The sequence below is a fragment of the Niveibacterium sp. COAC-50 genome (assembly GCF_013184235.1).
Lineage (GTDB): Bacteria > Pseudomonadota > Gammaproteobacteria > Burkholderiales > Rhodocyclaceae > Niveibacterium > Niveibacterium microcysteis.
Genome location: NZ_JABCJM010000002.1, coordinates 171557 through 229227 on the forward strand (window position 1 = coordinate 171557; position 57671 = coordinate 229227).

Below are 57671 nucleotides of genomic sequence, written 5' to 3' on the forward strand. Positions count from 1 at the left end.
CATCAGGTTCATCGTGCCGCGCGTCAGCAGCAGCGCGAGCACCACACCGATCAGCGACAGCGGCAAGGACAGCATCACCGGCAGCGGCGCGGTGAAAGAGCCGAACTGGATCACCAGCACGAAGTACATCATGCCGATGCCAGACAGCAGCGCGATCAGCATGGCGCCGAACACTTCCTGCTGGTCCTTCGAGGCACCACCCAGTTCCAGCCCGTAGCCGGGCGGGAAGGCGATCGACTTGGCGAGCTTCATCGCGTCTTCGGTCACCTCGCCGGGCGAGCGACCTTGTGCGTTCGCCGACACGGTCACCATGCGCTTGCCATCGATATGCTGAATCTTCGACGGCCCCTTGCCGGTGGTGATGGTGGCGATCTGGTCAAGCGGCACCACGGCACCGCTGCCGGCCACAGCGATCGGCAGTCGCTCGATGTTGCCCGCGTCGACGCGGTCTTCCGGCGCCAGTCGCACCGCCACATCGCGCGTTTCACCGGCCGGGTCCACCCAGTCACCGACCTCGACGCCGGCAAAGGCCACCCGCAGTGCCTGTGCCGCATCGTTGGCCGAGATGCCCAGCGCGTTGGCGAGCCCGCGGTCAAGTTCGATCCGCAGTTCGTCCTGCGGGTCCTGTTCCGACAGGCCGACGTCGACCGCGCCCGGCACCTTGCGCAAGCGCGCCATGAAGTCGTTGGTAATCGCCTGCAGCGTGCGGGCGTCGGCACCATGGAAGCGGATCTGCACCGGCTTCTGCGCGCCGTTGTTCAGGTCGTCGAGCACCACATATTCGGCACCGACGAGCTGCTTGAGCTTGATCCGCAGGTCGCTCGCGATCTGCTGGGCCGAACGCTTGCGCTCGGAGCTCTTGCCGATGTCGAGGTAGATGCGACCGCCATCGGGGTTGATTTGGCTGTTGGTCGCCACCGTTTCGGGAATCGTGCGGGCCAGCGTTGCTGCGGCCTCCAGTTTGCGTCGCGCGTATTCAAGGCTGCTCGACGCGGGCGTGCGCACATCAACCGCGATCACCGGGTTATCCGACGCAGGCAGGAAGCTCGACCCACCGAACTTCACCTGCAGTCCGATCGCGGCGACGAAGCTCGCAGCCGCGAAGGCAAACATCCAAGCGCGGTGGTGCAATGCCCAGGCGACCAGACGGCCATAGCGTTCCGACTGGCGGTCGAACCAGACGTTGAAGTGCGCCAGCTTTTCGGCCAGCCCGCGTTTCGGCGCAAGGTGGTGCCCCGCCGGGTCGCCCCAGTAGGCGGACAGCATCGGGTCCAAGGTAAAGCTGATGAACAGGCTCACCAGCACCGAGGTCACGACGGTCAGGCCGAAGGGGCGGAACCATTCGCCCGACATGCCCTGCATGAAGGCCACCGGCACGAACACCGCAACGATCGAAAAGGTGGTTGCCGCCACCGCCGGGCCGATCTCCGCCGTGCCGCGCAGCGCCGCCGTCATGCGGTCCTCGCCGGCCTCCATGTGCCGCACGATGTTCTCTCGCACCACGATCGCATCGTCGATCAGCACCCCGATCGCGAGCGATAGCCCCAGCAGGCTCATGAAGTTGAGCGAGAAGCCGCATAGCCACACCGCGATGAAGGCCGCGATCACCGAGGTCGGCAGCGACAGCGCGGTGATCAGCGTCGAACGCCAGGAATTGAGGAAGGCGTACACCACCAGCACAGTGAGCCCCGCGCCAAAGATCAGCGCATGCACCACGTTGTTGAGGCTGTCCTGCGCTTCCTCGCCACCGTCGCGCGTAACGACCAGCGTGGTGCCCTTCGGCAGTTCCTTGCCGACCGTCTCGACCAGCTTGCGTACCTTGTCGGCAATCGTCACCGTCGACGAATCGCGCGAGCGGATCACCGACAAGCCCACGTTGGGCTGGCCATTGCGTACCGACAGGCTGTCGATGTCGTTGAAGCCGTCGCGCACCGTGGCGACCTGCCCCAGCCGCACGACTTGTTCGCCGCGCCGCTGCACGACGATCTGCTCGAACTCCGCCGGGCGCTCGATACGGCCGACGAGGCGGATGCTCTGGTCCTGCAACTCGCCGCGCACCTTGCCGACCGGCGCGGTGGCGTTCTGCGCACGCAGCGCCGCGACCACCTCGGCGACCGACACGTTGAACGCGCGCAGCTTTTCGGCATGCAGCAACACCGACAGTTCGCGCTTCAACGCGCCACGCACCTCGACCACCGACACGCCGGGAATCGCGCGGAAACGGTCGGCAAGCTGGTCCTCGGCGTAACGCGAGAGTTCGGCATGCGTCATCGTCGACGACGACAGCGCCAACTGCATGATCGGCTCCGCCGACGGATCGACGCGTTCAAGCACCGGTTCGCGCATTTCCACCGGCAGCTTGTAGCGCACCGAGGCAATCGCATTACGGACCTCGTCGGCCGCTTCGATCAGGTTCTTACTGAACTTGAAGATCAGCACGATCGTTGCGCTGCCCTCGGCTGCGGTCGAGCGCACTTCGTCGATGCCGGCGATGCTTTGCAACGCCTTTTCAACCCGGTTGATCACCTCGCGCTCGACCGAGTCGGGCGAGGCGCCAGGGTAGGCAATGCTGACCACCAGCACGGGCGGCTGCACATCCGGAATCTGGTTGACGCGCAGCTTGTTGAGCGCCAGCAGGCCGGCAAACATCAAGCCCAGGATGATCACCACCATCGCGATCGGACGGCGGATACTGAAATCGGACAGGAACATGGTGGTCGCGCTCTGAGTGGGTGTGGGGCGTCTTACTTCTGTGCCTTGGCCGCAGCACGCTCGACCGGCTGGCCGTCAACCAGGCCAGTGTTCGGCGCACGCAGCACCTCATCGCCGGCGGCAACGCCAGCGCGTACCACCCACAAACCGTTGCGGGCATCGCGGTCGCCCAAGGTCACCGCGACCTTGTGCAGTTTTCCGGCGGCCACACGCCAGGCATACACATGGTCGCCCTCACGCGTCAGCGATGCCTCCGGCAGCATCGCGACCGCCTCGCCGGAACTCACCACCTGCCCTTCCGCATACAGGCCGGCCACCCGCGGCACATCGCCTTCGACGGATACACGCACCGAAACCTGGCGCGTCACGTCGTCGGCGCTCGGCGCGATGTGCTGCACATGGCCCACAAAAGCGGCGCGGTTCGCGCCAGCAACGCGGAAATGCACAAGCTGGCCGGCCTTGAGCTCGGCCACGCGCTCCACCGACACCAGGCCTTCGAAGCGCATGCTGGCAGGGTCGATCACCTTCAACAGCTCCTTGCCAATCTGCGCGGTGTCGCCCGCAGAGACTTTGCGGTCGCTCACCACGCCGTCGAACGGGGCACGCACTTCGGTACGCTGCAGTTGCTGACGCGCCGCCACCACGCGGGCGCGTGCGGCAGCCAGATCGCTCTGCGCCTGGTTGCGGCGGGCTTCAGCGTCCTCCACCGATTGGGTCGAGCTCATGCCCTGCCCCTGCAGCGTGGTCAGGCGCTTGAACTGCCGCTCGGACTGGTCCAGCGAACGCTCTGCGGCACGCGCGGCTTCTTCGGCAGACGACAGGCTGTCGCGGATCGACGTGTCGTCCATGCGGACCAGCAGATCGCCCTTGCGCACCACGTCGCCGTTGTCGCGCAGCACCTGCAGCACCGTCGTTGACACCTCGGCGCGCAGGTCCGCGCGGCGCTCGGGCTGCAGCGAGCCCGTCAGTACCGGACCGCCGGCGTGCAGGGCACTGTCTACACGGGCGACATCCTCGGGCGCCAGCAACAATGGCTGCGAAGCTGCCTTCTTCGCGGCTTCGGCCGCGTCGTTCTTGTTCGGGCTGCAGGCGCTCAGCGTTGCGCCAAGCAGCGCAACAGCGATGAAGGCAACAAAACGCGACATGCGAAACACTCCGGGGCGGGACATCATTTCGGATTTCCGTGGCAATTCATGACCAAAAGTCCCGCGAGCTTACCGTCGCCCGTGCCACGTAGTATGGCAATTGCGACATAAAGATACATTGGCACACATAAGTGCTTCGGCTAGGCTCCAAAGAGGGTCGCGCAAAGCCCTGCGCAGTACGCCAAGGCGATCGCCTGACCCGCATCAACCCGACCCGGCAACGCCAGTGCAGCATTGGTTCTCCATGGCACAAGAACGAGGGATATCGACATGCAAGCACGACTGATGGGTGGCGCACTCGCACTGCTTCTGGCGCTCACGCCAATGTTCGCCTCGGCTGCCATGAGCGCGAAAGAGAAGGAAAAGGAACGCGCCACGATCCGCAAGGACGTCAAGGCAACGCTGAACAAGCTGTACCGCACACAGCCGTCAGCAAAGTCCTTGATCGCCGGCGCTGCGGGCTACGCCGTGATCAACAACTTCGGCATGAAGATCCTCGTCGCGGGCGGTGGATCGGGCAAGGGCATCGCCTACAACAAGGCGGGCAAGGAAGTGTTCCTGAAGATGGTGGAAGTGCAGGCGGGCCTGGGCATGGGGGTGAAGAAGTTCTCCCAGGTCTGGGTCTTCCGCGATGAAGCGAAGCTGAAGAAATTCATGTCCGGCAGCTTCGAGACCTCAGGCCAGGCCAATGCCACCGCGAAGTACAAGCAGAGCGGCGGCGCCTATGCCGGCGCCTTCGCAGTGGATGACGGCGTGTGGATCTATCAGTTGCAAGGCGACGGCCTGGCACTTGAGCTGACCGCGAAGGCCACGAAGTACTACCGCTACGACGAACTCAACTGAAGCACGCGTTCGCCCAGAACAGCAACGGGGGCCACGGCCCCCGTTCTTGTATTCAGCGCAGCGTGCCTTTGAGGCTCAGCGCCATGATCGCGGCGCCGATCAGGATCATCGGCAGCGACAACCATTGCCCCATCGAAAGCTGCCCGGCCAGCAGGCCGAGGAAATCGTCCGGTTGGCGGGCGAACTCCGCGATGAAGCGGAAGGTGCCGTAGCCGATCAGAAAGCTCGCTCCCATGAAACCGACCGGGCGAGCCTTGCGCGACACCAGCCACAGGATCACGAACAGACACACCCCTTCCAGCGCAAACTGGTAGAGCTGCGAGGCATGGCGCGGCAAACCGCCGTATTGCGCGAGCTGCGCCATCAGGGCCGGGTCGAGCAGCGCGGCGGCGCGGTCCTCATTCGCCGCTTGCGGGAACATCATTGCCCACCATGCGTCGGGCGAGGTGATGCGCCCCCACAGCTCACCGTTGATGAAATTGCCCATGCGGCCTGCGGCCAGGCCCAGCGGCACCAGCGGCGCGACGAAATCGCCCACCTGCAGAAAGCTGCGCCCGGTCTTGCGGCCGAAGAACCATAGTGCGACCAGCACGCCGAGGAAGCCCCCGTGGAAACTCATGCCCCCCTGCCAGACCGCCAGGATTTCCGCCGGGTGACCAAGGTAGTACGCCGGCTTGTAGAACAGCACATAGCCCAGGCGGCCGCCCAGCACCACACCCAGCACGCCCCAGAACAGCAGGTCGTCGAGATCCTTCTCGACCCAGCCCTTGATCGGGCCATGCTTGGCGCGCCACTTGCCCAGCGTCACGAAAAGCATGAAGGCGACCAGGTACATCAGACCGTACCAGCGCACGGCCAGCGGGCCGAGCGAGACAGCAATCGGGTCGAACTGCGGATGAACAAGCATTGATGGGCTTCCAGTTTCGCTAGAATTGATCTTTTAGGTCGGATGCGAGGCGGTGCAACCCACCTCTGGCTTCCGGGCGGTCCGGGTTGTCGCGCCGGGGCTCATCGGCCCCTTGCAGCGCAATCCGCCGCGCCGGCCCCGCGTTCCGGAAAAGCTGAATTGTATCGGTGCCGCTGTGACAAACAGCGTCGCCGGGCGCCGACGGCGCCATTTCCTGGAGTGAGCACCATGCCTGAGTACCGTTCCCGTACGTCCACCCACGGCCGCAACATGGCCGGCGCACGCGCCCTGTGGCGCGCCACTGGCATGAAGGATGGCGACTTCGGCAAGCCGATCATCGCGATCGCCAACAGCTTCACGCAGTTCGTGCCGGGCCATGTGCACCTGAAGGATCTGGGCCAGATGGTCGCGCGCGAAATCGAAGCGGCCGGCGGCATCGCCAAGGAATTCAACACCATCGCGGTGGACGACGGCATCGCCATGGGCCACGGCGGCATGTTGTACTCGCTGCCCAGCCGCGAGCTGATTGCCGACTCGGTCGAGTACATGGCCAACGCACACTGCGCCGATGCGCTGGTGTGCATCAGCAACTGCGACAAGATCACCCCAGGGATGCTGATGGCCGCACTGCGCCTGAACATCCCCACGGTGTTCGTCTCCGGCGGCCCGATGGAAGCCGGCAAGGTCACCGTGGCCGACCCGGCCGGGCAGAAGATCATCAAGCTCGACCTCGTCGATGCGATGGTGAAGGCTGCCGACAAGGCGGTCAGCGACGCGGAAGTCGACGAAGTCGAACGCTCGGCCTGCCCGACCTGCGGTTCGTGTTCCGGCATGTTCACCGCGAATTCGATGAACTGCCTCACCGAGGCGCTGGGCCTCTCGCTGCCGGGCAACGGCACCATCGTCGCCACGCATGCCGATCGCAAGCAACTCTTCCTGCGCGCCGGCCGGCTCGCGGTGGAGCTGTGCAAGCGCTACTACGAGCAGGACGACGCCTCCGTGCTGCCGCGCTCGATCGCGACCTTCGAGGCTTTCGAGAACGCCGTTGCGCTGGATGTTGCGATGGGCGGCTCGACCAACACCGTGCTGCACCTGCTGGCTGCCGCACACGAGGCGCAGGTCGACTTCAAGATGAAGGACATCGATCGCATCTCGCGCAAGGTGCCTTGCCTGTGCAAGGTCGCCCCGATGACCGACAAGTACCACATCGAAGATGTGCACCGCGCCGGTGGCGTGATGGGCATCCTCGGCGAACTCGCGCGCGGCGGCCTGCTGCACCGCGAATGCCACACGGTGCATAGCAAGACGCTGGGTGGCGCGCTGGACACCTGGGACGTGATGCACGCCCACAGCCAGGATGTCTTCAACTTCTACCTTGCGGCGCCGGGCGGCGTGCCGACCCAGGTCGCCTTCAGCCAGGACAAGCGTTTCCCGGAACTGGATCTGGACCGCACGGCCGGCTGCATCCGCGATGTTGAGCACGCCTACTCGAAGGACGGCGGCCTCGCGGTGCTGACCGGCAACATCGCAGAGAAGGGCTGCATCGTGAAGACCGCCGGCGTGGACGAATCGATCTGGCAATTCACCGGCAAGGCGATCGTGTTCGAAAGCCAGGAAGACGCCGTCGAAGGCATCCTCTCCGAGAAGGTGCAGGCCGGCCATGTCGTCGTGATCCGCTACGAAGGCCCCAAGGGCGGTCCGGGCATGCAGGAGATGCTCTATCCGACCAGCTACCTGAAGAGCCGCGGGCTCGGCAAGCAGTGCGCGCTGCTCACCGATGGCCGCTTCTCCGGCGGCACATCCGGCCTGTCAATCGGCCATGCCTCGCCGGAAGCCGCGATGGGCGGCGCAATCGGCCTCGTGCAGGACGGCGACATGATCGAGATCGACATCCCGAACCGCCGCATCCACCTGGCGGTGAGCGACGAAGAACTGGTGCGTCGCGAAGCAGCGATGGAAGCCCGTGGCGACAAGGCATGGAAGCCGGCCTCGCGCGTGCGCCCCGTCTCGCAGGCATTGCTCGCCTACGCCGCGATGACCACCAGCGCAGATACCGGCGCGGTGCGCGATCTCTCGCAACTCAAGCGCTAAGCACCCAGGGCCACGCCGGACGCGTGGCCCTTTTTGATTCCGGATCCGGCCGGACTCTTTTCCGCCGCAAAGATGAAACCCGCCAGCCACCCCACCGCCCTGCGCACCCAGCAAATGCTGCACGACACAGGGCTCGACGTAAGAGTCGTCGAGTTCGACCAGCCCACCCGCACCTCGGCCGAAGCCGCCGCCGCGATTGGTTGCAGCGTCGCCGAGATCGCCAAGTCCATCGTCTTTCGCGGCGCCGATAGCGGGCAGGCCATCGTCGTGGTCGCCAGCGGCGACAACCGCGTCAGCGAAGAAAAGGTCGCCGCGCTGGTCGGCGAAAAGCTCAAACGTGCCGACGCCGATTTCGTACGCAGCGCCACCGGCTATGCCATCGGCGGCGTCGCACCCTTGGGCCACGCGCAGCCGGTGCGCCTGCTGCTCGACACCGATCTGCAACGCTTCACCACGGTCTGGGCGGCTGCCGGCACGCCCTTCTCCGTCTTCCCCCTCGCCCCCGCTCAGCTCGCCACCCTCACCGGCGCAGCGTGGAGCGATGTTCGTGCCGGCTGACCGACCCACAAACAAGAAATGAGACAACGCGTAATGAAAACAGTCGCCCTGATTGCCCACGATGGCAAGAAAGACCAGATGGTCGCCTTCGCAAAGACCCACCGCGACCGCCTGGAACGCTGCAAGCTGATGGGCACCGGCACCACCAGCAAACGCATCCGTGAAGAAACCGGCCTGCCGGTACACGGCCTGCTCAGCGGCCCACTCGGCGGCGACCAGCAGATCGGCGCGATGGTCGCCGAAGGCCGCATCGACCTCGTCATCTTCCTGCGCGACCCGCTCACCGCACAGCCGCACGAACCCGACATCGCCGCGCTGATGCGGGTGTGTGATGTGCATGACGTACCGCTGGCGACTTGCCTCAACAGTGCGCATCTGCTGACGGTGGCGATTCTTCTGGAAGAAGGCGCCTGACCAAGGCGCGAGAGGGGTGGCTTGGCTGCCCCCGCTTTCCCCGATGTGTGGCTGCAAGGGTGCAACAATCGGCGGCAGCAGAAGGGATGTCTTTAATACACCCAGCCCGACCCAGAAGCACGCCGATGCGCCCAGAACCCTGCAATGCAGTCGAAGCCGAGCGAGACCTACTTACAGGTCTTCTGAATTGGCGAGGAGTCCATCGGGTGCTTGATCGGCTTACTGGTGAGGCCAGTGCGAGCGTGCCGAGCTCGCTGGTCTCCCTTGATCTGGATCGCCTTTATGCCGCAAACCAGCTTTTCGGCTACGACGTGATAGATGTTGCGCTCACGACGATTGCATCGCTGATCACCGCGCACCTGCCAACCTCCAGTTATGCAGCGCGCGTTGGCGGCGAAGAGTTCCTGATGATCCTGCCGAATCAGCCCCTCGAAGTTGCCTACTCCGCCGCCGAAGCCGTTCGTCAGGCAGTGCAGGATTTCAGCTTTACGCCTCCGGATTTGCGGTTGACGATTTCCGCCGGCGTTGCGTGCAGCCCAGCGCATTCGAACTGGACGGCAACGGAGTTGCTGAGTCTTGCCGACATGCGACTCTGCGTCAGCAAGAAGCGCCTTGTGCATTCAAGAAACACCGTCTGGGCCGGGAGACTGCCGCGCGGTTGGGCGGCCACGCGCGATGAGTTCCAAGACTGGCCGACATTCGACGATACCCCTGACTACTGAGCGGGCTGCTCGCGCTCAGAGTGATGAGCCTTGTAGCACGAGTCCCGTAGGTTGGGCTGAGTACAGCGAAGCCCAACGTTTCGGTTTGCGGTTGCCCGTGTCGCATTGCCACGGCTTGTCCGCTCAAGCCGGGTCCCGCCCCGGCGGGCGTCTTACTTTCTGGCTACAGCACCAGAAAGTAAGCAAAGAGTGCCGCCCGGCGTTCGCGGTCAGGCACTAAATGCCTGACTCCCCTGCGTTGCTCGCGCAACCGGGGGCCTGCGGAACTCGCCCTCGCTGCGCTCGGAGCTCAAACAGTCCTCGGCCTTCTTCCCGGTCGCGCTCCGCTACTCGGCGCTCTCGACGGGACCCAAAGTCAAAACCATCGGCGGCGCGACGCGTGTAAGTTGCTCGAAGCCTAAACGGAGCGGAATCCTGGGCGGGCGAGTTCGGATACTCAACTGCCCTTCCCGGATTCCGGCCTGCGGCCTGCATCCGGGCTACGAAAGCCCTGCCGCGGTCGCACGCCGACGCTTTTTCCTCCCCCTCTGAAACGCCGAGCAGCACAGAAGCATCGGGTTCCGACGCGCGCAGCGCGGCGGTGGCGAGCACTGTCCGAGCACCGAGCGCAGCGAGGGCGAGTTGCGCAGCCACACGATGCTTTGAGCAGCGCAGGGGACCGGGCGCGAAGCGCGCGGCGTTGAAGCGGGGCGACTTTCTTTGGGTACTTTCTTTGTTCGCACAAAGAAAGTACCCCGCCCGCCGGGGCGGGACCCGGCTTGAGCGGGAAAGCCGCCGCAAACCATCAGCGCAGATCGCAAGCCGAAGCGTTGAGTTTCACGACGCGAAGCACGAAAACAAGCCCGGCGCGCCGCTTGCTAGTCCCCCCAAGCCATGCCGCCCGAAATCAAACAAGAGACTCCAAACTCAGCCCCCGTCCAGCGGGTGATCAAGATCCGCCGCGACTACAACAGCTGGGTCGCGCGCGAGACGATGGAGGACTACGCGCTGCGCTTCACGCCGCGCAGCTTCCGCCGCTGGAGCGAGCTGCGGGTCGCGAACACGGCATTCGGCGTGGCGTCCTTTCTGGTGCTCGAAGCGGTCGGCGCCACCATGTTGGTGCAGGCAGGCTTCATCAATGCACTATTTGCGATCATCGCGACCGGTCTGATCATCTTCCTCGCCGGGTTGCCGATCAGTTTCTACGCGGCCCGCTACGGGTTGGACATGGATCTGCTCACGCGTGGTGCAGGCTTCGGCTACATCGGGTCGACAATCACCTCGCTGATCTACGCCTCATTCACTTTCATCTTCTTCGCGCTCGAAGCGGCGATCATGGCCTACGCGCTGGAGATGGCCTTCGGCATTCCACCAGCCTGGGGCTATGTGCTCTGTGCGCTGGTCGTGATTCCCCTTGTTACGCATGGCGTCACCACCATCAGCCGGCTGCAGACGCTGACCCAGCCGCTGTGGCTGCTGATGCTGGCGCTGCCCTTCGTCTTCGTGCTCTGGCAGGAGCCGACGGTACTCGCCGGCCTCGCGAGCTATGCGGGCGCCGATGGCCATGGCGGCCGCTTCAGCGTGCCGCTGTTCGGCGCGGCGCTCACCGTGGGCATCGCGTTGATTACGCAGATGGGCGAGCAGGCGGACTACCTGCGCTTCATGCCGGAGCGCACCGCCGCCAACGGCAAGCGCTGGCTTGCCGGCGTGATCGTCGGCGGCCCCGGCTGGGTGGTGCTGGGCGTGGCGAAGATGCTAGGCGGCGCGCTGCTCGCGTGGCTGGCGCTGCGCAACGCGGTGCCGGCCGACAAGGCGGTGGACCCGAACCAGATGTACCTGATCGGCTTCTCGCACGTGTTCGGCGCGCCGGGCTGGGCGCTGTGGGCAACGGTGCTGTTCGTCGTGATCTCGCAGTTGAAGATCAACGTCACCAACGCCTACGCCGGCTCGCTCGCGTGGTCCAACTTCTTCGCGCGGTTGACGCACAGCCACCCCGGCCGCGTGGTGTGGATGGTGTTCAACACGCTGATCGCGCTGATGCTGATGGAGCTGAATGTCTTTCAGGCGCTCGGGCAGGTGTTGGGGCTGTACTCGAATATCGCAATCAGCTGGATGATGGCGGTTGTGGCGGATCTGGTGATCAACAAGCCGCTGGGCTTGTCGCCGCGCGGTATCGAGTTCAAGCGCAGCCACCTGTATGACATCAACCCGGTCGGCGTCGGCAGCATGGCGATCGCCTCGGCTTTGAGCATTTCGGCCTGGATCGGTTTGCTCGGCCCCGCCTTGCAGCCCTTCGCATCCTTCATTGCCATCGGCACAGCGCTGGTGTGCTCGCCGCTGATCGCGTGGGCGACCGGCGGCAAGTACTACCTCGCACGCAAGGCCGAAGTACGCAGCAACGGCGCGCATCGCTGCTGCATCTGCGACCGCGAGTACGAATCGGACGACACCGCCCACTGCCCCGCCTATCAGGGGCCGATCTGCTCGCTGTGCTGTTCGCTCGATGCGCGCTGCAACGACCTGTGCAAGCCGCATGCGCGGCTCTCGTCGCAGTGGAACGGCGTGCTGCGCAGCCTGTTGCCGCGCGCCGCACTGCCGTATGTGGAAACCGGCCTCGGGCATTACCTGCTGTTGATGGCCGGCATCGTGCCCTTTCTCGCGCTACTGATGGGCCTGCTCTACTACCACGAGTGGGTCGTCGTCGGCAGTCAGCATGCTGCGCTGCTGCCGCACTTGCAGCAGAGTTTCATCAAGGCCTTTTCCGCCCTGTTACTGGTAAGCGGCGTGGTGGCGTGGTGGATGGTGCTGACGCACAAGAGTCGACAGGTTGCGCAGGAGGAATCCAACCGCCAGACCGCCGCGCTAATGCAGGAGATTGCCTCGCACCAACGCACCGACGAGCAACTTCAGAAAGCGCGGCAGGTGGCGGAACAGGCGAACCTCGCGAAGAGCCGCCACATCACCGCGATCAGCCACGAGTTGCGCACACCGCTCAACAGCATCCTCGGCTACGCGCAGATTCTGGACGGCGACGAATCGATTCCAGCGCACCGAAGGCAGGCCGTTTCGGTAATCCGACGTAGCGGCGACCATCTGCTGTCGCTGATCGAAGGCACGCTGGATCTCGCGCGTATCGAGGGCGGCAAGCTCACGCTCGACATCCGCCCGCTCGACTTCCCCGACTTCATCGCGCAGATCGTCGGCATGTTCGAACTGCAAGCGCGCAACAAGGGCCTCGCCTTCCACTTCGAACAACTCGGCGAGTTGCCACCGGTGGTGCGGGCGGACGAGAAGCGGCTGCGCCAGATCCTCATCAACCTGCTCGGCAACGCGGTGAAGTTCACGCAGCGCGGCGAGGTGCGCTTCCGCCTGCGATACCAGCGCGAGATGGCGCTGTGCGAAATCATCGACAGCGGCCCGGGCATTGCGGCCGACGAAATCGAGCACATCTTCGAGCCCTTCGCGCGCGGCAGCGCGGCGAGCCAGGGTGGCGCCGGCGGCACCGGGCTCGGCCTGACGATTACCCGCATGCTGACTGACCTGATGGGCGGCGAACTCTCGGTGCGCAGCACGCCCGGCACCGGCAGCACCTTTCTCGTCCGGCTGTTCGTGCCACAGGTGCATGGCCTGCAGGCGGTGCGTGCGCGGTCCGACAAACTGCGCATCGGCTATGTTGGCGTGCGACGGCGAGTCCTGATCGTCGACAACGAGCGCGTGGACCGCGAGCTGCTCCGCAGCATTCTCGCCCCACTCGGCTTCGATCTCGCCGAAGCGGCCAGTGGCTACGAATGCCTGGAGCGTGTGCCCGACTTCAAACCGCACCTGATCTTCATGGACCTCGCGATGCCCGGCATCGATGGTTGGGAAACGCTACGTCGCCTGCGCATGCAAGGCTGCGACGCCACACTCGCGGTGCTCTCGGCCAATGCGTTTGACCGCGGGCTGGAAAACGACGTTGGTTTGCCGGCCGAGGACTTCCTCGTCAAGCCGCTGCGGGTCGAGCATCTGCTCGACTGGATCGGTCACAAGCTCGCGCTTGAATGGGTCAGCGCAGAACCGCCCGCAAGCCCATCGCCACCCACATCACCGCGCCCGGCAAGCCTCTGCTATCCCGACGAGACCGCGCTGACCACGCTGGAATCCGCGATCACGCTCGGCTACCTGCGCGGCATCCTTGATACGCTCGCAGCGCTCGAAGGGCAGGATGCGCGTTACCTCGAATTCGTCCGCGTCATGCGCGGACTCGCACGTCAGTTCCAGTTCGAACCCATGCAAGAGATCATTCGCAAAGCGCGCAGCGCGCAGCACGGAGACGCCCATGCCGAGCAGTGAGCGCCCCGGCGTCGTGCTGATCGTCGACGACGTGCCGGAAAACCTCTCGCTGCTGCACGACGCGCTCGACGAGGCGGGCTACACCGTGCTGGTCGCGACCAACGGCCACGATGCGCTGATGCGGGCGCGGCAGAGCCTGCCGGACGTAATCCTGCTCGACGCATTGATGCCCGGCATCGACGGCTTTGAAACCGCACGGCGTTTGAAGGCGGACTTCGCGACTCAGTCGATCCCGATCGTATTCATGACCGGGCTGACGGAAACCGAGCATGTTGTCGCCGCCTTTTCGGCCGGCGGCGCCGACTACGTGACCAAGCCGATCCGGCCGCAGGAAGTGCTCGCGCGCATCGCCGCACACATGCAGAACGCACGCCAGATGCGTCAGGCACGCAGCGCACTCGATGCCTTCGGGCAGGCAACCGTAGCGGTGCGTTCGGCCGACGGCAAGCTGGTCTGGCAAACGCCGCTCGCACGCGAACTGCTGCACGCCCACTTCGGCACCGAGCGCGACGAAACACCACCGCGCCTGCTCGAATGGATCGGCGCCGCGGAAGCCGCGCGCCGCGACGGACGCGAACCCAGCACCCTGCTGATCGCAAACGGATCACGCAGATTGCTGGCGACCTTTCACGACCAGACCGGCGACGAGGAATGGTTGGTGGTGCTGCGCGAGGAGAACGACGCCTCCGCGATCGAGGCATTGATCGCGACCTTCCGTCTGACCACGCGGGAGGCGGAAGTGCTCTACTGGGTCACCCAGGGCAAGACCAGCCCCGATATCGGCCAGATCCTCGGAAGCAGCCCACGCACCGTCAACAAACACCTGGAGCATGTGTTCGAGAAGCTCGGCGTCGAAACCCGCACGGCGGCGGCCGCGCTCGCAATGAATCGCCTGCGTGGCTCGCAACGCGGCGCAGCTACCTGACCAGGCACACTGGCTGGTGCGTTACAGACGCTTGCAAGCGTAACGGAGCATCGAGGCCCGAATCGGGTCAGACTTTCAACGCTCGCCCTGCCTGCGATACCGGCGGAGCAAGCGGCGTGGGCGCCCGCCCGCGCGCACTGGATGTGAGTCCATTGCTGCAGAAGGAGGAATCACGATGCCTGCAATCCGTTCGATCCTCAGCACCCTTCTTGTCGCCGCGCTTTGCCTGCTCCAGGGCTGCGCATTTGCCGTTGGCGCCGCAGCAGGTGGCGCCGCCGGGTACATGCTCAAGGAAAAGGGATACACCGTTCAATCCCCGGTGACACACGAGCACCGCTAAAGCACGTGCGAAGCACACGCCGCGTCGCGGCATGAAGAGGCGCCCGCCAGATCCGTACGACAAGCGCAGTGCTTGTTGCAGCCTGCGCCGTAGCTGCCTCGCCCCCGCTTTCAACGATGTCCATGCACGCCTCGCGGCAATGAAGAAGCCCCGGTTGGGCCGGGGCTCGTTTGCCTTGCAGAGGCGGGCTTACTTGGCGGGCTTGGCTTCCGGCGTTGCTGCAGGCTTCGCCTCGGCAGCGGCGGCCGGCGCCTTCTTCGCGTTGTGCTTGGTCTGTTTGGCCGACTTGGTCGTCTTTGCCTCGGCGGCCGGCTTGGCAACCGGGGCCGACTGGGTCGCGGCCGGTGCATCTGCCGCGAACACGCCAGCAGCAAAGGTCAGGGCGCTCAGGGTCAGGATCAGCTTTTTCATGGTCAGGCTCCTTGTGTTCGGGTTAAGTGCCTTCTCGCTGAAGGCATGGCTGCATTCTGCAAGCCCGACCCTTAAGCCCGAATGAGCCCGGATTAAGCCGGACTTAAGCCTTCAACCCGCGCCATAGGTCGAGAGCGCCGGATGGTCGGGCGCCACTTCTGCGATCGTGGCGTTGATCAGCCTGCGCGCGATCGTGATCTGGTGCGGCAACGGTGGCAGCGCGTCGACGTGGAACCACGCGGCATCGAGAATCTCGGCGGGGTCGGCGACGATTTCGCCGCTCGCCCAATCCGCCACGAACGCGATCATCAGCGAATGCGGGAAGGGCCAGCACTGGCTGCCGAAGTAGCGCAGGTTCTTCACGCGCAGGCCCACTTCCTCGAAGACCTCGCGGTGCAGGCAATCCTCGACCGATTCGGAAGGTTCGACGAAGCCGGCGAGCGCGCTGTAGATCACGCCGGGAAACCGCGCGCCGTGTGCAAGTAACAACTCGCGCCCGTTCGGCCCATCGCGCTTGATCAGCGCCATCATCGCCGGCGCGAGGCGCGGGTAAGCGACCTGCCCGCAAGCCGGGCAACGCCTTGCCCGCCCTTCGTCAAACAGCTCGTTGGCATGGCCGCAGGCACCGCAGAAACGATGGCTACGCGCGAAATCCAGCAACTGCTGCGCCCGCCCGGCCACCGCCAGCAGCGCTTCTGGCAGGCGGTTGAACAACTGCCGCAAGGGCACCGCCTCCAGCCCTTCGGGAAGCTCCGCATCGCGCAGTTCGGCCATGTGGCAGGCGCGGCCATCGAGCACGCCGACCGAGTGCAACGCCCCGATCGGCAGATCACGGTAAGCAGCATCAGGCAGACGCGCGCCATCGCCATCGCCCAACACGACCAGCGCGCCGTGCAGGAAGAGGAAACGGTGCGCCGACGCGTCTTCGATGTCGGCAGGCGCCCAACCGGGCTGAAAGTCGATAGGGAGTTGCATCGCGTGGATTCCGTTCGGGGGACGACAGCATAACGCGCCCACGCCGCCGAGTTCGCTGATGCTTCACGAGCGCGACGGCCAGTGCGTGCCAAACGAGGCTAACACCTCACCTACGCAATCTGACGTATTCCTCGATCCGGGCGCCGGCCCTAATGTGGCACCGCAGCATCCCACTGACCCCGTGACCCCAACTGATTCGAGGAAGAGCGTCCATGAGCACACGTCGCAATTTCGTGAAAATGACTGCAATGTCCGCCGCGCTGGCCGTGTGCGGCTTCACTTCGCTGGCCGCGCAGGCCGCCGACACCATCAAGGTCGGCATCCTGCATTCGCTGTCCGGCACGATGGCCATCTCCGAAACGGCGCTGAAGGAAACCGCGCTGATGGCGATCGAAGAGATCAACGCCAAGGGCGGCGTGCTGGGCAAGAAACTCGAACCGGTGGTGGTCGACCCCGCCTCGAACTGGCCGCTGTTCGCCGAGAAGGCGCGCCAGCTGCTGTCCAAGGACAAGGTTGCGGTGACCTTCGGCTGCTGGACCTCGGTGTCGCGCAAGTCGGTGCTGCCGGTCTACAAGGAACTCAACGGCCTGCTGTTCTACCCGGTGCAGTACGAGGGTGAAGAACTGGAGAAGAACGTGTTCTACACCGGTGCCGCGCCCAACCAGCAGGCGATCCCGGCGGTGGAATACCTGATGAGCAAGGACGGCGGCGAGGCCAAGCGCTTCGTGCTGCTGGGTACCGACTATGTGTACCCGCGCACCACCAACAAGATCCTGCGCGCCTTCCTGAAGAGCAAGGGCGTCGCCGATGCGGACATCATGGAGGAGTACACCCCCTTCGGGCACTCCGACTACCAGACCATCATCGCCAAGATCAAGAAGTTCGCCTCCGAGGGCAAGAAGACTGCGGTGGTGTCGACGATCAACGGCGACTCCAACGTGCCCTTCTACAAGGAACTCGGCAACGCCGGCCTGAAGGCGACCGATGTGCCGGTCGTGGCCTTCTCGGTGGGTGAAGAGGAGCTGCGTGGCGTCGATACCAAGCCGCTGGTCGGCCACCTCGCCGCGTGGAACTACTTCCAGTCGATCAAGAACCCGACCAACGCGGCCTTCATCAAGGCTTACCAGGGCTGGGCGAAGAAGAACAACCTGCCGAAGGCCGACACCGTCGTGACCAACGACCCGATGGAAGCCACCTACATCGGCATCTACATGTGGAAGCAGGCGGTCGAGAAGGCGAAGAGCACCGATGTCGACAAGGTCATCGCTGCGATGGGCGGGCAGAAATTCAAGGCACCGTCTGGCTTTGAGGTCGAGATGGACCCGAAGAACCACCACCTGCACAAGCCGGTGTTCATCGGCGAAGTGAAGGCTGACGGCCAGTTCAACGTGGTGTGGAAGACCAAGGGCCCGATCAAGGCCCAGCCGTGGAGCCCGTACATCCCCGGCAACGACAAGAAGAAGGACGAGCCGGACAGCAAGTAAGCCCGGCACGCACCTGAACGCTGCACCGCGGCGCGGTGCAGCCCTCCCGGCCGGCGCGCCCTCGGGCATGCCGGCCGGCACCACGAACACGGAACGGCCTTCCCATGGTCAGACTCCTCTTTCTGCTTGCGCTGCTCGCCCGCCTCGCCTGGTCGCCGGCCTGCGCAGCGCTTGACCCCGCCCAGCTCGCACGCCTCGGTGCAGACGACTCTGACGAGAAGATTGCCGCGATCGCGGCCCTCGCCAGCGCCGACCCCGAAGCAGTACTGCCCGTCTTCAAGGCGCTGTCGGAAGACGCTCTGTTCGTCGCCGGTGACAAACTGGTGCGCCTAGACGGTGAAACCTACATCGATGTCGCGACCGGCAAAGCGCTGGCCGCGCCACCGGACAATGCCGAAGCGGTCAGCATCAACAACCGCGTGCGTCGCACGCTGGACGCCGCACTCGCCGGCCTGCGACTGTTCGCCAGCGAGCGTGAGGTGCGCCTCACGGCCGCCAAGGACGTGAGCGCCAACGCAAGCGCCGAGATCCTGCCGCTGCTCGACAAGGCCCTCGCGAAGGAGGCCGATCCGCAAATCAAGCAGCTGCTCGTACTTGCACAAGCCAAGGCAAGCCTCGGTTCGCCCGACGCCGCTGCGCGCCTCAAGGCGGTCAAGTCACTCGCCGACAGCGCCGACCCGGCCGTGCGCCAACTACTCGCCGCCATGCTCGACAAGAGCAGCGGCAGTTACGCCGAGCCCGACGAAGCGGTGCGCATTGCCGCCGTCGCCTCACTCACGCAAATCGAACGCCGCATCGCGGTGGGCGAAAACCTCGGCCGCATCTTCACCGGCATCTCGCTCGGTTCGATCCTGCTGCTCGCCGCGCTGGGGCTCGCGATCACCTACGGCGTGATGGGCGTGATCAACATGGCGCATGGCGAGCTGCTGATGGTGGGCGCCTACACCACCTGGGTGGTGCAAGGCCTGTTCCGCAGCTATGCCCCGCAGTGGCTTGATGCCTACGTGCTGGCCGCGATCCCGCTTGCTTTCGTGGTTGCGGCGCTGGTCGGCGTGGCGATGGAACGGCTTGTGATCCGCCACCTCTACGGCCGCCCGCTGGAAACCCTGCTCGCTACCTGGGGCCTGTCGCTGGTGCTGATCCAGGCCGCGCGCGTGATCTTCGGGCCACAGAACCAGGAAGTCGCCAACCCCACCTGGATGAGTGGCGGCATCGAGCTCTATGCCGGCGCCATGCTGCCGCTCAACCGCATCGCGATCATCGGCTTCGCACTGTTCGTGCTGCTGATCGTGTGGCTGATGATGCAGAAGACGCGGCTCGGCATGTTCGTGCGCGCCGTGACGCAGAACCGCCCCATGGCCGGCTGCGTCGGCGTGCCGACACGGCGCATCGACACACTGGCTTTCGCGATTGGCTCCGGCATCGCCGGCCTCGGCGGCGTCGCGCTGTCGCAGATCGCCAACGTCGGGCCCGACATGGGTCAGGGCTACATCGTCGATTCCTTCCTCGTCGTCGTGCTCGGCGGCGTCGGTCAGCTCGCCGGTGCAGTGTGGGCGGCACTGGGGCTGGGCATCGTCACGAAGTTCCTCGAAGGCTGGGCCGGCGCGGTGATCGCGAAGATCCTCGTGCTGCTCTTCATCATTGTCTTCATCCAGAAGCGTCCGCAGGGGCTGTTTGCCCTTAAGGGCCGCTTCGTCGAGAGCTGATCATGCGCACGCCACTGACCCTTCGATTCCTCACGGCCATGCCACGCAGCGGCTGGATCGCGCTGGCACTGTTCGCCCTCGTCGCCTGGGTGCTGGTGCCGGTCGCACACCTCGCGCTGCCCGAGGGTCACCCGCTGCATGTGTCGGACTACTTCGTGACGCTGACCGGCAAGGTGCTGTGCTACGCCGTGGTCGCCGTGGCGATGGACCTGATCTGGGGCTACGCGGGCATCCTGTCGCTCGGCCACGGGCTCTTCTTCGCGCTCGGCGGCTACGCCTTCGGCATGTACCTGATGCGGCAGATCGGGCGCGACGGTAGTTACCACGCCGACCTGCCGGACTTCATGGTGTTCCTCGACTGGAAGGAACTGCCCTGGTACTGGGTGGGCAGCGACAGCTTCCTCTGGGCGCTGGTGCTGGTGCTCGTGGTGCCGGCCGCGATTGCGTGGGTGTTTGGCTACTTCGCCTTCCGCTCGCGCATCAAGGGCGTGTATTTCTCGATCATCACGCAAGCGCTCACCTACGCCGCGATGCTGCTGTTCTTCCGCAACGAAACCGGCTTCGGCGGCAACAACGGCTTCACCGACTTCAAGCGCATCCTCGGCTACTCGATTACCGCGCCGGAAACCCGGCTGGTGTTGTTCGGCCTCTCGGCGCTGTTGCTGATGTGCACGCTGCTGCTCGGCCGCTACCTCGTCACCTCGAAGTTCGGCCGCGTGCTCGCCGCGATCCGCGATGCCGAGTCGCGCGTGATGTTCATCGGCTACAACCCGCTGCACTACAAGCTCTTCATCTGGACACTGTCGGCCGTGCTGTGCGCACTGGCCGGTGCGCTTTACGTGCCGCAGGTGGGCATCATCAACCCGGGTGAGATGAGCCCGGCGAACTCGATCGAAATCGCGATCTGGGCTGCGGTCGGTGGCCGCGGCACGCTGATCGGCCCGGTGCTCGGCGCCTTCACCGTGAGCCTCGCGAAGAGCTGGTTCACCGTGAGCTTCCCTGAATACTGGCTGTTCTTCCTCGGGCTGCTCTTCATCCTGGTCACGCTCTACCTGCCGGAAGGCCTGGTCGGTCTGTGGCGGCGCATTCGCAGCACACGCGATACGACACCCGCCGCACCCAAGGCCGTCGCGAAAGCCGCACACGCCCCGGCGAGCACCTCCACCCACAGCACCCCGCCCGACGCTGCCGCCGCTGAAGGAGCATCCGCATGAAAGTGGGCACCCTCGAACACGCCGATCCGACCCAGCGCGAACAATGGGAAGACGGCGCGCCGACCGGCCGCGTGATGACGCCCGGCGAGCTGGATCTCTCGCACAAGGTCATCCTCTACCTTGAAGACATCACCGTCAGCTTCGATGGCTTCCGCGCCCTCAACGCGCTGACGCTGACGATCGACGCCGGCGAGCTGCGCTGCATCATCGGCCCCAACGGCGCCGGCAAGACCACCATGATGGACGTGATCACCGGCAAGACGCGCCCCGACGCCGGCCGCGCCTTCTTCGGCCAGACGATGGATCTGACGCGCATGCGCGAGCCGGAGATCGCGCACGCCGGCATCGGCCGCAAGTTCCAGAAGCCAACCATCTTCGAGCAGCACACGGTGTTCGAGAACCTCGAACTCGCGATGAAGACCGACAAGCGTGTGTGGCGCAGCCTGCTCGCGCAACTGACTGGCGAGCAGCGCGATCGCGTCGCCGAAACGCTCAAGCGCATCCGCCTCACCAGCGAAGCGGATCGCCCCGCCGGACTGCTGTCGCACGGCCAGAAGCAGTGGCTGGAGATCGGCATGCTGCTGATGCAGGAGCCGCGTCTGCTGCTGCTCGACGAACCGGTGGCCGGCATGACCGACGAGGAAACCGAACGCACTGCGGAACTCTTCGTCTCGCTCGCCGGCGAGCACTCGCTGATGGTGGTCGAGCACGACATGGCCTTCGTCAAGGCGCTGGGCGGCAAGGTCACCGTGCTGCACGAAGGTAGCGTGCTGGCCGAGGGCGACCTCGAAACCGTACAGAACGACCCACGCGTGATCGAGGTCTATCTTGGCCGCTGATCGCGCGAGGCACCGCGTGCCCCCCTCTGCCGCTCCGGCGCGCGGCCTGCTACGCTACGCGCATGGTTACCGGCACCGGCAAGTTCGATTACTTCCTCTGGCGTACTTCGCTGAAGTGGCAGGACGCGGTCGCCGCTGCGACCGCGGTGATCGAGCGCTGGAACACGCTGACGCCGTTCGTGATGACGACGGACAAGCGCGACGCGGTGTGGATCGTGCGCCACGGTTCCACCGCGGCCCCCTTCTTCCAGTTGCGCGAGGATTCACTGCGCGGCTCGGTGCCACGCGTCGGAGATCCGCTCGGCGCGCTACTGCTGCTCTGCCTGGTGCGGGTTCACGGCGACAAGTTCCGGCTCACCTTTACCGACGGGCAGCCGATCGATGCGGCGAAACTCGACCCAAGCGAACTCGCGTCGCTGTTGCCGCATGCCAAGCACGATGTCTTCCGCAAGCTGCTGATTGCCGGCAGCGAGTTGCCGCCGCCGGCTCCGCCGACAACGCCCCCGGCCGCCTGACCGCAGCATTCCACAACGCCTCCCGGCGGCGCGACGCGCACGCCGGCGCACGCCCTCGCCCGTATTGCGGAGCCTGACCATGCTCACCGTATCCAACCTCAACCAGTACTACGGCGGCAGCCACATCCTGCGCGACCTCTCCTTCGAGGTCCCGACCGGCAAGGTAACCACCCTGCTCGGCCGCAACGGCGTCGGCAAGACCACGCTACTGAAAACGCTGATGGGCCTGGTCCCAGCGAAAACGGGCACCGTGCGCTTCGGCGAAGCCGATCTCACGCGCAGCCCTTCGCATGCGCGGGTGCGCGCCGGCATCGGCTATGTGCCACAGGGCCGCGAGATCTTCCCGCGCCTGACGGTGGCCGAGAATCTGGAGATGGGCCTCGCGGTGAAGCCCGCCAGCGCGCAGGTGCCCGAGCGCATCTTCGAGATGTTCCCAGTCCTGCGGCAGATGATGAAGCGCCGCGGCGGTGACCTCTCAGGCGGGCAGCAGCAGCAACTCGCGATCGGTCGCGCATTGGCCGCGGGGCCGAAGCTGCTGATCCTTGACGAACCGACCGAAGGCATCCAGCCGTCCATCATCAAGGACATCGAACGCGCCATCCGCGCACTCGCCGAATCCGGCGAGATGGCGATCCTGCTGGTCGAGCAGTACTACGACTTCGCACGTTCGCTGGCCGACCAGTACATCGTGATGGAGCGCGGCGAGATCGTGATGCGTGGCGAAGGCAAGAACATGGACGCAGACGGCGTGCGCGAGCGCTTGTCGGTCTGAGCGCCGGGGCTTCAAAAGCACAGCGCCGGCTGGAAGCCGGCGCTGTTTCATTTTGTTGCGGTAGCAGGCGGTCGCCGCAGCCAGCCGAACCATACGCCAACCAAGGTCGGCCCCCACAGGCAGACGCCCGCGACCTGGTCGCCGAGGCCGCCATCGCTGAACAGCGCCGCCACCAGCCCGATACTCGTAAGCACCCCCAGCGCGATCGGCCAAGCCCAGATCGCGGCTGCACTCAGCGGTTCGCGTGGCGAGCTCATGCCCCCACCCCGTCCGCGGTCACAACCGAAGCCCGCCTGCCCGGCCGCGACGCTGCTCGCCGCTTGCGCAGCCACAGGTAGAGCCCGCTGCCGAGCACGAGGATGCTGGCGAGATCCAACACCGCCCAGACAATCTGCATCGGCCGCCCACCGTAGTCACCGAAGTGCAGCGGCTGTGACACCAGCAAGGCCGTCAGGTACCAGGGCAGCGCCGGCGCAGCCGTCACCTGCGCGGTCTTCGCATCCACTAGCACGGGCTGCAGCAGACGCGAGGTCAGCGGCGTATTGCCGCGCAGGAAGTAGGTGTGGTGGTGCGGGCTCGAATACGCGGTGCCGGGGAAGGCGACAAACGAGAGCTTCATGCCCGGCGCCTTTTTGAGCGCCGCATCCAGCCCCTGCTGCACCGAAGCGCGCTCGGCCAGCGGCACGGTCGGCTGGCCCGCGTAGGGCGCCAGCAGCGCCGAGAGCTGATCGTGCTGCCAGAACTTGATCAGCAAATCGGCCCAGGTGTTGATCATGCCGGTCGCACCAACGACGAACAGCCACACCAGCGTGACGATGCCGAGCAGGTTGTGCAGATCCAGCCATTTCACGCTGGCACGCCGCTCGCGCCGCACGCTGCCGAATTCGAGCTTGCGCATGAAGGGGCCGTAGAGCGCGACGCCGCTGACAATTGCAACGAGCAGCAGCAACCCCATCAGGCCGAGGAAGAGCTTGCCCGGCAGGCCGGCGAACAGGTCGACATGCAGCTTGAACATCACCCACATGAAGCCGCGATCGGCGCGCGGTTCGGCGAGCAACGCGCCGGTGCGGGCGTCGACCGCAACCGAGCGGTAGTCGTCGGTCGGCGCCGGGGTCGGCGTCATCGTGACGAACCAGATGTCCTCGCTGTCCTCCGGCTGCGAGGCGTACTGCGGCACCCGGTCCGGAAACTGCGCACGCGCGACCTCCAGCGCCTTGTCCAGGCTCATCCGCGGCGTATCCGAAGGCATCGCCGGCGCCTCCACCTCGGTGCCGAGCAGGTGCCCGATCTCGTGGTGAAAGATCAGCGGTAGCCCGGTCAGGCACAAGAGCAGCATGAACACCGTGCAGATCAGGCTGCTCCAGGTATGCACCCAGGACCAGCGCTGAAGCGTCTTTGCGCGCATCGCGGTCAGAACCGGTAGGTGGCCGACAGCATCGCGTTGCGCGGCGCGCCGTAGGTGAATTGGCTATAGGCGTCGAACATGCCGTAGTAGGTTTTGTCGAACAGGTTGTTGACGTTCAACTGTGCCGACCACTGCCTGTTGATCTCGTAGCGTGCCATCAGGTTTACCAGCGCGTACGCCTTCTGGTCGATCTTCTCCGTCACGCCGAGCGGGTTAGCCGCGTAGGTGTAGGTCTCGCCCTGCCAGTTCACTCCGCCGCCCAGCGTCAGGCCTGCGAACGCCCCCGGCAGGCGGTAGCTGGTGAACACGCGCAGCAACTTGCGCGGGTAGATCGTGTTGATGTCCGCGCCGTTCGCATCCCTAAGCTTGAACTGGGTGTAGCCCGCGCTGGCGCTCCAGCCCTTGGCCAGTTCGCCTGCGAGTTCCAGTTCGAAGCCCTTGCTGGTCGCGCCTTCGGACGCGCGGTACGCGGTCTCGGGCGGCGTCGTGCCGGCGATCATCTCGCCAGTGCTCTGCGCCAGGTTGTCCTGCTTGATCTGGAACAGCGCCGCCGAGGCATTGAGCCGGCCCTCGAAGAACTCGCCCTTCACCCCGATCTCGGTGCTCTTGCCGACAATCGGATCGAGGTACTGGCCGTTAACGTCACGCTTCTGCTGTGGCTGAAAGATGCTGGTGTAGCTCGCGTACAGCGAGGTGTTCGCGCTGAGGTCGAAGACCACGCCCGCGTAGGGTGTCAGTTCGTGATCGGAACGCATCGCATACGGGGCGCTGAATGCGTCGTCGCCGGAACGTTCGTACTTCGTCAGTCGCGAACCGAGGATCAGCTTGAGCGGGTCTGCAATGCTGAAGCTCGCTGCCGCGTAGACCGCCTGCTGTGTCGTCGTGGCATCGCCGTAGTAGGACAACGCACCCCACACCGGTTCAGGGAATGCACCGGTCCACGCGTTGAAGTCCGGCGCCGCGCCACCCGCCGCGGCGCGGCTGTCGGCATTGAAGTCCTGCTTGGAATACACATAACCGGCCGCCAGCTCATGGCGCCGCCCCAGCAGCTCGAACGGCCCGCCGACCTGAATCGTCGCGTCGTGCTGCTTCGTATGAACCTGGTAGGAACCGGGCCAGGTGTACATGCCCAGCCCGGTCGTGCGATCGGGTGCGCCGTACATGTAGAGCAGATACGAGTCCGCGGTGCGATCGCCAAGGCTGTAGCTGGCCTTGATCGTCCAGTCGTTGGCGAGGCGATGTTCAATCGACGCGAAGTAGTTCGTGTACACCGAGCTCCAGCGTGTCCAGTCGGCCGCCGTCGTTTTCGATCGATCCCAGTCGGTACGGCTGCCATCGCTGTACCAGACCGGCAGACCGCCCCACATCGAACCCTTCGGGTCGTTCTCCTGGCGGCTGACGCCGACTGACAGCAGGGTACGGTCCGTCAAGTTCGCTTCCACGGTGGCGAACAGCGTCTTGCGGCGCTCGGTCAGGTTGTCGATCCAGCTATCGCTGCCTGCGTACTCGCCGACTGCGCGCGCCCGCACCGTCTTGGCGTCATTGACCGGCGTCGACACATCGACGGTCGTCCGCAGCTCGTTCCAGCTGCCAATACCCACTACTGCAGAACCCTTGAAGACCTTGCTGTTTGCACGCTTGCGTACCAGGTTCACCGCACCGGACGGATCGCCCGCACCGGTCGTGAGGCCGGTCGCACCACGCACCACTTCCACACGATCGTAGATCGCGAGGCTGCTCATCGCCTCGCCGGAACTCCACGCCTGATCCCAGGTGGTCGGCACGCCGTCGATCATCAACGCGTTGATGTCGAAGCCACGCGCGGTGAACTGCGCGCGGTGCGTCTCGTACTGGTTCACCGAAACGCCGGTCACGCTATTGAGTACGTCGGTGATCGTCTGCAGCCCCTGATCTTCAATCTGCTGCTGTGTGACGACGGACACCGACTGAGGTGTGTCGCGCAGGGCGAGGCTCAAGGGCGTCGCGGTCCTGGCGCGGCCGGTCGTATACGACCCCGTACCTTCCGTCGTTTCACCCATCACCCCGGCACGCACCGCCACTTCGGGCAGTAGCGTCTCAGTGCCCGCATCCGCCGCGTGCGCCAGGGCTGGCAAGGCAAGCGCCACCATCGCCGAGATTGTTTTGAGTTTGCGCTTGCTCGAGTTTTCAGACGCGATCAGTCGGTGCACGCCGGATTCCTTTGTTTTCTGGATTGGTCGGTTCGCGGCCAGCTGAAAACATTGCGATCTGACGATGCAACGGGGGGTGGCCGCATTCGCGAATGATAACGATTTGCATTTACGAATGCAACGAACACCATTTGATAGAAGGGCTATCAATGAATGCGGTGGCGGCCGAGTCGGTCAGCGCCCGCCTGTGGCACACAAGGCGGCACCCAAGCGTTTATCAAACCGCTTGCATCGTGATCACACGGTCCGTTCGTACATGCGAACGCATTGGCCACTCAAGAGGCGCGGGCGCCGAGCGCCGCTGCGGACATTGATGTGGCTGCGCGCCGTTCGCTCGCCCCAGGACGGCGAACCTTCAAACACAGCAATAAAGTCATTCTACAAACCGAACGATTATCAAACTCAACGCACACATTGAGAATGCGCAACGGGTCATTCAGCCCATTTCAAGGAGCTCACCTCATGTGGAAAACACCCGCCATCGCCTTCGCGACGAGCCTCACCCTCTCGGTCAGCGGTCCAAGTGACGCTGCCGTAGCGAGCGACCAACCCGTCGCCCGACACATCGCAATAGCCAGCGATGCGGCCGCCGCCGCGCCGTTGATCGAAGCCGCGTTAACGTATGCAGCGTTCTGGAACAGCGGCGACGAATCGTTTGCGCGCCGAGCCCTCGCGAGCGGTTTCATCGACCGGACGCTGCCCGCCGGGCGCCCTCAGGGCCTGGCAGGCCCCCTGCAGGCGTCAAAGGCATTCCGCACAGCGGTACCAGACCTCAGCGCCGAGGTGGAAGACCTCGTCGTGGCTGGCGACCGGGTGAGTGTGCGATTGCACTTCCGGGGGCATTTCACCGGCCAGCTCGGCACCGTTCAGGGCGCTGGCCAAGCAGTGGATTTCGCCGCCTTCGATCTCTACCGCGTCGAAGACGGACGGATCGCTGAGAACTGGCACCTTGAGGACAACCTCACCTTGATGCAGCAACTCGGGCTGGTGAAGCACTGACGGCCGAGGCCGCCGAACGAAGCGCGGATCGGCGTCGGTTTCGGCCTGCGGCCGACTTGATCAAACTTGCGATCAAGCGAATTCATTGTTCGATGTAAAAGCTTTTGTGTGATGCAACAAGGACTTGCGTACAGTACGTCTCAGAGAACACGAGTTGAGACGACGAAGGAGAACGCAACATGATGATGCTTGCACTGACTGTTCCGATGGTGATCCTGGCTGCCTGGCCGAAGCGTGACGACATCGCCGAATTCATTGAAAAGCTGGATCAGGAAGACCGCGCGCAATAAGCGCCCCCAACCAAAGAGCGCCTCTTGAAAGGCGCTGCCGCATAAATGGAAAGCCCGCCGTTAGGCGGGCTTTCTTTTGGTTCCGTTCTTGAGGCAGCCGCCTCTCGGAACCGTGGTTTGCGCGCTGGGCGCGCGGGCGACTCAAGGTCGCCGGGGGCTGTGCCCCCACTGGCCCTCGAAGGGCCGTATGGTGAAGTGTTACGCCTTGACGTTGATCACTCGTCCGATAGTCTGTCCATTGAGATTCGTCGTCTGGGCGACCTGCTGAGCTTGCTGAGCCTGTTCCGGGCGCTCTTCTGCCCTTGCACGCTCCGCTTGCTGCGCCTGACGGGCAGAGGCGGCTTCCCTAGCCTGAGTAGCCTGCTGCGCATCGGGTGTCTGGACGACGCTCCCCGAAAGGGGACTTACCTCCATTGACCCTCCTTCGCTGAACCGACCGATACGAAGTCATCGGCCTGACTTCACTATAGGCACCCCAGCGCACTTGTGCAGGGTACGACGTCCCTCGCAGTTATAAAAAATGTGACATCCCGTAAAATTGCGCCCGTGAGCACCGAACAAAACCCCAGCAACGCCCCGGAAGCCTCGCCGCTTGGCAAGGCGGTGGCCTATTGCGACCAGTACGCGCCCGAGCTGCTTTTCCCGATTCCGCGCAGCGGCAAGCGCGCTGAGATCGGTATCGGCGCGGATCTGCCCTTCACCGGGCACGACCTCTGGAACGCCTACGAAATCTCGTGGCTGAATCCGCGCGGCAAGCCGGTTGTCGCGATCGGCACGCTGACCGTGCCGGCAATCTCTCCGAACCTGATCGAATCCAAATCGCTGAAGCTGTACTTCAACAGCTTCAACCAGACACGCTTCGAATCGGTGCAGCGCGTTCAGGAGACGATTGCGCGCGACCTGTCTGCCGCCGCGGGCGCGCCAGTCGCCGTACAGCTCGAAACGCTCGACCAGCGCCCCGGCCGCACCCTCGGTACGCCGGAGGGCGTGCTGCTCGATACGCTCGACATCGACATCGATACCTATGAACCGGCGCCGGAACTGCTTTCGGCGGCTGGCCCGGTGGTCGAGGAGACGCTGTACTCGCATCTGTTGAAATCCAACTGCCTTGTGACCGGACAGCCTGACTGGGGCATGGTGGTAATTCGCTACCGCGGCCCCGCGATCGACCGCGCCGGCCTGCTGCGCTACATCTGTTCCTTCCGCACGCACAACGAATTCCACGAGCAATGCGTGGAACGCATCTTCGTCGACGTGACCCGCCAGTGTCGTCCGCTGCGGCTCGAAGTCTGGGCGCGTTACACACGCCGCGGCGGGCTGGACATCAACCCTTGGCGCGCCAGCGAGGCGATGCCTGGCCCGGGCAATCTGGGCGAAGTGCGGCAGTAGCACCATCTTCGCACCGATCTGGTGCCTTCAAATTCGCCCGCCATTTTGCATGCGGCAATCTGGTGCATGACAGCGCTCCGGCGGTGCGAATCGCGGCGCTCGTGCCTGATATACCGACGAACCCCGCGCTTGGCCCGAGTTTTGCTCAAGCCTGGGGATGCGGGCGAACTCCCAATCCTTGCAGAGAGACGACAAGACCGACTGCGTGCCGGACATCGCCATGCGCGATGCCGGCCACGCGGCGCCCCCGTTTGGCTGGCGTGCCCGTCTGGCGCTGGGCTTCGAACGCCGCGGCGAACGCTGCGTGCTGGCTCGCCGCGAACACCTGGGGCCGTTGCGGGTGCAGAAAGCGCTGTACCCGGAAGGCGAAGCGGTCAGCCACGCGATCCTGCTGCACCCGCCGGCAGGCATCGCTGGAGGCGATTCTCTTACGATCGACGTGTCGGTCGGCGCAGGAGCCAGCGCGCTGCTGACCACGCCTGGCGCCGGCAAGTGGTATCGGGCTGACGGCCGGCGCGCCGAGCAGCGCATTCACCTCAACATCGAGGCTGGCGGCAGTCTCGAATGGTTGCCGCAGGAAAGCATGGTGTTCGACGGCGCGGACGGCGATGCGGCGCTGGATGTGAACCTCAGCGGCGACGCACACTTCATCGGCTTTGACCTTTGGTGCCTTGGCCGCCGCGCGCGCGGCGAACGCTTCGAGCGCGGCCGCATGCATACCCGCCTGCGTATCGCCCGTGATGGCCGCCCGGTCTTCGCCGAACAGGCAACACTGCGCGGCAGCGATGCGCGCTTCGCGTCCGCCGCGGTACTCGGCGGCGCCACCGTATTCGGCAGCCTGTTGGCAGCCGCCCCCGACATCGACGCTTCGCTGATCGAAGCCTGTCGTCATGAGCGCCCCACGGCCGGGCTAGGCGCCGTCACCCGCCTGCCCGGCCTGCTGGTGGCCCGCTACCGCGGCGACGACGCCGAGGCCGCACGCCACTGGTTCGCCGCCCTCTGGGCCATCGTAAGGCCGGCGCTGCTGAACCGCCCCGCCTGCCCGCCCCGCATCTGGAACACCTGATTTCCGCGAGAGACCCATGGAACTGACGCCCCGCGAAAAAGACAAGCTGCTGATCTTCACCGCCGCGCTGCTCGCCGAACGCCGCCGCGCCCGCGGACTGAAGCTGAACTACCCGGAAGCCGTCGCCTTCATCTCGGCCGCAATCATGGAAGGTGCGCGCGACGGCAGCACCGTCGCAGAACTGATGAGCTACGGCACCACGCTGCTGAGTCGCGACGACGTGATGGACGGCGTGCCGGAGCTGATCCCCGAGATCCAGGTCGAGGCCACCTTCCCCGACGGCACCAAGCTGGTCACGGTGCACCACCCGATCATCTGACTCTCACGTACTCACGACACGCCATGGAAGACAAGATCGAACACGCCCGTCTGCTCGCCCGTTTCAAGCTGCAGGTTCGTCGTCAGCTCGACCAGAGCGTCGACCTCGACCGCCTGGTGCAAGACGCCGAATACGCCCGCACCCGGCTTGCCGAAATCGAAGACCTCGCCGAGGACGAAGAACTGCTGGTGATGTTGCTGACCCTGCGCGAGATCCTCGTGCCGCGCAAAGCGGCTCCGGCGGCAACGGCCGAGCTGGCACCGCCACCGAAGGCAGCCGAATCGCGCAACTACAAATTCGGCGCCCGGGGCTGGTAGACGTGCAGATCGAACAGCTGACGCCCGTCACATTTGCGGCACACCGTGAGGCACTCGCCACCCTGCTGATTGACGCGGTGGAGGGCGGCGCATCGGTCGGATTCGTGCTGCCGATCAGCCGTGACACGGCGCTGGCATGGGTTGACGGCCTCGCCGACTCGATCGCCGATGGCTCGCGACTGCTCTGGCTGGCGCATGACGCGGGCCGCCCACTGGGCACCGTTCAGCTCGAACTCGCGATGCGCCAGAACGGCCGCAACCGCGCCGAAGTGCAGAAGCTGCTCGTGATGCGCGGTGCGCGTCGCCAAGGTATTGCTCGCGCACTGATGGCCGCGCTGGAAGACGCCGCACATGCGTTGCAGCGCGGCCTGCTGTTCCTCGACACCGAAGCCGGTTCGCCGGCCGAAGACTTTTATGGCGCGCAGGGCTGGCAGTACATCGGCGGCCTGCCCGAGTTCGCCTGCTCGCCAGACGGCGTCTGGGCCGCCAACGCGATCTATTACAAGACCCTGTTCCGCAGGAGCGCCACATGATTCCCGGAGAACTCGACACGCCCGAGGGCGACATCGAACTCAACGCCGGCCGGCCAACGATCACCCTGGTCGTCGCCAACACCGGTGACCGCCCGATCCAGGTCGGCTCGCACTATCACTTCGCCGAAACCAACGCGGCGCTGGATTTCGACCGCACCGCCGCACACGGCTACCGCCTCGATATCGCTGCGGGCACCGCGGTGCGCTTCGAGCCGGGCCAGACCCGTACGGTCACGCTGGTCGCACTCGCGGGCGAACGCAAGGTGTTCGGCTTCCGCGGCCTCGTGATGGGATATCTGTAATGGCGAAAATCTCGCGCCGCGCGTATGCGGAAATGTTCGGCCCCACCACCGGCGACCGCGTGCGCCTGGCCGACACCGAACTCTGGATCGAAGTCGAGAAGGACTACACCCTCTACGGCGAGGAAGTGAAGTTCGGCGGCGGCAAGGTGATCCGCGACGGTATGGGCCAGGGCCAGAAGCTCTCACATGAAGTGGCCGACACGGTGATCACCAACGCGCTGATCCTCGACCACTGGGGCATCGTCAAGGCCGACATCGCGATCAAGGCGGGCCGCATCGCCGCGATCGGCAAGGCCGGCAACCCGGACATCCAGCCCGGCATCACCATTGCCATCGGCGCCGGCACCGAGATCATCGCCGGCGAGGGCATGATCATCACCGCCGGCGGCATCGACACCCACATCCACTTCATCTGCCCGCAGCAGATCGAAGAGGCACTGATGAGCGGCGTGACGACGATGATCGGCGGCGGCACCGGGCCGGCCACCGGCACCTTCGCCACCACCTGCACGCCGGGGCCTTGGCACATCGCGCGCATGCTCGAAGCGGCCGATGCCTTCCCGATGAATCTCGGCTTCCTCGGCAAGGGCAACGCCTCGCTGCCCGGCCCGCTCGCCGAGCAGATCGAAGCTGGCGCGATCGGGCTCAAGCTGCACGAAGACTGGGGTACGACGCCGGCCGCGATCGACAACTGCCTCGCCGTGGCCGAGCAGTACGACGTGCAGGTCGCGATCCACTCCGACACGCTCAACGAATCGGGCTTCGTCGAAGACACCGCCGCCGCCTTCAAGGGCCGCACCATCCACACCTTCCACACCGAAGGGGCGGGCGGCGGCCATGCGCCGGACATCGTCAAGCTCGCCGGCCTGCCCAACGTGCTGCCGAGCTCGACCAACCCGACGCGACCCTACACCGTGAACACCATCGACGAGCATCTGGACATGCTGATGGTGTGCCACCACCTCGACGCCTCGATCGCCGAAGACGTGGCCTTCGCCGAAAGCCGCATCCGCCGCGAGACCATTGCCGCCGAAGACATCCTGCACGACATCGGCGCGATCTCGATGTACTCGTCCGACTCGCAGGCGATGGGGCGCGTTGGCGAAGTGGTGATCCGCTGCTGGCAGACCGCGCACAAGATGAAAGTGCAGCGCGGCGCCCTGCCGGGTGACGGTGAGCGCAACGACAACTTCCGCGCCAAGCGCTACATCGCCAAGTACACGATCAACCCGGCGATCGCGCACGGCATCGCGCACGAAGTCGGCTCGATCGAAGTCGGCAAGCTCGCCGACCTGGTGGTGTGGAAGCCCGCCTTCTTCGGCGTGAAGCCCAGCCTGATCATCAAGGGCGGCATGATCGCCGCTGCCGCGATGGGCGACGCCAACGCTTCGATCCCGACGCCGCAGCCGGTGCACTACCGCCCGATGTTCGGCAGCTTCGGCGGCGCACTGAAGACCTCCGTCACCTTCGTGTCGCAGGCAGCGCTAGACAACGGCAGCGTCGCGAAACTCGGTCTGTCGAAACCGCTGGTTGCGGTGAAGAACATCCGCAAAGTCACCAAGGCCGACATGATCCACAACGACTGGTGCGGCCACATCGACGTCGACGCCGAGACCTATCAGGTGCGTGCCGATGGCGAATTGCTGACCTGCGATCCGGCCAGCGTATTGCCGATGGCGCAGCGCTACTTCCTGTTCTGACCATGGTCACCGTCGCCGACCTTCGCATCGCGCCCGCCGACCCCGGCGAGCCGGCAATCCGCGACCTGATCGCCGAGCTGGACGCGCTGATGCATGCGCTCTACCCGGCCGAGAGCAATCACTTGCTCGACGTCGAAACGCTGCGGCAGCCGCATGTGCGCTTTCTCGCTGCACAGTTGGCGGGCGATGTAGTCGGCTGCGGTGCCTACGTCGCGTATTCGGACTACGCCGAAATCAAGCGCATGTTCGTCGCCCCACGCTGCCGTGGCCTGGGCATCGCCCGCCGCTTGCTCGCCACACTCGAAGCCGACGCGGTGAACGCTGGCCTCCCGCTCACCCGGCTCGAAACCGGCATCCATCAGCCGGAAGCGCTGGGCCTCTATGAGCGCGCCGGCTACCGCTTACGCCCGCCCTTCGGCAACTACGCTGAAGATCCGCTCTCCGTTTTCATGGAAAAGGCGCTGCATCTGGCGCCCGCTTGAATCATGCTGCTGATTGAATCGCTCTACACCGGCGACGCTACGCCGACCGAAAAACTGGTTCTGAACTTCGACGCCCGCACCAAGAGCCGGCTGCGGACGCAGCTCGCGAGCAGTGAGGAAGTCGGCCTGTTCCTGCCACGCGGCACGATCCTGCGCGGCGGCGATTTGCTGCAAGCGAAGGACGGCCGGGTCGTCGAGGTGGTGTCGGCCCCCGAAGCCCTGCTGGAGGCGCAATGCGCGGGCGCATTTGAGCTTGCCCGCGCCGCCTATCACCTGGGCAACCGCCATGTGGCGGTGCAGGTGGGCGCCGGCTGGCTGCGCATCCAGGCCGACCATGTGCTGGAAACCATGCTGATCGGGCTCGGCGCGCAAGTGCGTCCGGTGACCGCCGCATTCGAACCGGAAGCCGGCGCCTACGCCCACGGCCACCACCACAGCGAGCGCGGCGCCACCGAAGCCAAGATCCACATGATGGCCGGCGCATGAGCCTGAGCATTAGCACCACCGCACCGGATTCGGACGACGCGCGGGCCTTGCTCGATGCGCTGTCCGACACGCTCGCCGCAATCACCGGCGATAGTGGCCGCAGCAGCTTCGACCCCGCCGACGTACGCGGACCCGGCGCACGCTTCGTGATCGCCCGCGACGCGAGCGGTGAAGCCGTGGGCTGCGGCGCCTACCGCCCGCTGCAGCCGGGCGTCGCCGAGCTCAAGCGCATGTTCGCGCGCACACGCAGCGGCGGCATCGGCCGCAGCCTGCTTGCCGAACTGGAACACAGCGCGGCCGCCGACGGTTATCGCGAGTTATGGCTGGAAACCCGGCGCGTGAACCTCACCGCGGTCGCCTTCTACCGCGCCCACGGCTATCGCGAGATCCCCAACTTCGGCCGCTACATCGGCCGGCCCGAGGCGATCTGCTTCAGCAAGACGCTTGCCGCGAAGGAGGCCGCCGCGTGAGCTCGCTCGCCGCGCTGACCCGCCTGCTGCATCTCGCCAGCCCGGCCCTGCCGGTCGGCGCCTTCAGCTATTCGCAGGGGCTTGAATGGGCGGTGGAGTGCGGCTGGGTCAGTAACGAAGCGCAGGCGCGCGACTGGATCGGCGACCTGATGCGCTACGGCATCGCACGCTGCGAAGCGCCGGCTTTGGTCGCGATGATGCGTGCCTGGCGCACCGGCGAAGTGAGCGAAGTGTTGCGGCTCGACGCCGAGTTCCTCGCTACCCGCGAATCCATGGAACTGCGCGCAGAGACCGTGCAGATGGGCTACTCCTGCGCGCGCCTGCTGCGCGAACTCGACACCCTGCCGGCCTTCACTCGCCAGGCGCTGACGGGCATCGGCGAACTCTCCTACCCCGCCGCCTGGTCCGCTGCCGCGGCCGCCTGGGGCCTGCCACCGGAAGACGCGGTGGTGGCCTACCTTTGGGCGTGGCTTGAAAACCAGGTAATGGCCGCAGTCAAGATCGTGCCGCTCGGCCAGAGCGCTGGCCAGCGGCTACTCGTTGCCCTCGGCGAACCGATCCCCGCGCTCGCACGTGCGGCGATGACGATCGGGCCGGATGAATGGGAGAACTTCACGCCTGGGTTGGCGTGGGCAAGTGCGATGCATGAGGGGCAATACACGAGGTTGTTCAGGTCATGAACGGCGAGCATGTTTCGCTTCTTTCGACTTCGGTGCATTTGTCGCCATGTTGCGGCTGGTCCGTTCAAGCCGGGTCCCGCCCCGGCGGGCGGGGTACTTTCTTTGTACGAACAAAGAAAGTACCCAAAGAAAGTCGCCCCGCTTCAACGCCCCTTGCTGCGCAAGGGGTGCCCTGTGCTGCTCGAAACATCGGGTGGCTGCGGAACTCAGCCCTGCGGGCCTCAAACAGTCCTCGCCACCGCCGCGATGCGGCGGAACCCGATGCTTCTGTGCTGCTCGGCGTTTCAGAGGGGGATCGAAAAGCGTCGACGATCGCCCGTTTCAGGCTGCTCGTAGCCCGGATCCAGGCCGCCGGCCGGAATCCGGCAGGTGCGCTTGAACATCTGGATACGTCCACCCCGGATTCCGCTCTCCTTCATCCAAGCTACGAACATCACACACGCGTTGCTCAACCGATGGTTTTGACTTTGGGTCCCGTCGAGAGCGCCGAGCAGCGCAGCGAACTCGGGGAATCGGCGCGCAGCGACGACGGCGAGGACTGTCTGAGCGGCGGGCGTAGCCCGGCGCGAGTTCCGCAGCCGCCCGATTTCGCGAGCAGCGCAGGGAAGTCAGGTGCGCAGCACCTGACCGCGAACGCCGGGTCGCCTTTTCTTGGTTACTTCTTTTGGCGAAGCAAAAGAAGTAACACGCCCGCCGGGGGCGGGACCCCGGCCGACGAACGCCTGCAAACCAGCAACGCCAATCGCAAGCAACAAGCGCGAAACCGCACACCAAGCGTTGGGCTTCGCAAGACTCGGCCCAACCTACTTCCCCGCGTCCGCCTGCATGGCGCTTTCGCCAATTCAAGAAGACTCACACCATGACCACCCAACAAGCCCTCCGCGTCGGCATCGGCGGCCCCGTCGGCTCCGGCAAAACCGCCCTCACTCTCGCGCTGTGCCAGGCACTGCGCGAGAGGTACAACATCGCTGTCGTCACCAACGACATCTACACCGCCGAGGACGCGCAGTTCCTCGTGCGCAACGAAGCGCTGGCGCCGGAACGGATCATCGGCGTCGAGACGGGCGGCTGCCCGCACACCGCGATCCGCGAAGACGCCTCGATCAACCTTGAAGCGATCGACCGCCTGAACCAGCGTTTCGCAGGGCTGGAGATCATCTTCGTCGAATCCGGCGGCGACAACCTCGCAGCGACCTTTTCGCCCGAGCTCTCGGACCTCACGCTTTACGTGATTGACGTATCGGCCGGCGACAAGATCCCGCGCAAGGGCGGCCCGGGCATCACGAAGAGCGATCTGCTGGTGATCAACAAGATCGACTTGGCGCCGCTGGTGGGTGCCTCGCTGGAAGTGATGGACCGCGACGCAAAAAAAATGCGCGGAGAAAAGCCATTTGTTTTCAGCAATCTCAAATCCGGGCAAGGACTTTCGGACATCATCGCTTTCATCGAAACCCAGGGCATGCTAGCCCCCGCCTGACTATTCAAGGAGAACACCCATGCGACCCATCCGCCCCCTGCTCGCTGCCGGTCTTGTCATGGCATCGGGTACTGCCCTTGCCCACCCCGGCCACGAGGCAATGAGCCTCGCTAGCGGCTTCAGCCACCCCTTCGGTGGCGTGGATCATCTGCTTGCGATGCTGGCCGTCGGGCTCTATGCCGCCCGCCAGGGCGGTACGGCACGCTGGGCACTGCCGGCCACCTTTGTCGCGGCAATGCTGGCGGCGGCTGGGCTGGCACAAGCGGGCATGCACTTTCCGCTGATTGAGGCCGGTGTCGCTGCATCCGTGCTGGTGCTTGGGCTGCTGATCGCGGCGGCGGCGCGTCTGCCGCTTGCGCTCACCGCACCGCTGGTCGCGGTGTTTGCCGTTTGCCACGGTGCCGCACACGTCGCCGAGAAGGGCGATGCGGGCCTGCTCGCCTACGCTGCCGGCTTCGCGTTGGCGAGCGCGGCACTGCACGGCTGCGGTTGGCTGATCGGGCGCCGGATTCCGGAAAGCGCGGCGGGCGCCCGTCTGCAGCGTGTCGCCGGCGGCGCACTGGCCATCGCAGGCTGCATGCTGCTGGGCGCCTGAGCGCGACGAAATCGGAGCGTGGCGCCGGGCGCCAGCGGCTTGCGCCGCGCCACGTCTGACCGAAGGCAAACCGCCGGGCGCGGTTTGCTCAAGCGGATGATTGACACCCGCCCGCAAGCGGCAGGATGCTGCGCCAACACACTGCGTGGAGCTTGGCATGCTGGCATGGATCTCGCGACTGCTGGGCTTGGGAACGGCTAAACGCCAGGAAGCGGAGTCGCCGCTCGAACCGGCCGCCGCGCAGGCAGTGACGATCTCGCCCACCCCCGAAGCGGAGCCGGCGCCTGCCGCAGAAGGCGCGTTGTTGCAGCAGGTCTTGCTGGACAAACAGCGGCGCGCCACTGGCTACCTCTTCTCGCTTCAGGCCGGGCGTACTGGCCAATTGGCGGATCAGTCACCGCGGGTCCGCGCCCTGCTCGACGATTTGCTGATTGCCCGGCTGCTGACCCTCGCGCCGCACTGGCCCGCGCAGCGCAGTGCATGGATCGCAATTGACGACACTTCGCTGGCGCACGGTTCGCTGCCACGGCTGGCCGCGCTGCGCACAGTGCTCCATGTCCAGCCCGCCGAGCCGGAACAGGCGGCCGCGCCGGAGACGGTCAGCCGGATCCGTAGCCTTCAGCGCGAGGGCGTCCGTATCGGCCTGGACGCAGCGCCCGGCGCACCGTGGTTCGAGTCGCTCGCGTGGCTCGCCGACGTCTTCCTGCTGGATTTTCACCAAGCGCCGGCAACACTGCAGCGCTATCACGCCCAGTTGGGCGGGCAGTTTGCGCTGATTCCGCGGGTTGCCACCGGCGTCGACACCCTCGACGCGCTCGATGCCGCATGGAAGCTGGGCTGCAGCGAAGCAGCCGGCGCCTTCGCGCAGCTACGGGGCAACTGGCAAGGGAACCGCATCGCGCCCGGCCCCCTGCGCGTCGCAGCACTGCTCGCGCGGATCGGCAGTGACACCGAAAATCGCGAAATCGCCGCGGCGCTCAAGCAGGACATGGCGCTCTCCTACCGGCTGCTACGCTTCGTGAATACCGCCTCGGGCGGGCTGCAGCACACGATCGGCTCGATCGAACAAGCCCTCGTTCTGCTCGGTCGCGAACAGCTCTACCGCTGGCTGGCCTTGCTGGTGTGCGCGAGCGCGCAGCGCGGCGAGGGCGACGCGATGATGGAAACCGCGCTGGTGCGCGCCCGCATGCTCGAAGTGCTGGCCGATCGTGTCGCACCAGAGGCGCGCGACGATCTGTTCGTTACCGGATTGTTCTCGCAGCTCGACATGCTGCTGCAGGTGCCGATGGAAACCGCGCTGGAACCGCTTGCGCTCACGCCCGCAGTGCGCGAAGCCTTGCTGGGGCGCCGCGGCCCATGTGCCGACTGGCTGGCCGTGGCCGAAGCCGGCGACAACGGCGACCCGGTCGCGCTGCTTGTCGCATGCCGCAAGCTCGGTATCCCGGCCATGCGGGCTGCGAGTGCGCGCATTACCGCGCTGGCCTGGGTACACAGCCTCGCGGCCGCACCGGACACTCAGGCGGCCTAGACGTCCATTCGCCGGTCCGGAAGCTGGTAAAGCAGATCCGGCAAGCCTTCCTCGTTGTCCGCTGCCGCGCCCTCGCGACGCAGCAGCACTTCAAAACCACGATGCTCGTAGAAGCGGCAAGCGCGCGGGTTGTCGCGGAAGCACCAGAGCCGAACAGGGAAGGGCAACTCGCATACCGCGTAACCGAGCAGTGCGCTGCCAACGCCGGTATCCACGGCGTCCGGCCGCACATAGAGTTGGTCGACCCAGCCACAGCCCCCGCGCTCCGCCAGCGCGCAGAAACCGACGATGCGGTGGCCACGCTCGGCGACCAGCACACGGGAACACGGTATCAGGTGCAGCGCCACCCATTTGCGCACCGACTCGTCGTCATGCGCGAGCGGAATCGACGGCATCAGCGCCTTGCGTGAGGCAAGCAGCACATCGGCGACTGCATTGGCGTCGCGCCGCACTGCCGGGCGGATATTCAGCATTGCCTCAGGCCGCCGCCACAGCCGGCGGGCCGCGCCGCAGCAGGCCGCCAAGGCGCCAGGCCGCGGTGCCGCACGCGACTGCGCTGAGGGCCAGCACCAGGCGCGTATCGAGCAGGATCAGCGCTGCGCCGACCAAGGCAACCGCAACGTTGGCGAGGCAGAAGGTAGTCGAGAGCAATCCCATCACCGCGCCCTGGCCGTGCTGGTCGAAGCTTTGCGACCAGTGCACCGGCATCGACGTGCTGTAGATCGACAGTGGCACGCCGATCAGCACAATCACCACGATGCCAAGCGTCGACCAACCGGTTGCCAGCACCGCAAAGCAGGCAGCCACCACCCACGCGGTGCTGCGCGCAGCGGCGAGCGGCCTGAATCGCTGCCCGATGCGCGGCCACACCAGCGCGCTCATCAAGGTCATCAGCAGGCACATGCCAGCGGTGACCCAAGAGATACCGGTCGGCCCCAGCCGAGCGAACTCGACCAGCCACAAGGGGTAGAACTCGTAGAAGCCATTCAGACCGAAGGTGAACGCAAGTTGGAGCCAGAATACACGCCGCACAGCCGGATCTTCCAGCAGCCGGAAGGCGTGTCGTTCACGCGCGAAGGCAACCCAGCCACGGCCGCCCGGGTCCGCTTTCGCGCCAGTGTTGGGCACCAGCCAGGCGAGCAGTACCAAGGCCGGCAGCATCATCGCCGCGGCCACCACGAACGGCACCCAGCCACCCAGCGGCATCAGGAAGCCACCCAGCAACGGCCCGACCAGCCAGCCGATGTAGAGCGAGGCATTCACCATCGAGAAGGAGCGCGTCTTGTCGATTTGCGGATGCAGGTCCGCGGCGATCGCGCGGGCAATCGCCGCATTGCCTTCGCACAGCCCGGTCGCGAAACGCGCGAGGGCGAAGAGCGGGAAGTCCTCGGTCACCAGCGCGAAGGCGCTCAGCGCGTAGCCAAGGATCGCGAGCGTCAGCGTGGCGAGCATGATGCGACGGCGGCCGTAGCGATCAGACATCGGGCCCAACACCAGACTACCGAGCAGGATGCCGAAGGGGTTCAGCGCAATCGCGATACCCAGCAGCAGCTTAGGGCTGAGCCCGGCCCAATGGGTGAAGCCGTTGACCGGGCCGTCGATGAACAGCGGCGAGAGGATCGGGTACGGCAGTGCGACGCCCACGGTGGACATCAGCGCAACGCAACAGACGGAGAACAACACCAGGCGCGGGTGACGCATGAAAACTGAAGCGCCGCTTGTGGCGGCGCTGGCTCATTTAATTGTTGAGTATTTTACTCAACAATCGCCGGATTGGCGAGCCGGTCGGTGCCACGCGGGTAGCGCGGGCACCGCCGTGGGCCCTGCATGCGGCGGATCACGCCGAGGCAGGTGCAGGTTGGTCGAAACTTGAAATGCGTTGCTGTGCGCGGGCCACCGCGCTGACCAGGGCAAGGATCGCTGCGGTCGTGACGTTGCCGTGCAAGCCAGCGCCAAACGCGCTGCCCGGCACGCCTTCCATCGCGATCTCGACGAAGGCAATCGCGCGTGCATCGGAGCCCGCCGTCAGTGAGCGCTCCTCGAACGACACCACTTTCACCGGCAAACCCAGCGCGTGCACCGCTGCGTCGAGCGGGCCATTGCCAGTGCCCTCGCGGCGCGTTTCAACACCGCCGTCGCGGGTGACGAGGCGGATGCCCTGCTGCTCACCGGATTCGAACAAGTGGTGCTCAACATAGGCCGGCGACTCCACCGCGAGGTAGGTCTCGCGGAAGATGCGCCAGAGCTCGGACGCGCTCACTTCGCGGCCGACATCGTCGAGATGGCGCTGTACCTCGGCGGCGAACTCCACCTGCATGCGGCGCGGCATCGCCACACCGTAGTGTTCTTCGAGCAGGTAGGCGATGCCACCCTTGCCCGACTGGCTGTTCACGCGGATCACCGACTCGTAGCTGCGGCCGAGGTCCTTCGGATCGAGCGGAAGATAGGGCACTTCCCAGATCGCGTTCGGGTCCTGCACCGCAAAGCCTTTCTTGATCGCGTCCTGGTGCGAGCCGGAGAAGGCGGTGAATACGAGGTCGCCCACATACGGGTGGCGCGGATGGATCGGCAGCTGCGTGACCTCTTCCGCCACGCGGGCGACCGCATTGATGTCGGAGAAGTCGAGCTTCGGATCGACGCCCTGGGTGTAGAGGTTCAAGGCGAGCGTCACGAGGTCCACATTGCCGGTGCGCTCGCCGTTGCCGAAGAGGCAGCCCTCGATGCGATCGGCGCCCGCCATCACCGCGAGTTCGGCCGCTGCCACCGCGCAGCCGCGATCATTGTGCGGATGCACGCTGAGGACGATGCCGTCGCGGCGTGCGAGATTGCGGTGCATCCACTCGATCTGGTCGGCGTACACATTCGGCGTCGCGCCCTCCACCGTTGCCGGCAGGTTGATGATCACGCGGCGCTCCGGCGTCGGCGCCCACACCGCGGTCACCGCGTCGACGATCTCCTTTGCGAAGTCGAGTTCAGTGCCGGAGAACACCTCCGGGCTGTACTGGAAGGTCCAGTCGGTTTCCGGCCGTTCGGCAGCGAGCTGCTGGACGAGCTGTGCGCTCTCCACCGCAATCGCCTTGGTGCCGTCACGATCCGTGTTGAACACGATGCGGCGGAAGTTCGGCGCCGTGGCGTTGTAGAAGTGCACGATCGCGCGGTGCGCGCCGGCAAGCGATTCGAAGGTGCGGCGGATAAGGTGTTCGCGCGCCTGGGTCAGCACGCCGATCGTCACATCGTCAGGAATGTGACCGTCTTCGATGAGGGTGCGGACGAAGTCGAAATCCGTCTGCGAGGCGGAGGGGAACGCGACTTCGATTTCCTTGAAACCGACCGCGACGAGGGTCTTGAAGAGCTTGAGCTTGGCAGCACCGGACATCGGCTCGAACAGGGCCTGGTTGCCGTCGCGCAAGTCGGTCGAGAGCCAGATCGGCGCCTCGGTGATCACCTTGTCCGGCCAGCGGCGGTCGGCAAGGCGGATCGGTTCGAATGCTCGGTACTTGGTGGCGGGCTGATTCAACATCGTTTTCTCCTGGATGCGCTTTCGATACGTGGGTTTCGAGTCGCGGCGCGGGCCCCGATCAGGGACTCCCGGACTGCCAGGCTGCCGCTTTGCACGGCCTGGCAGTCGGTCAGCAGTCGTAGCGCAGAGAACAGGTGAATCAGGGTCAGCATGGGAGTCTCCTCGGCATCGGGGACACCGCCGGCGGACGCGCGAAGACGCACGAATCCCGCAAGGCGGACGGGTACAAACAACAGGAGGGGTTTGGATTTAGATGCGCGCGGGGCGCAGCAGTCGGCCCAGACCCAGGAACAGGGTCAGGGAGATCAGGCTCAGCAGGAGAGCGAGGGCCGATTGCAGTTGCATGGGGCAAACCATAATCGGCCCAGCCCTGATTCGTCAAGAGGGCTTGATCGCAGTCAACGTCGCAAACTTGATCCGCGTTATGGCCAATAGCGGCTTGCCGTTCAATGATCGCCGCCCCGGCACCCGTGGCGGTAGTCATTCACGCAATCGATGCGCTAGACTGGCCCGGCTGCTCTAACCATCCGAGAGAGGACAAGAGACATGAAGCAAATCCTGACCGCCGTTGCCGTCGCTGGCCTGCTGGCTTCCGGCGCGGCCTTTGCCGACGCGGGCGCCGACCTGGCGAAAGCCAAGAACTGCCTGGCCTGCCACGCTGTCGACAAAAAGGTCGTTGGCCCCGCATACAAGGATGTTGCCGCCAAGTACAAAGGCGACAAGGGCGCCGAAGCGAAGCTGATCGACAAGGTCAAGAAGGGTGGTTCGGGCGTGTGGGGCAATGTGCCGATGCCGCCGAACCCGCAGGTGAACGACGCCGAAGCGAAGCAGCTGGTGCAGTGGGTACTGAGCCAGAAATAAGCGTCTCGCCGCAAAGCAAAAAGGCCGACTCTACGTCGGCCTTTTTTGTTTCGGGCGCGTCAGGCGCGCACCAGATCGGTCTTTACCTTGGTCTTGGATTTAAGCTCGTTGCAGCGGTTGCACCACCAGTTGCTAGCGCCACAGGCAGCGATCTTTTCCAGCTCGCTGCCGCAGTCGGCACATTCACCGCGCACTCGGTAATCCGCAGCGCAGGCTTCGCAGTGCCACAGCTTGCCGCGCGATTCGAGCGGCGTGGCATGGACGGGGCATAGACGTTCCATCGCAATCACCCGAACTGAAGGCTATCGGCGAACGCCACAGCGGCCACCAGCGCCTTGCTGACGTCCTCCGCGCGGAGCTGCAGCTTGCTGATCTGCTCGCCGAGCAACGCCGGGTCGAGACGCTCACACGCGATCGCGAGATCGAGGAAGGGGCGATAGATCCCCTCGCCGCGCAGCAATGCGTCGTTGATGGGCTCAGGCAGCGTCATTTCGCTCAACACCGCTTCGGGCGTGGTGCCGAGCAGCACATGGATCAGCGAGAAGGCGCCAGTGATGAAGAGGTTATCGACCTCGCGTTTCTCGACGAAGGCCGCGCCGATCAGTTCCATGAAGCGGCCACGCGCAATCGCCGCCTGCATCAGGGCCGGCGCGAGCGGATCCTTGCTCGCGGACACCAGCAGCAGCGACAGCCACTTGTTCAGCTTGTCCATGCCGAGAATCGTGACCGCATGGCGGAAGGACTGCACCTCGACCATCAGGCCGAAGGCCGGCGAATTGATGTAGCGAAGCAGCTTGTAGGACAAGGCCACGTCAAGCTTCAGCGCCGCCTCGATTTCCTTGACCTCGGCCTCGTTGCGCACGAGGTTCAGCAGCCGGACGATCTGCGCATGCGAGGGAGCGAGTTCCTTCGCCGCCTTGACGCCTTTCAGGAAGAACCAGCCAGAAGCGCCGTCATAGCCGTTCTGTACCGCAGTGGCGAAGGCCGGCAGATCGGGCAAACCGGTCGCGATCGCGATGCCGGGGAAGCCCACGGGCTTGGGCGTTTTGTTTGCATCGGCCAGCACGAAGCGGAATTCGGCCCCGTCGGGCAGCGCCATGCCCGGCTGGTACCACGAGAGGCACACGTTGATGCCCGCTTCCTGCAGTTGCGGAATCAGCGCCTTCGTCTGCTCGTACGCCAAGGCCGGTGCCGGGATCTCGACCATCGTGTTGGGCGGCATCTGCCAGTCCATCAGCTCGGCGGTCGGCACCAGTCGGCCGAGGCTGACAAAAACCGTATGGTTGCTTGGCCAGCTGGCGGACAAGGCATTCAGCGCCGCCACGGCCACCGGCACACTGGGCGCATGCACGACCAGGCGGTTTGCGGTGATCGCGCGCTGCTTGTTGACGACCGGTTCGCGGGTGATCAGTACGGCTTGGCTCATATCGGCACGGTATCAGGTTGAACTGCTGTCGGACGAAAAGCTAAAGGCATCGGCAAAAAACGCGTCGGCCGGCAGACCGCAGCGGGTCGTAAAGTCCGCCCGCGCGGCGTCGATCATCGGCGGCGCCCCGCAAGCGTAGACCTGCACGCCGCTCATGTCCGGAAAATCTGCCAGCGCCGCCTGGTGGACCAGACCGGTGCGGCCTTGCCAGCCCTCCGGAGGCATATCGGATATGACAGGCACAAACTTGAACCCGGGCAGGCTCGCTTCCCACTCGCGGGCAAGGTCGAACAGGTAAAGCCCGGCGCGGTCGCGCGCGCCCCAGTACAGCGTGACCGGGCGGTGATTGCCGGTCGCGATCATGTGTTCGATCAGGCCCTTCATGGGCGCGAAGCCGGTGCCGCCGGCGACCATCACGATCGGCTTGCTGCTCTCACGCAGGTAGAAGCTCCCCAGCGGCCCCTCGAAGCGCAGGATGTCGCGCTCCTTCATGGTGTTGAACACATGGGTGGTGAAGCTGCCGCCTTCGACGAGGCGGATATGCAGTTCCATCTCGCCCTCGCGCTCCGGCGCATTCGCGATCGAGAAGCTGCGACGCTTGCCGCCGGCAAGCAGGAAGTCGATGTACTGACCGGCGAGGAAGCGGAAGGTATCGTTGGCCGGCAGCTTCAGCGTCAGCACGATCACGTCGTCAGCGGCGCGCACGATGCTCTGCACCCGGCAAGGCAGCTTCTTGATCGGGATGTCGGTGATGCGGCGCACATCGCGCACCTCCAGCACCAGGTCGGAGGTGGGCTTGGCGCAGCAGAACAGGGCGAAGCCCGTTTCGCGCTCGGCCACCGGCAAGGTCGTCTCCGGCGATTTGCCGTGATCCACCGACCCCTCCAGAACCCGGCCTTTGCACGATCCGCAGGCGCCGTCGCGGCAGCCGTAGGGCAGCATCAGCCCCGCGTCCAATGCGGACTGCAGGACCGAGGTATCGGGGTTGGCAGGAAATTCGAGACCGGCGGGTTGAAGCTTGACCTGGTAAGACATGGAAGTGTTGAGCTTGAAGGCAATGCGATAATCCGGGGATGGTAGCCCAACGCAACCCGAAACGCCGCCCCGCCCGCGCAACGACCGGCCGCCGCCCGGCCGGCAGACTTGCTCGCCGCCGTGTGCTGATCGTCGGCAGCGGCGACGTCGCTGCACGTGCGATTCCGCTGCTGGCAAAGCGCGCGCGCGTATTCGCACTGGTTCGCCGTGCTGAAGCGGCCGCGCCGCTGCGCGCCCTGGGGGCGCTGCCGCTGCACGCCGATCTCGACGATGCGCGCAGCCTGCGCCGCCTCGCCGGCATTGCGCCGGCCGTGCTGCACTTTGCGCCGCCGCCTGATCGCGGCGAGGGCGATCCGCGCAGCCGCCGCCTCGTCGCAACACTGGCACGTCGCGGGCTTCCGGCACGCCTCGTCTATATCAGCACAACCGGCGTGTATGGAGATTGTGCGGGCGCCTCGGTGCGGGAAACGCGCCCCTTGCGCGCAGGCACCGCACGTGCCAAACGCCGCGTTGCCGCGGAACGCACGCTGCGCGCATTCGCGCGGCGCAGCGGCTGCCAGCTCGCGATCCTACGTGCCCCCGGCATCTACGCGGCCGAACGACTCTCGCTCGCCCGGCTGGAACGCGGTGACCCGGTACTGCAGGCCAGCGAAGATGTGTTCACCAATCACATTCATGCCGACGACCTCGCGCGGCTGGCGATCACCGCGCTCACGCGTGGCGGCAATTGCCGCGCGTGGAATGCGAGCGATGATTCCGACCTGCATATGGGCGAGTGGTACGACCGCATGGCCGACACCTTCGGCCTGCCGCGTCCGCCGCGCGCCACGCGCGGCGAGATCGAGCGCGTGCTGAGCCCGATGATGCTGTCCTTCATGTCCGAATCGCGCCGCCTCGACAACACCCGCCTGCACCGGGAACTCCGCGTGCAGCTTCGCTATCCGACCGTCGATGCCGGGCTCGCACACGCGCGGGCCTGGTTCGATCAACACAAGGGAAACAAGCAATGATGTACATGTGGCTCAAGGCGATCCATGCCTTCTTCGTCGTCAGCTGGTTCGCCGGCCTGTTCTACCTGCCGCGCATCTATGTGAACCTGGCGATGGTGCCGGCCGACAGCCATACCGAACGTGATCGCCTGTTGCTGATGGCGAAGAAGCTCAAGCGTTTCATGCTGCCGCTGATGATCGGCACCTGGATCTTCGGCCTATCGATGATCTTCTACGGCGGGCTGGAAGCGGCCAAGGTCTGGCTCTCGCAGGGCTGGTTGCATGCCAAGCTGTTCATCGTGCTGCTGCTGACCGGCTACGACGGCTACTGCGGCCGTTTGCTGCGCGACTTTGCCGCTGGCCGCAACACCAAGAGCCATGTGTGGTTCCGCGTCTTCAACGAAGTGCCGGCGGTCGCGCTGCTCTTCGTCGTGATCCTCGTGATCGTCAAACCCTTCTGAGATCGCGCCGATGAGCGAGAACTTCTTCTCCCCCTGCCCGCGCGGGCTCGAGCCCTTGCTCGCCGACGAGCTGACGGCGCTCGGCGCACAGTACGTGAAGCCGGTGCATGGCGGCGTTGCCTTTGCCGGTGACTGGGCCCTGTGCTGGCGGGTTAACCTGGAGAGCCGCATCGCCACCCGCGTGCTGTGGCGCGTGGCCGAACGCGGCTACCGCAGCGAAGACGACATCTACGCGCTCGCACGCGAACAGGCGTGGGAGCAGTGCTTCTCGGTGGACCGCACGCTGCGCATCTATGTCACCGCGATCCGCTCGCCGCTGCGTAGCCTTAATTTCACGACGCTGCGCGTGAAGGACGCGATCTGCGATCGCTTCCGCGATGTGCGTGGCCGCCGCCCATCGATCAACACCGAGGCCCCGGACATCCGGGTATATGCCTTCCTCACCGCCGAAACCTGCACGTTGTACCTCGACACCTCAGGCGAACCGCTGTCGCGGCGCGGCTTCAAGCGCGCCAAACACGAAGCGCCGCTGAAGGAGAACCTCGCCGCCGGCATCCTGAAACTGAGCGGCTGGCAGCCCGACGAGGCCTTGCTGGATCCGATGTGCGGCAGCGGCACCTTCCTGATCGAGGCCGGGCTGATCGCGCTGGACATCCCGCCGGGCGCAGAGCGCGATTTTGGTTTCGAACGCCTGCACAGCTTCGACCCGGTGGCTTGGAAACGGCAACGCACGATGGCGCTGCAGCGTCGCCGCCCGGCCGACGACGTACGCCTGTACGGCGCCGATATCGACATGCGTGCGGTGGACGCAGCGCGCTACAACCTGCGCGAGGCGGGGCTGGATGATCTGGCGCAGTTCCGCACCAGCGACATCCTGAAGCTCGAAGCCCCGGAGTCGCGCGGCGTGCTGCTGTGTAATCCGCCTTACGGCGTTCGGCTGACCGCGCCGCGCGCAGCGGCCGGCCGGCGCGATGAACCGGCGCTTGCGGCGGAGGGCGAGGAAAGCGAACTCGCCGCTTGGTATCCGAAGCTCGGTGACCACCTGAAGCACGCGTTTGCCGGCTGGCAGTGCTTCTTCTTCAGCGGCGACCCGGCCCTGCCGAAGAAGATCGGCCTCAAGGCAAGCCGCCGCACGCCGCTGATGAATGGCGACATCGAATGCCGACTGTTTGCCTACGACGTGGTCGCGGGCTCCAATCGCCGCGTGCGGGACGAAGCGCCCGCCGAGGACTGAGGGCGATCAGGCAACGGTTGTGCCGTCCCGTGCGATCAGGCTGACCGGGGCGGCCGCCAGCCGCAGTGAGAGCGCGCGGCGGCGCCGTATCGGCATGTGGTCGTAGAGCAGCAACTCGGCCGGCCGCCACATCGCCACCCAAGCAAAGATCGTCAGGCTTTCGCGCACCGCGCGCGCAAAGCGCGATGTCGAGTCGGGGTCGATCGTGTTCGCGAAGCCGAGCAGGATTGCGACGACGAGCAGGCCAATCACGGTCGCGATACGGCCGCTGCGCATCACCCGCGACAGGTCGCGCGTCGCGGCGAGCGCTTCGTCCTCAAAATGGCGGCGCAGCGCCTTGACCACCCGTTGAACATCGCCGGGCCGGTCTTCGTCGACAACGAACTCGATTCGCAGCGGCACGTTGCCACGCTTCGAATCCGCTTCGTCAAGCAAACGCTCCGCGACATCCGCATGCAGCGCGGGGCCGGCGAACGGCGAGTCGTCCGGCGCCAGCAGGGCGGCCACCGAGCGCATTTCGAGACGCAGACAGTTCGGTTCGTTCGTTCTTGTCATGCCATCACCCCCAGTGCAGACGGACGATGGTAGCCCCGCGGCGTGTCAATCCGCCATCAGGTTCCGTACATGCAAGCCTTCAGCGACAAAGGTTTCGATCAGTTCGGCCTGGTGTGCGAAGTCGCGTGTTTCCATCTGCAGAATGACCTCCGTTTTGCCCACCGGCACATGCAGCTCACCGCGCCGGTGCTCCACATGTCGCACGTTGATCCCGAGCGCGGCGACCGTCTTGAGCAGGCTCAAAAGCCGGCCAGGGCTGTCCGGGATCGTTACCGCCACGCTCATCAGGCGGCCGCTTGAGGCCAGCCCGTAGTCGATCGACCGGCCGACCAGCGTCATGTCGACATTGCCGCCCGAGATCACCACCACCGCGCGGTCGTTCGGCTGCAGCTTGACCTTGCCGCGCATCAGCGCCGCGAGCCCCACCGCGCCCGCGCCCTCTGCGATCGTGCGGGTTCGTTCCAGTGTTGCGACAATCGCCTCGGCAATCGCGTTGTCGTCCACCGTCACGATCTCATCGACGAAACGTGCGATCACCGCCGAGTTACAACGCCCCGGCGCCTTTACCTTGATGCCGTCGGCGATCGTGTGGGCGCCCGGTGCGCAGGTTTCGAACAGGCCGTCTTGCAGGAAGTGGCGGTAGGGGGCGACCGTCTCGGTCTGCACACCGATGATTCGAATATCGGGCCGCTGCAGCTTGAGTGCCAGCGCAATACCCGAGAGCAGGCCGCCGCCGCCCAGCGGCACCACCGCCACCGTCATGTCAGGGCAGTCTTCGAGCATCTCCAGCCCGCAGGAGGCCTGGCCGGCGATCACGTCCCAGTCGTCGTAGGGATGCATGAAGGCGAGATCCTGCTCGGCCGCCACGCGATCAGCGAGCTCGCGCGCCTGCTCGAGATTCTCGCCGTGCAGCAGGATCGTCGCGCCCATGCGCCGACACGACTGGATCTTGGTGATCGGGGCGTTGACCGGCATCACAACCGTCGCCGCGACACCGGCATTGGCCGAAGCGCGCGCGACGCCCTGTGCATGATTGCCGGCAGACACCGCCACCACGCCGCGCAGATCAGGGCGCGCGGCGATCAGGCGGCGCATCTTGTGCGTCGCACCGCGGATCTTGAACGACCCCGTGCGCTGCAGGTTCTCCATCTTCAGCCACACCGGCGCGCCAAGCTCTTCGCTGAGGATGTCGTTCTGCCATTGCACGGTGCGCAGCACGGCGTCGGCGATGCTGTCGGCCACCCGGCGCAGTTGCGCCAGATCGGGACATTCCGCCGGCAGGTCGGTCAGGGATTGCAGGTTCGGGTTCGCGCTGGGGCTCATGGCGGCTCGCGTCAAAGGTGGTAGCGCCGGGTGGGCGCCGCCTCGCGGCGGATTCTGGGCCGACGGCCCCACAGTCAGCAAGCCGTGCGCCGTTGGTCGGGTTCCTCAAGTCGGTTGTCATGCCCGCCGTAGACCGGGCAGTAGAATGTGTTTTCCCTCCCCCCACGTCGGAGCCCGCATGCAAGTCTGGCTGCTGGTGGCAAGCCTCGCGCTGGTGCTGTGTGCCGTAACGCTGGCCCTGTTTCAGGCGCACCGCCGCCTGCGTGCGGCGGCTGGCGAAGAGCAGCTCAGCGCCCGCGAGCTGAACCGCCTGCGCGACATTTCCGCCTTCACCGCCGACTGGCAGTGGGAGCAGGACGCAGAACTGCGCTTCGTACGCTTCTTCGGCGGCACGATCTCGCGCCACAAGGTGCCGGTTGAGCATCTGCTCGGCCACCGCCGCTGGGAAATCCCGGGTCTGGTCTGCGACCCGCAGGAAATGGCGACGCACCGCGCCACGGTGGAGGCCCACCAGCCCTACTACGACTTCGAATACGGCGTCCGCAAGCCGGATGGCGACTTCCGCTGGTACGTCAGCAGCGGCCGGCCGGAGTACGACGAACACGGCAACTTCACCGGCTATTTCGGCTACGCGCGTGACGAAACCCGGCGCAAGCAGGCCGAACTGGCGCTGCAGGAGAGCGAGCAACGCCTCGCGACGATCCTCGATGCGTTGCCGGTTGCACTGGTCGTGCTCGACGCCGCAGGCCGGGTACAACTCTGGAACGCTGCCGCACAACGGCTGTTCGGCGTGCGGCGCGAGGACATCGTCGGCCGCAGCGATGCGCGCAACGCCCAGGGCGCCATGGCCGCCGCCGTGTTGGGTGAGCATTTGCTCGGCCATGCCGACCCGGCCACCGTGGCGCCGCGCAGCGAGGAGATCCGCTGCGAGACGATCCGCGGCCAAACGCTGTGGCTGCATGTGCTCAGCGTGGCGCTGTACGACAGCAACGAAGTCTTCTCCGGCACGATCCGCGTGGTGCAGGACATCACCGCGCGCCGCAATGCCGAGGACAAGGCCCATCGCGAACATGCCGATCTCGACGAAGCGCAGCGCATCGCGGCCCTCGGCTCCATGCGTTGGGCGCCGGGCGAGCGCCTGGCCCATTGCTCAAGCCAGATGATCACACTGCTCGGCCTGCCGCCGGGCGAGGTGGACCAGCCGATCCGTCGCCTGCTCGGCCGCATCAATCGCCGTTGCCGGCATGAGCTGATCGCACAGTGGCGCGCGCTGCGCACCAGTGGGGTGGCGGTCGAGGCACGCTGCGCGGTGGACAGCATGAGCGGCCGCCATCTGCTGGTGCGGGGGCATCTTGAAGTGACCGCGGAACGCGAACCCGTGCTGCGGGTGACTGCCACCGATGTCAGCGACCTCGAACTCGCCCGAGCGTCGGCGAATTCGGCCCGCGTGCTGTTCGAAACCCTGTTCGAGCACAGCCCGGTGGCGCTGAGCCTGTCCGATCTCGATCGACGCGTGCTGGTCAAGGTCAATTCGGCGTGGCGCGCGCTGTTCGGCATCGAGGCCGACGAGGCGATCGGCCAGTCCACGCTCGCGCTTGGGCTCTGGTTCGACCCGGCAGAGCGCGACGTAATGCTCGAAACCGTGGCGCGCGAAGGGCGCGTGATGCAGATGGAGGTGCACGGCCAGCCACGTGACGGCGAACCCCGCGTCTGCGAACTCTCGGGTGTGCAGCTCGAGCTGGACGGCCACCGGATGTTCCTGTCCTCGGTCGTCGATGTCAGCACCCAGCGGGCGCTGCAGGCCCGCGTGGAGAGCATGAACCGGGAACTCGAAATGCGCGTCGCGCACCGCAGCGAAGAACTGCGCGCCAAGCACGCCGAGCTGGGGCTCGCGATGCAGCAACTGGTGCAGGCGGAAAAGCTCGCCGCGCTGGGCGGCCTGGTCGCCGGCGTGGCGCACGAATTGAACTCCCCGCTGGGCAACACGCTGACCCTGGCCAGCAGCCTGCGCCAGCGGATCAGCAGCTTCGCCCGCTCGCTCGAAGACGGCAGCCTGCGAAAATCCACCCTCGCCGGTTTCACCAAGGATGCGGGCGAAGTCGCCGGGCTGATCGAACACAACGCGCGACGCGCCTCCGAGCTGATGGCCAACTTCAAGCAAGTGGCGGCCGACCAGACCAGCGAGCGCCGTCGCCGCTTTGACCTGAAGAACACCATCGAGGGCGTGGTCGCAGCCTTGCGCCCACGTTTGGCCCATGTGCCGCAAAAGCTCGAACTCGATCTGCCGGAGGACGTCGAGCTGGACAGCTACCCGGGCCCGCTCGAACAGGTCATCACCAACTTCATCAACAACGCGCTGTTGCATGCCTTTGACGATCGAAGCGACGGTCACATGCGGCTGAGCGCAGAGGCCGTGGATGCCGACCGGGTGCAGATCGTGTTCTCGGACGACGGCAACGGCATGGCGCCGGAAATCATGCAGCGCGCCTTCGAGCCCTTCTTCAGCACGCGCGTTGGCCACGGCGGCACCGGGCTCGGGCTCTATATCGTGCGCAATCTGATCGAAGCCCCGCTGGGTGGGGCGCTCAGCCTCGAATCCACCCTCGGCGAGGGCACCCGGCTCACCGTCGACCTGCCGCGAGTGGCCCCCATCGAAGCCACCAGCCCGAGGTGAGCGCGCAGGCCTTGCGGGTTGCAGTGCACGATGGACGCTGCGCGCGCAAGCTGGGATAGTCGCGCACCCTAGTTCAGGAACCCACGCCTTGTCGCAGCCCGATCACGCGCCCAGCCTCGCACCCCGCCCACGCCGCTGGGCCCACACCTTGTTGCGCCTGGTCGGCTGGCGCATCGACCTGCCGCCACCAACGGCAGCCAAAGTGCTGCTGATCGTGTATCCGCACACCTCGAACTGGGACTTCCCGCTCGGTCTGCTGGCACGTTGGGCCTGCGGCTGGCCAGTGCGCTGGATCGGCAAACACACCATCTTCGTCGGCCCATTCAACCGTCTGTTGCGCAGCTGGGGCGGGATTCCGGTCAATCGTGCCGCGACCGGGGGCTTCATCGAAACACTGGCGGCCGACATCCGCCGTCGCGACACCCTGATCCTTGCAATGGCGCCGGAGGGCACGCGGCGCCGCCTGGATCACTGGAAATCTGGCTTCCTGCGCATCGCCCGCGCGGCCGACATGCAGCTGGGCCTTGCCTACATCGACTTCGCAACGCGAACGATCGGCATCCGCGGCTACATGACACTCAGCGGCGACGACGCGGCCGACATGGCGCGTATCACCGAGGCCTATCAAGGCGTGGTCGGCTACCACCCCGAACTCGCCAGCCCGATCCGGCTGCGCCCGCCCGCCAACGCGCCCGAGAACAAGCCCTAGCGGTCAGGCGCTCGGTTCGATCTCGGCGAGGCGCAGGCGGAGGCGTTCGAGCGCCCGGCCCAGCGGCACCGTCAGCCGGCGCGTGGCGGCCGCATCGCCCGCCTTGGCAGCACCCTCGAGTTCCGCCGCAGCAGTCCCGACGCGCTCGAAACCGGCATTGCGGGCGCCGCCCTTGATCCGGTGGGCAAGGAAGCGGACGGCTTCGAGATCTTCGATGTCGAGCTTTTCGCGCAGCGCCACCAGATCTTCGGCCGAGGCCGTCACGAAGCCCTGCGCGATGCCATGCGCCCGCTCGGTTGAACCCAGCAGTGCCGCCAGATGGGCGAGGGGCTCCGCCTCCTCATCGTGCACCTCCTCGGCCATCAGACCTTGCGGCGGCATCGCTGGCGCGCAGCCCAGCTGGGTCAGCGCCGCATGCAGCGTCTCCAGCGTCAGCGGCTTGAGTACCACGCTGTCCATGCCGGCAGCGGCACATGCGCTGGCGGTGGTCTCGCTACCGTCTGCAGTGACCGCCGCGATCGGCGTGCGCGCCAACCCCCTCAGGCGCTCGCGCTGGCGCATGCGGGCCGCGAGGCTGATGCCGTCCTCACCCGGCATGCGGTAATCCAGCAGCACCGCGCAGTAGGTGCCGGTGCAGAAGGCCTCGAATCCCGCCTGTGATTCGCCGACCAGCTGCGCATCGAAGCCAAGCAAAGACAGCAGCTCCTTCGCAACGCGCAGGTTCAACGGCTCGTCGTCAACCACCAGCACGACGCGATTCGCGGGCGGCGCGGCGGCTGGCTCAGCTGCGCGCAACGGTGCGGGGTCCAGCGCACGGCTGAGTGCCTGCTGCAGCCGCGAGGGCAGCAGCGGCTCGGCCGCCAATTCGATGACGGCACCGCGCAGGCTGCGAATCGTGCCACCGACGTCGCGCGTAAGCCTCACGCTGGGTTGGCCCTCGAGCGCGGGGGCGCCGTCGGACAGCGTGATCTGGGTGAAGTCGCGGGCCTCAGGGCTCACCACATGCGCCCCCCAGTTGCGCAGCCAGGCTTCGCTTTCCTGCCGCCAGAACGGGTCAGCAACCGCCATGCGAACGCAGACGCCGACGAAGCTGCGTTCATCGGCCGATGCCAGCAAGGCCGAATCCGCCTCGACGGTGAAGCTGAAGAGGCTGCCGCCCTGCCCACCGGCGGTGTAGTCGAGCCGGCCGTGCATCGCGTCGGTCAGCGCACGGCAGATTGCGAGCCCGAGCCCGGTGCCGGGCGAGCCGGGTCCGCCGAGCGGCTCGAAGGGTTGGAACAGACGGTGACGCTCGCTGTCGGGAATGCCGGGGCCGCTGTCCTCCACCTCGACGATCAGGCGCCAGCGACGCGTCGTGAGCGGAGCAGCGGCGAGCTTGAGGCGAACGGCGCCACGTTCGGTGTAGCGGATTGCGTTGGATACCAGGTTTGCCATCACCTGCCGCACGCGCAGGCCGTCGAGCACCAGCGGCGGCACCTGCGGCGCGACCGAAAGCTGCAAGGCGAGCCCGCGCTCGGCGGCCATCGGCGCAAACAGCGAAGCGACATCCTCGGCCAGCGCGCGCACATCGGTCGGCTGCGGATCGAGCGAGAGCCGGCCCGCTTCGATACGGGCGAAGTCGAGCGCATCGTTCAGGATCGACAGCGCAACCCGCGCCGAGCGCGCCACCACGCCCAGCTGATAGTGCTGGTTTTCGTCGAGTCGGCCATGCGCCAGCGCGTCAACCATGCCGGTCACACCGTTCATCGGCGTGCGCATTTCATGTGACAAGGCAGCCAGGAAGGCGGCCTTGCGGTCTGCCGAATCCAGCGCCGCATCGCGCGCCTCAGCCAGCGCAGCCTCGCTTGCCAGCCGGCGAGTCACCTCGCGCTGCAGGCGACGGTTCCAGACGACGATGATGCCGATCACCAGCGCCAGCACCGCCAGCACCGGCAGGCCGATCGACAGGACCTTCTGCCACGGCAACACGAATCGGTACTTCGGCACCAGCCAGCGTTCATTGAGCTGGTGCACTTCGGCCGGCGTCAGTGAATCGAGCGCAAGCCCGAGTAGCGCGACCAGCTCGGGCCAATCGCTGCGCACTGCGATGTGCACCTCGCTCGGCGCCTCGACCCAGCTGCCGGCCACTTTCAGCACGCCGGCGTAATCCTTGGCGAGGCGCGGCGCCACGGCGGTCAGGTCGTTGAAGCTTGCCTCGGCTTCGCCGCGCGCCACCGCATCGAGCGCCTGCTCCAGGGTATCGAACTCGATGACATGGACGCCCGGGTAGTTGCGCGCAAGCCGCGGCACCAGGAAATGACCGCGCTTCATCGCCACGACCTTGCCGAGGTACTGCCCCGGCTCGTGGAAGAAGTCGCCTTCGCTGCGCGTGACCGCCACGGTGGCGGTCGTCAGCAGCGGGCCGGCGAAACGCGCGAACTCTTCGCGTTCGGCGCTGCGCGAAAGGCCCAAGGCGAGATCGATCTCGCGTGTGGCGAGTGCACGCTGCAGGTCAGCCAGGGTGTAGGCGCGCGGGGTCTCGATGCCAACGCCGAGGCGCCGCGCAAGGAGATCGAACTTGTCGGCGAACAGTCCCTGCATGCGGCCATCCGGCCCGCGCTCGATCAGCGGCGCGTAGTCGGCGATATAGCCGATGCGCAGGCGTGGATGAGCGGCCAGCCACGCACGCTGGGCTGCGTCGAGCTGCAAGGGGGTTGCGACCGGGGCCAGCTGGAGCGGCACCGGCGCCCAACGACGAACGACCGCCGCGCGTTCGTCGGCACTGATCGAGGCAATCGCGCGATCGAGCAGCGGCGCGAGCGCGGCGGCCTGGCGGCCGACACCAAAACGCAGGCCGGAATCGATCGGCACCGGGCCGCGTACCGACAGGTTGGAAAGCAAGCCGCGTTCGACCTGATACTCGGCCGGTGCGAGCGCGCCGAAATAAGCGTCGGCACGCGCTTCGGATACCGCGCGCAGCGCATCCGCCGTCGTCGGCACCCTGAGCAACTTTGCGCGCGGGTAGCGCTGCGGCACCAGCTCGGCCGCGGCATAGCCCTCCTCCACCGCCACGGTGCGCCCTTCCAGCGTGGCGTCCGGCGACAGGCCACTGGTATCGCGCCGGGCGATCATGACGACCGGCGTGTCGAGGTAGGGCTGCGTGAAGTCCATGAAGCGCTCGCGCTCGCCGGTGCGACCGATCGACGGCACCACGTCAATCTCGCCCGCACGCACTTTGGCAAACAGCGCTGCGGCGTCGCGTTCGACACGGATTTCGTAAGTCGCGCCAATGCGTCGCGCAATCAGCTCGAGCATGTCGGCCGACATGCCGATGTAGCGCCCCTCTGCGCTGAACTGTTCGATCGGCGCCCAGTCCTGGCGCGCGACACCGACCCGGATCACCGGATGCGTAGCCAGCCATGCACGCTCGGACGGCGTGGCTTCAACCGGTGCGGCACCGGCGGGTAGGGCCGAGAGAACGAGCACGGCGGCGCACACACGCGCAGCCCAGGCTGCAACGGCGACAAACGAGGGGCGGATGGGGGACATGGCGCGATGATAGCGGCGCGCCGGCCCGGCTACCCGCGGCACAGTTCGCAAGATTGGGAGGGAAGCCCGGCGCCGCTTCAGCGCGCGCACCTGCCGCGATCGGTGCCGGCCCCGGCGGATCGGCTAGAATTGCGGTTTTTCCAAGCGGAGCGAAGCATGTTCTCCGGAATCGTGGCCGCAACCGGCCGCATCGTTGCGGTGACCCCGCTCGACCAAGGCGTCCGCCTGACCACCGATGTTGGCAC

The 57671-nt window shown here is 65.9% G+C and carries 54 protein-coding genes (2 of these 54 running past the window's edge); 36 read left to right on the forward strand and 18 right to left on the reverse strand.

The genetic code is table 11. The features are described from left to right. Positions 1–2712, reverse strand: the 5' portion of a protein-coding gene (locus HH302_RS08220; protein ID WP_172201202.1) for an efflux RND transporter permease subunit. It extends 486 nt beyond the left edge of the window; only the first 2712 of its 3198 coding nucleotides appear in the window; it begins with the start codon at positions 2710–2712; its stop codon lies beyond the left edge, outside the window. Positions 2713–2744: 32 nt separating this feature from the next. Beyond that, positions 2745–3857, reverse strand: coding sequence for an efflux RND transporter periplasmic adaptor subunit (locus HH302_RS08225; protein WP_206254965.1), 1113 nt, complete (start codon positions 3855–3857; stop codon positions 2745–2747). A gap of 270 nt (positions 3858–4127) precedes the next feature. Between HH302_RS08225 and HH302_RS08230 the strand changes: the two genes are divergently transcribed. Next, positions 4128–4700, forward strand: coding sequence for a hypothetical protein (locus HH302_RS08230; RefSeq protein WP_172201204.1), 573 nt, complete (start codon positions 4128–4130; stop codon positions 4698–4700). A 52-nt stretch (positions 4701–4752) separates the two neighbouring features. Here the strand turns inward: HH302_RS08230 and lgt are convergent, their stop codons facing one another. Beyond that, positions 4753–5607, reverse strand: coding sequence for a prolipoprotein diacylglyceryl transferase (lgt, locus tag HH302_RS08235; RefSeq protein WP_172201206.1), 855 nt, complete (start codon positions 5605–5607; stop codon positions 4753–4755). A 228-nt stretch (positions 5608–5835) separates the two neighbouring features. Here lgt and ilvD point away from each other — a divergent pair, with 228 nt between their 5' ends. The 7 genes from ilvD (at position 5836) to HH302_RS08270 (ending at position 14968) form a co-directional block, all read left to right on the forward strand. Then, positions 5836–7698 (forward strand): dihydroxy-acid dehydratase, encoded by a 1863-nt coding sequence (gene ilvD / locus HH302_RS08240; protein WP_172201208.1) that lies wholly within the window; start codon positions 5836–5838, stop codon positions 7696–7698. Between the two features lie 72 nt (positions 7699–7770). Further along, on the forward strand, positions 7771–8256 hold the full coding sequence (locus HH302_RS08245) for a YbaK/EbsC family protein (protein WP_172201210.1): 486 nt from the start codon (positions 7771–7773) through the stop codon (positions 8254–8256). A 33-nt stretch (positions 8257–8289) separates the two neighbouring features. Further along, complete coding sequence (locus HH302_RS08250; RefSeq protein WP_172201212.1) at positions 8290–8670, forward strand: methylglyoxal synthase; 381 nt, start codon at positions 8290–8292, stop codon at positions 8668–8670. Between the two features lie 125 nt (positions 8671–8795). Next, on the forward strand, positions 8796–9392 hold the full coding sequence (locus HH302_RS08255; protein ID WP_172201214.1) for a GGDEF domain-containing protein: 597 nt from the start codon (positions 8796–8798) through the stop codon (positions 9390–9392). Positions 9393–10316: 924 nt separating this feature from the next. Continuing rightward, entirely contained in the window at positions 10317–13703 is a 3387-nt protein-coding gene (locus HH302_RS08260) for an ATP-binding protein (protein WP_371814634.1), read from the forward strand. Then, a complete protein-coding gene (locus HH302_RS08265; protein WP_172201218.1) occupies positions 13690–14628 on the forward strand; it encodes a response regulator transcription factor in 939 nt (312 codons plus the stop codon). The genes HH302_RS08260 and HH302_RS08265 overlap by 14 nt, the downstream gene beginning before the upstream one ends. 175 nt (positions 14629–14803) lie before the next feature. Then, positions 14804–14968 carry a hypothetical protein gene (locus tag HH302_RS08270; protein ID WP_172201220.1) on the forward strand — a complete coding sequence of 55 codons (165 nt, stop codon included), beginning with the start codon at positions 14804–14806 and terminating at the stop codon, positions 14966–14968. Positions 14969–15157: 189 nt separating this feature from the next. Here the strand turns inward: HH302_RS08270 and HH302_RS08275 are convergent, their stop codons facing one another. Further along, complete coding sequence (locus HH302_RS08275) at positions 15158–15379, reverse strand: hypothetical protein (RefSeq protein WP_172201222.1); 222 nt, start codon at positions 15377–15379, stop codon at positions 15158–15160. Positions 15380–15490: 111 nt separating this feature from the next. Then, positions 15491–16354, reverse strand: a complete 864-nt coding sequence (gene nudC, locus HH302_RS08280; RefSeq protein WP_172201224.1) for an NAD(+) diphosphatase — start codon at positions 16352–16354, stop codon at positions 15491–15493. A gap of 212 nt (positions 16355–16566) precedes the next feature. Here nudC and urtA point away from each other — a divergent pair, with 212 nt between their 5' ends. The 6 genes from urtA to urtE all read left to right on the forward strand — a co-directional run bounded on the left by urtA (position 16567) and on the right by urtE (position 22884). Continuing rightward, the gene (urtA, locus tag HH302_RS08285) at positions 16567–17838 is read left to right on the forward strand and encodes an urea ABC transporter substrate-binding protein (protein WP_172201226.1); all 1272 of its coding nucleotides are present in this window, start codon (positions 16567–16569) and stop codon (positions 17836–17838) included. 104 nt (positions 17839–17942) lie between these two features. Further along, a complete protein-coding gene (gene urtB / locus HH302_RS08290) occupies positions 17943–19544 on the forward strand; it encodes an urea ABC transporter permease subunit UrtB (protein ID WP_172201228.1) in 1602 nt (533 codons plus the stop codon). 2 nt (positions 19545–19546) lie between these two features. Beyond that, the gene (urtC, locus tag HH302_RS08295; protein ID WP_172201230.1) at positions 19547–20758 is read left to right on the forward strand and encodes an urea ABC transporter permease subunit UrtC; all 1212 of its coding nucleotides are present in this window, start codon (positions 19547–19549) and stop codon (positions 20756–20758) included. Positions 20759–20832: 74 nt separating this feature from the next. Further along, positions 20833–21597, forward strand: coding sequence for an urea ABC transporter ATP-binding protein UrtD (gene urtD / locus HH302_RS08300; protein ID WP_338086726.1), 765 nt, complete (start codon positions 20833–20835; stop codon positions 21595–21597). Positions 21598–21659: 62 nt separating this feature from the next. Next, positions 21660–22112 (forward strand): hypothetical protein, encoded by a 453-nt coding sequence (locus tag HH302_RS08305; protein WP_172201234.1) that lies wholly within the window; start codon positions 21660–21662, stop codon positions 22110–22112. Positions 22113–22191: 79 nt separating this feature from the next. Continuing rightward, a complete protein-coding gene (urtE, locus tag HH302_RS08310) occupies positions 22192–22884 on the forward strand; it encodes an urea ABC transporter ATP-binding subunit UrtE (RefSeq protein ID WP_172201236.1) in 693 nt (230 codons plus the stop codon). A gap of 47 nt (positions 22885–22931) precedes the next feature. Here urtE and HH302_RS08315 read toward each other — a convergent pair whose 3' ends face one another. From HH302_RS08315 to HH302_RS08325, 3 genes are read right to left on the reverse strand one after another with little or no spacing between them, the layout of a single operon-like run. Further along, entirely contained in the window at positions 22932–23141 is a 210-nt protein-coding gene (locus tag HH302_RS08315) for a hypothetical protein (RefSeq protein ID WP_172201238.1), read from the reverse strand. Further along, complete coding sequence (locus tag HH302_RS08320) at positions 23138–24289, reverse strand: PepSY domain-containing protein (protein ID WP_172201240.1); 1152 nt, start codon at positions 24287–24289, stop codon at positions 23138–23140. Before HH302_RS08320 ends, HH302_RS08315 begins: the two co-directional genes overlap by 4 nt. 5 nt (positions 24290–24294) lie before the next feature. Beyond that, complete coding sequence (locus HH302_RS08325; protein WP_216661841.1) at positions 24295–26478, reverse strand: TonB-dependent siderophore receptor; 2184 nt, start codon at positions 26476–26478, stop codon at positions 24295–24297. Positions 26479–26940: 462 nt separating this feature from the next. On the opposite strand from HH302_RS08325, the gene HH302_RS08330 reads away from it, so the two are divergent. The 15 genes from HH302_RS08330 (at position 26941) to HH302_RS08400 (ending at position 39111) form a co-directional block, all read left to right on the forward strand. Beyond that, positions 26941–27477, forward strand: coding sequence for an ester cyclase (locus tag HH302_RS08330; protein WP_172201242.1), 537 nt, complete (start codon positions 26941–26943; stop codon positions 27475–27477). An 836-nt stretch (positions 27478–28313) separates the two neighbouring features. Then, positions 28314–29156, forward strand: coding sequence for an NADPH-dependent 7-cyano-7-deazaguanine reductase QueF (queF, locus tag HH302_RS08335; protein ID WP_172201244.1), 843 nt, complete (start codon positions 28314–28316; stop codon positions 29154–29156). 178 nt (positions 29157–29334) lie between these two features. Continuing rightward, a complete protein-coding gene (locus HH302_RS08340) occupies positions 29335–30222 on the forward strand; it encodes an urease accessory protein UreD (protein ID WP_253946075.1) in 888 nt (295 codons plus the stop codon). Between the two features lie 16 nt (positions 30223–30238). Beyond that, entirely contained in the window at positions 30239–30541 is a 303-nt protein-coding gene (locus HH302_RS08345) for an urease subunit gamma (protein WP_172201246.1), read from the forward strand. A gap of 23 nt (positions 30542–30564) precedes the next feature. Continuing rightward, complete coding sequence (locus HH302_RS08350; RefSeq protein WP_216661842.1) at positions 30565–30858, forward strand: hypothetical protein; 294 nt, start codon at positions 30565–30567, stop codon at positions 30856–30858. A 2-nt stretch (positions 30859–30860) separates the two neighbouring features. Further along, positions 30861–31391, forward strand: coding sequence for a GNAT family N-acetyltransferase (locus tag HH302_RS08355; protein ID WP_371814635.1), 531 nt, complete (start codon positions 30861–30863; stop codon positions 31389–31391). Further along, a complete protein-coding gene (locus tag HH302_RS08360; protein ID WP_172201255.1) occupies positions 31388–31693 on the forward strand; it encodes an urease subunit beta in 306 nt (101 codons plus the stop codon). Before HH302_RS08355 ends, HH302_RS08360 begins: the two co-directional genes overlap by 4 nt. Then, positions 31693–33393 carry an urease subunit alpha gene (ureC, locus tag HH302_RS08365; protein WP_172201257.1) on the forward strand — a complete coding sequence of 567 codons (1701 nt, stop codon included), beginning with the start codon at positions 31693–31695 and terminating at the stop codon, positions 33391–33393. Before HH302_RS08360 ends, ureC begins: the two co-directional genes overlap by 1 nt. A gap of 2 nt (positions 33394–33395) precedes the next feature. Further along, complete coding sequence (locus tag HH302_RS08370; RefSeq protein WP_172201259.1) at positions 33396–33875, forward strand: GNAT family N-acetyltransferase; 480 nt, start codon at positions 33396–33398, stop codon at positions 33873–33875. 3 nt (positions 33876–33878) lie between these two features. Further along, entirely contained in the window at positions 33879–34361 is a 483-nt protein-coding gene (gene ureE / locus HH302_RS08375) for an urease accessory protein UreE (RefSeq protein ID WP_172201261.1), read from the forward strand. Beyond that, positions 34358–34831 (forward strand): GNAT family N-acetyltransferase, encoded by a 474-nt coding sequence (locus HH302_RS08380; protein WP_172201263.1) that lies wholly within the window; start codon positions 34358–34360, stop codon positions 34829–34831. Before ureE ends, HH302_RS08380 begins: the two co-directional genes overlap by 4 nt. Next, positions 34828–35511 carry an urease accessory protein UreF gene (locus HH302_RS08385; protein ID WP_172201265.1) on the forward strand — a complete coding sequence of 228 codons (684 nt, stop codon included), beginning with the start codon at positions 34828–34830 and terminating at the stop codon, positions 35509–35511. The genes HH302_RS08380 and HH302_RS08385 overlap by 4 nt, the downstream gene beginning before the upstream one ends. 859 nt (positions 35512–36370) lie before the next feature. Further along, the gene (gene ureG / locus HH302_RS08390) at positions 36371–36988 is read left to right on the forward strand and encodes an urease accessory protein UreG (RefSeq protein ID WP_172201267.1); all 618 of its coding nucleotides are present in this window, start codon (positions 36371–36373) and stop codon (positions 36986–36988) included. Positions 36989–37007: 19 nt separating this feature from the next. After that, positions 37008–37583, forward strand: a complete 576-nt coding sequence (locus HH302_RS08395; protein WP_172201269.1) for a HupE/UreJ family protein — start codon at positions 37008–37010, stop codon at positions 37581–37583. Positions 37584–37740: 157 nt separating this feature from the next. Then, positions 37741–39111 carry an EAL and HDOD domain-containing protein gene (locus HH302_RS08400; protein ID WP_172201271.1) on the forward strand — a complete coding sequence of 457 codons (1371 nt, stop codon included), beginning with the start codon at positions 37741–37743 and terminating at the stop codon, positions 39109–39111. On the opposite strand, the gene HH302_RS08405 is transcribed toward HH302_RS08400, so the two are convergent. The 4 genes from HH302_RS08405 to HH302_RS08420 form a co-directional block, all read right to left on the reverse strand. Beyond that, complete coding sequence (locus HH302_RS08405) at positions 39108–39584, reverse strand: GNAT family N-acetyltransferase (protein WP_172201273.1); 477 nt, start codon at positions 39582–39584, stop codon at positions 39108–39110. The two genes, HH302_RS08400 and HH302_RS08405, sit on opposite strands and share 4 nt — an antisense overlap. A 4-nt stretch (positions 39585–39588) precedes the next feature. Further along, a complete protein-coding gene (locus tag HH302_RS08410) occupies positions 39589–40812 on the reverse strand; it encodes an MFS transporter (RefSeq protein ID WP_172201275.1) in 1224 nt (407 codons plus the stop codon). Positions 40813–40948: 136 nt separating this feature from the next. Then, positions 40949–42631 (reverse strand): 2-isopropylmalate synthase, encoded by a 1683-nt coding sequence (gene leuA, locus HH302_RS08415; protein WP_172201277.1) that lies wholly within the window; start codon positions 42629–42631, stop codon positions 40949–40951. After that, a complete protein-coding gene (locus HH302_RS08420) occupies positions 42625–42783 on the reverse strand; it encodes a hypothetical protein (RefSeq protein ID WP_172201279.1) in 159 nt (52 codons plus the stop codon). Before HH302_RS08420 ends, leuA begins: the two co-directional genes overlap by 7 nt. A 394-nt stretch (positions 42784–43177) precedes the next feature. On the opposite strand from HH302_RS08420, the gene HH302_RS08425 reads away from it, so the two are divergent. Next, complete coding sequence (locus HH302_RS08425) at positions 43178–43492, forward strand: c-type cytochrome (protein ID WP_172201281.1); 315 nt, start codon at positions 43178–43180, stop codon at positions 43490–43492. A gap of 59 nt (positions 43493–43551) precedes the next feature. Here the strand turns inward: HH302_RS08425 and HH302_RS08430 are convergent, their stop codons facing one another. From HH302_RS08430 to HH302_RS08440, 3 genes are read right to left on the reverse strand one after another with little or no spacing between them, the layout of a single operon-like run. Continuing rightward, positions 43552–43773, reverse strand: a complete 222-nt coding sequence (locus HH302_RS08430) for a zinc ribbon domain-containing protein (protein ID WP_172201283.1) — start codon at positions 43771–43773, stop codon at positions 43552–43554. Positions 43774–43778: 5 nt separating this feature from the next. Then, a complete protein-coding gene (locus HH302_RS08435) occupies positions 43779–44918 on the reverse strand; it encodes an EAL and HDOD domain-containing protein (RefSeq protein WP_172201285.1) in 1140 nt (379 codons plus the stop codon). Positions 44919–44930: 12 nt separating this feature from the next. Then, positions 44931–45953: a CDP-6-deoxy-delta-3,4-glucoseen reductase gene (locus HH302_RS08440; RefSeq protein ID WP_172201287.1), complete on the reverse strand. Its 1023-nt coding sequence runs from the start codon at positions 45951–45953 to the stop codon at positions 44931–44933. 38 nt (positions 45954–45991) lie between these two features. On the opposite strand from HH302_RS08440, the gene HH302_RS08445 reads away from it, so the two are divergent. From HH302_RS08445 to HH302_RS08455, 3 genes are read left to right on the forward strand one after another with little or no spacing between them, the layout of a single operon-like run. Continuing rightward, a complete protein-coding gene (locus HH302_RS08445) occupies positions 45992–46963 on the forward strand; it encodes an NAD(P)H-binding protein (RefSeq protein ID WP_172201288.1) in 972 nt (323 codons plus the stop codon). Then, positions 46960–47403: a CopD family protein gene (locus HH302_RS08450; protein WP_172201289.1), complete on the forward strand. Its 444-nt coding sequence runs from the start codon at positions 46960–46962 to the stop codon at positions 47401–47403. The genes HH302_RS08445 and HH302_RS08450 overlap by 4 nt, the downstream gene beginning before the upstream one ends. A 10-nt stretch (positions 47404–47413) precedes the next feature. Then, positions 47414–48637, forward strand: a complete 1224-nt coding sequence (locus HH302_RS08455; RefSeq protein ID WP_172201290.1) for a class I SAM-dependent RNA methyltransferase — start codon at positions 47414–47416, stop codon at positions 48635–48637. A gap of 6 nt (positions 48638–48643) precedes the next feature. Here HH302_RS08455 and HH302_RS08460 read toward each other — a convergent pair whose 3' ends face one another. Further along, a complete protein-coding gene (locus HH302_RS08460) occupies positions 48644–49192 on the reverse strand; it encodes a hypothetical protein (RefSeq protein WP_172201291.1) in 549 nt (182 codons plus the stop codon). A gap of 45 nt (positions 49193–49237) precedes the next feature. Beyond that, the gene (gene ilvA, locus HH302_RS08465; protein ID WP_172201292.1) at positions 49238–50515 is read right to left on the reverse strand and encodes a threonine ammonia-lyase; all 1278 of its coding nucleotides are present in this window, start codon (positions 50513–50515) and stop codon (positions 49238–49240) included. Positions 50516–50693: 178 nt separating this feature from the next. On the opposite strand from ilvA, the gene HH302_RS08470 reads away from it, so the two are divergent. After that, positions 50694–53189, forward strand: a complete 2496-nt coding sequence (locus tag HH302_RS08470) for a PAS domain S-box protein (protein WP_172201293.1) — start codon at positions 50694–50696, stop codon at positions 53187–53189. Between the two features lie 88 nt (positions 53190–53277). Continuing rightward, positions 53278–53898, forward strand: a complete 621-nt coding sequence (locus tag HH302_RS08475) for a 1-acyl-sn-glycerol-3-phosphate acyltransferase (RefSeq protein WP_172201294.1) — start codon at positions 53278–53280, stop codon at positions 53896–53898. Between the two features lie 3 nt (positions 53899–53901). On the opposite strand, the gene HH302_RS08480 is transcribed toward HH302_RS08475, so the two are convergent. Further along, positions 53902–57426 carry a transporter substrate-binding domain-containing protein gene (locus HH302_RS08480; protein WP_172201295.1) on the reverse strand — a complete coding sequence of 1175 codons (3525 nt, stop codon included), beginning with the start codon at positions 57424–57426 and terminating at the stop codon, positions 53902–53904. A 156-nt stretch (positions 57427–57582) separates the two neighbouring features. Between HH302_RS08480 and HH302_RS08485 the strand changes: the two genes are divergently transcribed. Further along, positions 57583–57671, forward strand: partial view of a riboflavin synthase gene (locus HH302_RS08485; protein WP_172201296.1) — the 5' end (the start) only. 544 nt of this gene lie beyond the right edge of the window; only the first 89 of its 633 coding nucleotides appear in the window; the start codon lies at positions 57583–57585; its stop codon lies off the right edge, out of view.

Bases quoted from the DNA above. Each gene is read 5' to 3' on its own strand.
- HH302_RS08225 (WP_206254965.1), bottom strand. From the start codon at position 3,857: ATGTCGCGTTTTGTTGCCTTCATCGCTGTTGCGCTGCTTGGCGCAACG.
- HH302_RS08230 (WP_172201204.1), top strand. From the start codon at position 4,128: ATGCAAGCACGACTGATGGGTGGCGCACTCGCACTGCTTCTGGCGCTC.
- lgt (WP_172201206.1), bottom strand. From the start codon at position 5,607: ATGCTTGTTCATCCGCAGTTCGACCCGATTGCTGTCTCGCTCGGCCCG.
- ilvD (WP_172201208.1), top strand. From the start codon at position 5,836: ATGCCTGAGTACCGTTCCCGTACGTCCACCCACGGCCGCAACATGGCC.
- HH302_RS08245 (WP_172201210.1), top strand. From the start codon at position 7,771: ATGAAACCCGCCAGCCACCCCACCGCCCTGCGCACCCAGCAAATGCTG.
- HH302_RS08250 (WP_172201212.1), top strand. From the start codon at position 8,290: ATGAAAACAGTCGCCCTGATTGCCCACGATGGCAAGAAAGACCAGATG.
- HH302_RS08255 (WP_172201214.1), top strand. From the start codon at position 8,796: ATGCGCCCAGAACCCTGCAATGCAGTCGAAGCCGAGCGAGACCTACTT.
- HH302_RS08265 (WP_172201218.1), top strand. From the start codon at position 13,690: ATGCCGAGCAGTGAGCGCCCCGGCGTCGTGCTGATCGTCGACGACGTG.
- HH302_RS08270 (WP_172201220.1), top strand. From the start codon at position 14,804: ATGCCTGCAATCCGTTCGATCCTCAGCACCCTTCTTGTCGCCGCGCTT.
- HH302_RS08275 (WP_172201222.1), bottom strand. From the start codon at position 15,379: ATGAAAAAGCTGATCCTGACCCTGAGCGCCCTGACCTTTGCTGCTGGC.
- nudC (WP_172201224.1), bottom strand. From the start codon at position 16,354: ATGCAACTCCCTATCGACTTTCAGCCCGGTTGGGCGCCTGCCGACATC.
- urtA (WP_172201226.1), top strand. From the start codon at position 16,567: ATGAGCACACGTCGCAATTTCGTGAAAATGACTGCAATGTCCGCCGCG.
- urtB (WP_172201228.1), top strand. From the start codon at position 17,943: ATGGTCAGACTCCTCTTTCTGCTTGCGCTGCTCGCCCGCCTCGCCTGG.
- urtC (WP_172201230.1), top strand. From the start codon at position 19,547: ATGCGCACGCCACTGACCCTTCGATTCCTCACGGCCATGCCACGCAGC.
- urtD (WP_338086726.1), top strand. From the start codon at position 20,833: ATGACGCCCGGCGAGCTGGATCTCTCGCACAAGGTCATCCTCTACCTT.
- HH302_RS08305 (WP_172201234.1), top strand. From the start codon at position 21,660: ATGGTTACCGGCACCGGCAAGTTCGATTACTTCCTCTGGCGTACTTCG.
- urtE (WP_172201236.1), top strand. From the start codon at position 22,192: ATGCTCACCGTATCCAACCTCAACCAGTACTACGGCGGCAGCCACATC.
- HH302_RS08315 (WP_172201238.1), bottom strand. From the start codon at position 23,141: ATGAGCTCGCCACGCGAACCGCTGAGTGCAGCCGCGATCTGGGCTTGG.
- HH302_RS08320 (WP_172201240.1), bottom strand. From the start codon at position 24,289: ATGCGCGCAAAGACGCTTCAGCGCTGGTCCTGGGTGCATACCTGGAGC.
- HH302_RS08330 (WP_172201242.1), top strand. From the start codon at position 26,941: ATGTGGAAAACACCCGCCATCGCCTTCGCGACGAGCCTCACCCTCTCG.
- HH302_RS08345 (WP_172201246.1), top strand. From the start codon at position 30,239: ATGGAACTGACGCCCCGCGAAAAAGACAAGCTGCTGATCTTCACCGCC.
- HH302_RS08350 (WP_216661842.1), top strand. From the start codon at position 30,565: ATGGAAGACAAGATCGAACACGCCCGTCTGCTCGCCCGTTTCAAGCTG.
- HH302_RS08360 (WP_172201255.1), top strand. From the start codon at position 31,388: ATGATTCCCGGAGAACTCGACACGCCCGAGGGCGACATCGAACTCAAC.
- ureC (WP_172201257.1), top strand. From the start codon at position 31,693: ATGGCGAAAATCTCGCGCCGCGCGTATGCGGAAATGTTCGGCCCCACC.
- HH302_RS08370 (WP_172201259.1), top strand. From the start codon at position 33,396: ATGGTCACCGTCGCCGACCTTCGCATCGCGCCCGCCGACCCCGGCGAG.
- ureE (WP_172201261.1), top strand. From the start codon at position 33,879: ATGCTGCTGATTGAATCGCTCTACACCGGCGACGCTACGCCGACCGAA.
- HH302_RS08380 (WP_172201263.1), top strand. From the start codon at position 34,358: ATGAGCCTGAGCATTAGCACCACCGCACCGGATTCGGACGACGCGCGG.
- ureG (WP_172201267.1), top strand. From the start codon at position 36,371: ATGACCACCCAACAAGCCCTCCGCGTCGGCATCGGCGGCCCCGTCGGC.
- HH302_RS08395 (WP_172201269.1), top strand. From the start codon at position 37,008: ATGCGACCCATCCGCCCCCTGCTCGCTGCCGGTCTTGTCATGGCATCG.
- HH302_RS08400 (WP_172201271.1), top strand. From the start codon at position 37,741: ATGCTGGCATGGATCTCGCGACTGCTGGGCTTGGGAACGGCTAAACGC.
- HH302_RS08405 (WP_172201273.1), bottom strand. From the start codon at position 39,584: ATGCTGAATATCCGCCCGGCAGTGCGGCGCGACGCCAATGCAGTCGCC.
- HH302_RS08410 (WP_172201275.1), bottom strand. From the start codon at position 40,812: ATGCGTCACCCGCGCCTGGTGTTGTTCTCCGTCTGTTGCGTTGCGCTG.
- leuA (WP_172201277.1), bottom strand. From the start codon at position 42,631: ATGTTGAATCAGCCCGCCACCAAGTACCGAGCATTCGAACCGATCCGC.
- HH302_RS08420 (WP_172201279.1), bottom strand. From the start codon at position 42,783: ATGCTGACCCTGATTCACCTGTTCTCTGCGCTACGACTGCTGACCGAC.
- HH302_RS08425 (WP_172201281.1), top strand. From the start codon at position 43,178: ATGAAGCAAATCCTGACCGCCGTTGCCGTCGCTGGCCTGCTGGCTTCC.
- HH302_RS08430 (WP_172201283.1), bottom strand. From the start codon at position 43,773: ATGGAACGTCTATGCCCCGTCCATGCCACGCCGCTCGAATCGCGCGGC.
- HH302_RS08435 (WP_172201285.1), bottom strand. From the start codon at position 44,918: ATGAGCCAAGCCGTACTGATCACCCGCGAACCGGTCGTCAACAAGCAG.
- HH302_RS08440 (WP_172201287.1), bottom strand. From the start codon at position 45,953: ATGTCTTACCAGGTCAAGCTTCAACCCGCCGGTCTCGAATTTCCTGCC.
- HH302_RS08445 (WP_172201288.1), top strand. From the start codon at position 45,992: ATGGTAGCCCAACGCAACCCGAAACGCCGCCCCGCCCGCGCAACGACC.
- HH302_RS08450 (WP_172201289.1), top strand. From the start codon at position 46,960: ATGATGTACATGTGGCTCAAGGCGATCCATGCCTTCTTCGTCGTCAGC.
- HH302_RS08455 (WP_172201290.1), top strand. From the start codon at position 47,414: ATGAGCGAGAACTTCTTCTCCCCCTGCCCGCGCGGGCTCGAGCCCTTG.
- HH302_RS08460 (WP_172201291.1), bottom strand. From the start codon at position 49,192: ATGACAAGAACGAACGAACCGAACTGTCTGCGTCTCGAAATGCGCTCG.
- ilvA (WP_172201292.1), bottom strand. From the start codon at position 50,515: ATGAGCCCCAGCGCGAACCCGAACCTGCAATCCCTGACCGACCTGCCG.
- HH302_RS08470 (WP_172201293.1), top strand. From the start codon at position 50,694: ATGCAAGTCTGGCTGCTGGTGGCAAGCCTCGCGCTGGTGCTGTGTGCC.
- HH302_RS08480 (WP_172201295.1), bottom strand. From the start codon at position 57,426: ATGTCCCCCATCCGCCCCTCGTTTGTCGCCGTTGCAGCCTGGGCTGCG.